The organism is Streptomyces sp. NPDC048255 (genome assembly GCF_040652415.1).
Classification (GTDB): domain Bacteria; phylum Actinomycetota; class Actinomycetes; order Streptomycetales; family Streptomycetaceae; genus Streptomyces.
Genome location: NZ_JBEZMA010000045.1, coordinates 1 through 55863, shown reverse-complemented (window position 1 = coordinate 55863; position 55863 = coordinate 1). Strand labels below are relative to the sequence as shown.

51 protein-coding genes and 1 pseudogene (1 of these 52 only partly in view) are annotated in these 55863 nt (G+C 70.4%); 25 read left to right on the top strand and 27 right to left on the bottom strand.

Annotated elements, in window-relative coordinates:
* A protein-coding gene (locus AB0D94_RS28090) for a hypothetical protein (RefSeq protein WP_362056942.1) crosses the window boundary here: on the bottom strand, nt 1-5 show its 5' end (the start). 439 nt of this gene lie to the left of the window's left edge; 5 of the gene's 444 nt are visible here — the first part of the coding sequence; the start codon lies at nt 3-5; its stop codon lies beyond the left edge, outside the window.
* Between the two features lie 730 nt (nt 6-735).
* Here AB0D94_RS28090 and AB0D94_RS28085 point away from each other — a divergent pair.
* Entirely contained in the window at nt 736-2379 is a 1644-nt protein-coding gene (locus AB0D94_RS28085) for a histidine decarboxylase (protein ID WP_362056939.1), read from the top strand.
* Between the two features lie 189 nt (nt 2380-2568).
* Nucleotides 2569-3798 carry a cytochrome P450 gene (locus tag AB0D94_RS28080; protein ID WP_362056936.1) on the top strand — a complete coding sequence of 410 codons (1230 nt, stop codon included), beginning with the start codon at nt 2569-2571 and terminating at the stop codon, nt 3796-3798.
* 125 nt (nt 3799-3923) lie between these two features.
* Here AB0D94_RS28080 and AB0D94_RS28075 read toward each other — a convergent pair whose 3' ends face one another.
* On the bottom strand, nt 3924-4562 hold the full coding sequence (locus AB0D94_RS28075; RefSeq protein ID WP_362056966.1) for a hypothetical protein: 639 nt from the start codon (nt 4560-4562) through the stop codon (nt 3924-3926).
* A 234-nt stretch (nt 4563-4796) separates the two neighbouring features.
* On the opposite strand from AB0D94_RS28075, the gene AB0D94_RS28070 reads away from it, so the two are divergent.
* The gene (locus AB0D94_RS28070) at nt 4797-5798 is read left to right on the top strand and encodes an endonuclease/exonuclease/phosphatase family protein (protein ID WP_362056933.1); all 1002 of its coding nucleotides are present in this window, start codon (nt 4797-4799) and stop codon (nt 5796-5798) included.
* Between the two features lie 119 nt (nt 5799-5917).
* Here AB0D94_RS28070 and AB0D94_RS28065 read toward each other — a convergent pair whose 3' ends face one another.
* Nucleotides 5918-6247, bottom strand: coding sequence for a hypothetical protein (locus AB0D94_RS28065; RefSeq protein ID WP_362056930.1), 330 nt, complete (start codon nt 6245-6247; stop codon nt 5918-5920).
* A gap of 658 nt (nt 6248-6905) precedes the next feature.
* On the opposite strand from AB0D94_RS28065, the gene AB0D94_RS28060 reads away from it, so the two are divergent.
* Both AB0D94_RS28060 and AB0D94_RS28055 read left to right on the top strand, forming a co-directional pair.
* The gene (locus tag AB0D94_RS28060; protein WP_362056927.1) at nt 6906-7055 is read left to right on the top strand and encodes a hypothetical protein; all 150 of its coding nucleotides are present in this window, start codon (nt 6906-6908) and stop codon (nt 7053-7055) included.
* A gap of 406 nt (nt 7056-7461) precedes the next feature.
* Nucleotides 7462-8295 carry an ABC transporter permease gene (locus AB0D94_RS28055; RefSeq protein ID WP_362056924.1) on the top strand — a complete coding sequence of 278 codons (834 nt, stop codon included), beginning with the start codon at nt 7462-7464 and terminating at the stop codon, nt 8293-8295.
* A gap of 79 nt (nt 8296-8374) precedes the next feature.
* On the opposite strand, the gene AB0D94_RS28050 is transcribed toward AB0D94_RS28055, so the two are convergent.
* Nucleotides 8375-10765, bottom strand: a complete 2391-nt coding sequence (locus AB0D94_RS28050; protein WP_362056922.1) for a molybdopterin cofactor-binding domain-containing protein — start codon at nt 10763-10765, stop codon at nt 8375-8377.
* A gap of 318 nt (nt 10766-11083) precedes the next feature.
* On the opposite strand from AB0D94_RS28050, the gene AB0D94_RS28045 reads away from it, so the two are divergent.
* The 4 genes from AB0D94_RS28045 (at nt 11084) to AB0D94_RS28030 (ending at nt 14858) form a co-directional block, all read left to right on the top strand.
* Nucleotides 11084-12781: a PucR family transcriptional regulator ligand-binding domain-containing protein gene (locus AB0D94_RS28045; RefSeq protein WP_362056919.1), complete on the top strand. Its 1698-nt coding sequence runs from the start codon at nt 11084-11086 to the stop codon at nt 12779-12781.
* Between the two features lie 168 nt (nt 12782-12949).
* Nucleotides 12950-13747, top strand: a complete 798-nt coding sequence (locus AB0D94_RS28040) for a hypothetical protein (protein ID WP_362056916.1) — start codon at nt 12950-12952, stop codon at nt 13745-13747.
* Between the two features lie 137 nt (nt 13748-13884).
* Entirely contained in the window at nt 13885-14619 is a 735-nt protein-coding gene (locus AB0D94_RS28035) for a dienelactone hydrolase family protein (RefSeq protein WP_362056913.1), read from the top strand.
* Nucleotides 14620-14732: 113 nt separating this feature from the next.
* Entirely contained in the window at nt 14733-14858 is a 126-nt protein-coding gene (locus AB0D94_RS28030) for a hypothetical protein (RefSeq protein ID WP_362056910.1), read from the top strand.
* A gap of 240 nt (nt 14859-15098) precedes the next feature.
* On the opposite strand, the gene AB0D94_RS28025 is transcribed toward AB0D94_RS28030, so the two are convergent.
* On the bottom strand, nt 15099-15674 hold the full coding sequence (locus tag AB0D94_RS28025; RefSeq protein ID WP_362056908.1) for a helix-turn-helix domain-containing protein: 576 nt from the start codon (nt 15672-15674) through the stop codon (nt 15099-15101).
* A gap of 119 nt (nt 15675-15793) precedes the next feature.
* On the opposite strand from AB0D94_RS28025, the gene AB0D94_RS28020 reads away from it, so the two are divergent.
* The 3 genes from AB0D94_RS28020 (at nt 15794) to AB0D94_RS28010 (ending at nt 18740) form a co-directional block, all read left to right on the top strand.
* A complete protein-coding gene (locus AB0D94_RS28020) occupies nt 15794-16720 on the top strand; it encodes an NmrA/HSCARG family protein (RefSeq protein WP_362056905.1) in 927 nt (308 codons plus the stop codon).
* On the top strand, nt 16717-17598 hold the full coding sequence (locus AB0D94_RS28015) for a TIGR03620 family F420-dependent LLM class oxidoreductase (protein WP_362056902.1): 882 nt from the start codon (nt 16717-16719) through the stop codon (nt 17596-17598). The genes AB0D94_RS28020 and AB0D94_RS28015 overlap by 4 nt, the downstream gene beginning before the upstream one ends.
* 104 nt (nt 17599-17702) lie before the next feature.
* Nucleotides 17703-18740, top strand: a complete 1038-nt coding sequence (locus AB0D94_RS28010; protein WP_362056899.1) for a hypothetical protein — start codon at nt 17703-17705, stop codon at nt 18738-18740.
* A 78-nt stretch (nt 18741-18818) separates the two neighbouring features.
* Here AB0D94_RS28010 and AB0D94_RS28005 read toward each other — a convergent pair whose 3' ends face one another.
* Nucleotides 18819-20279 (bottom strand): MFS transporter, encoded by a 1461-nt coding sequence (locus AB0D94_RS28005; protein WP_362056896.1) that lies wholly within the window; start codon nt 20277-20279, stop codon nt 18819-18821.
* Nucleotides 20280-20382: 103 nt separating this feature from the next.
* On the opposite strand from AB0D94_RS28005, the gene AB0D94_RS28000 reads away from it, so the two are divergent.
* Complete coding sequence (locus AB0D94_RS28000; protein ID WP_362056893.1) at nt 20383-21348, top strand: helix-turn-helix transcriptional regulator; 966 nt, start codon at nt 20383-20385, stop codon at nt 21346-21348.
* On the opposite strand, the gene AB0D94_RS27995 is transcribed toward AB0D94_RS28000, so the two are convergent.
* Together AB0D94_RS27995 and AB0D94_RS27990 are read right to left on the bottom strand one after the other, a co-directional pair.
* The gene (locus AB0D94_RS27995) at nt 21332-22975 is read right to left on the bottom strand and encodes an NAD(P)/FAD-dependent oxidoreductase (RefSeq protein ID WP_362056890.1); all 1644 of its coding nucleotides are present in this window, start codon (nt 22973-22975) and stop codon (nt 21332-21334) included. The genes AB0D94_RS28000 and AB0D94_RS27995 overlap by 17 nt on opposite strands.
* A 20-nt stretch (nt 22976-22995) precedes the next feature.
* The gene (locus tag AB0D94_RS27990; RefSeq protein WP_362056887.1) at nt 22996-24513 is read right to left on the bottom strand and encodes an APC family permease; all 1518 of its coding nucleotides are present in this window, start codon (nt 24511-24513) and stop codon (nt 22996-22998) included.
* Between the two features lie 398 nt (nt 24514-24911).
* Between AB0D94_RS27990 and AB0D94_RS27985 the strand changes: the two genes are divergently transcribed.
* Nucleotides 24912-25982, top strand: coding sequence for a hypothetical protein (locus tag AB0D94_RS27985; RefSeq protein ID WP_362056883.1), 1071 nt, complete (start codon nt 24912-24914; stop codon nt 25980-25982).
* A 23-nt stretch (nt 25983-26005) separates the two neighbouring features.
* On the opposite strand, the gene AB0D94_RS27980 is transcribed toward AB0D94_RS27985, so the two are convergent.
* Entirely contained in the window at nt 26006-27310 is a 1305-nt protein-coding gene (locus AB0D94_RS27980) for an MFS transporter (RefSeq protein WP_362056880.1), read from the bottom strand.
* A 135-nt stretch (nt 27311-27445) separates the two neighbouring features.
* On the opposite strand from AB0D94_RS27980, the gene AB0D94_RS27975 reads away from it, so the two are divergent.
* Entirely contained in the window at nt 27446-28381 is a 936-nt protein-coding gene (locus AB0D94_RS27975) for a LysR family transcriptional regulator (RefSeq protein WP_362056877.1), read from the top strand.
* 86 nt (nt 28382-28467) lie between these two features.
* Here the strand turns inward: AB0D94_RS27975 and AB0D94_RS27970 are convergent, their stop codons facing one another.
* Nucleotides 28468-29559 carry a PP2C family protein-serine/threonine phosphatase gene (locus AB0D94_RS27970; RefSeq protein WP_362056874.1) on the bottom strand — a complete coding sequence of 364 codons (1092 nt, stop codon included), beginning with the start codon at nt 29557-29559 and terminating at the stop codon, nt 28468-28470.
* Nucleotides 29560-29736: 177 nt separating this feature from the next.
* Nucleotides 29737-30186, bottom strand: coding sequence for a VOC family protein (locus tag AB0D94_RS27965; protein WP_362056871.1), 450 nt, complete (start codon nt 30184-30186; stop codon nt 29737-29739).
* 97 nt (nt 30187-30283) lie between these two features.
* Between AB0D94_RS27965 and AB0D94_RS27960 the strand changes: the two genes are divergently transcribed.
* A complete protein-coding gene (locus AB0D94_RS27960; RefSeq protein ID WP_362056963.1) occupies nt 30284-30865 on the top strand; it encodes a TetR family transcriptional regulator in 582 nt (193 codons plus the stop codon).
* 401 nt (nt 30866-31266) lie between these two features.
* Here AB0D94_RS27960 and AB0D94_RS27955 read toward each other — a convergent pair whose 3' ends face one another.
* Both AB0D94_RS27955 and AB0D94_RS27950 read right to left on the bottom strand, forming a co-directional pair.
* Nucleotides 31267-31434 carry a hypothetical protein gene (locus AB0D94_RS27955; RefSeq protein WP_362056868.1) on the bottom strand — a complete coding sequence of 56 codons (168 nt, stop codon included), beginning with the start codon at nt 31432-31434 and terminating at the stop codon, nt 31267-31269.
* A 267-nt stretch (nt 31435-31701) separates the two neighbouring features.
* The gene (locus AB0D94_RS27950) at nt 31702-32577 is read right to left on the bottom strand and encodes a hypothetical protein (RefSeq protein ID WP_362056865.1); all 876 of its coding nucleotides are present in this window, start codon (nt 32575-32577) and stop codon (nt 31702-31704) included.
* A gap of 342 nt (nt 32578-32919) precedes the next feature.
* Here AB0D94_RS27950 and AB0D94_RS27945 point away from each other — a divergent pair, with 342 nt between their 5' ends.
* Nucleotides 32920-34584, top strand: a complete 1665-nt coding sequence (locus AB0D94_RS27945; RefSeq protein WP_362056862.1) for a peptidoglycan DD-metalloendopeptidase family protein — start codon at nt 32920-32922, stop codon at nt 34582-34584.
* Nucleotides 34585-34700: 116 nt separating this feature from the next.
* Here AB0D94_RS27945 and AB0D94_RS27940 read toward each other — a convergent pair whose 3' ends face one another.
* On the bottom strand, nt 34701-35420 hold the full coding sequence (locus AB0D94_RS27940; protein ID WP_362056859.1) for a hemopexin repeat-containing protein: 720 nt from the start codon (nt 35418-35420) through the stop codon (nt 34701-34703).
* A gap of 412 nt (nt 35421-35832) precedes the next feature.
* A complete protein-coding gene (locus AB0D94_RS27935; protein WP_362056856.1) occupies nt 35833-36960 on the bottom strand; it encodes a hypothetical protein in 1128 nt (375 codons plus the stop codon).
* A gap of 81 nt (nt 36961-37041) precedes the next feature.
* Between AB0D94_RS27935 and AB0D94_RS27930 the strand changes: the two genes are divergently transcribed.
* A complete protein-coding gene (locus AB0D94_RS27930; protein WP_362056853.1) occupies nt 37042-37284 on the top strand; it encodes a hypothetical protein in 243 nt (80 codons plus the stop codon).
* Nucleotides 37285-37414: 130 nt separating this feature from the next.
* Here the strand turns inward: AB0D94_RS27930 and AB0D94_RS27925 are convergent, their stop codons facing one another.
* From AB0D94_RS27925 to AB0D94_RS27905, 5 genes are all read right to left on the bottom strand, one after another.
* The gene (locus AB0D94_RS27925; RefSeq protein WP_362056849.1) at nt 37415-38152 is read right to left on the bottom strand and encodes a class I SAM-dependent methyltransferase; all 738 of its coding nucleotides are present in this window, start codon (nt 38150-38152) and stop codon (nt 37415-37417) included.
* A gap of 296 nt (nt 38153-38448) precedes the next feature.
* On the bottom strand, nt 38449-39267 hold the full coding sequence (locus AB0D94_RS27920) for a sugar nucleotide-binding protein (RefSeq protein ID WP_362056846.1): 819 nt from the start codon (nt 39265-39267) through the stop codon (nt 38449-38451).
* A gap of 145 nt (nt 39268-39412) precedes the next feature.
* On the bottom strand, nt 39413-40351 hold the full coding sequence (locus AB0D94_RS27915; RefSeq protein WP_362056843.1) for a sigma-70 family RNA polymerase sigma factor: 939 nt from the start codon (nt 40349-40351) through the stop codon (nt 39413-39415).
* A 10-nt stretch (nt 40352-40361) separates the two neighbouring features.
* Nucleotides 40362-41552, bottom strand: coding sequence for an FAD-dependent oxidoreductase (locus AB0D94_RS27910; protein WP_362056840.1), 1191 nt, complete (start codon nt 41550-41552; stop codon nt 40362-40364).
* Nucleotides 41553-41721: 169 nt separating this feature from the next.
* Entirely contained in the window at nt 41722-42465 is a 744-nt protein-coding gene (locus tag AB0D94_RS27905; protein ID WP_362056837.1) for a VOC family protein, read from the bottom strand.
* 192 nt (nt 42466-42657) lie between these two features.
* On the opposite strand from AB0D94_RS27905, the gene AB0D94_RS27900 reads away from it, so the two are divergent.
* From AB0D94_RS27900 to AB0D94_RS27890, 3 genes are all read left to right on the top strand, one after another.
* On the top strand, nt 42658-43362 hold the full coding sequence (locus tag AB0D94_RS27900; protein WP_362056834.1) for a VanZ family protein: 705 nt from the start codon (nt 42658-42660) through the stop codon (nt 43360-43362).
* Nucleotides 43363-43454: 92 nt separating this feature from the next.
* Nucleotides 43455-44150: a response regulator transcription factor gene (locus tag AB0D94_RS27895; protein ID WP_362056831.1), complete on the top strand. Its 696-nt coding sequence runs from the start codon at nt 43455-43457 to the stop codon at nt 44148-44150.
* Nucleotides 44143-45243: a HAMP domain-containing sensor histidine kinase gene (locus AB0D94_RS27890; RefSeq protein ID WP_362056828.1), complete on the top strand. Its 1101-nt coding sequence runs from the start codon at nt 44143-44145 to the stop codon at nt 45241-45243. The genes AB0D94_RS27895 and AB0D94_RS27890 overlap by 8 nt, the downstream gene beginning before the upstream one ends.
* A 102-nt stretch (nt 45244-45345) precedes the next feature.
* Here AB0D94_RS27890 and AB0D94_RS27885 read toward each other — a convergent pair whose 3' ends face one another.
* The gene (locus AB0D94_RS27885; RefSeq protein ID WP_362056825.1) at nt 45346-46173 is read right to left on the bottom strand and encodes an alpha/beta hydrolase; all 828 of its coding nucleotides are present in this window, start codon (nt 46171-46173) and stop codon (nt 45346-45348) included.
* A 78-nt stretch (nt 46174-46251) separates the two neighbouring features.
* Between AB0D94_RS27885 and AB0D94_RS27880 the strand changes: the two genes are divergently transcribed.
* A complete protein-coding gene (locus AB0D94_RS27880) occupies nt 46252-46851 on the top strand; it encodes a sigma-70 family RNA polymerase sigma factor (protein ID WP_362056822.1) in 600 nt (199 codons plus the stop codon).
* Nucleotides 46852-46974: 123 nt separating this feature from the next.
* Here AB0D94_RS27880 and AB0D94_RS27875 read toward each other — a convergent pair whose 3' ends face one another.
* The 4 genes from AB0D94_RS27875 to cpt all read right to left on the bottom strand — a co-directional run bounded on the left by AB0D94_RS27875 (nt 46975) and on the right by cpt (nt 49419).
* Nucleotides 46975-47802, bottom strand: coding sequence for an NmrA family NAD(P)-binding protein (locus AB0D94_RS27875; protein ID WP_362056819.1), 828 nt, complete (start codon nt 47800-47802; stop codon nt 46975-46977).
* Nucleotides 47803-47927: 125 nt separating this feature from the next.
* Nucleotides 47928-48152, bottom strand: a complete 225-nt coding sequence (locus AB0D94_RS27870; RefSeq protein WP_362056816.1) for a DUF6480 family protein — start codon at nt 48150-48152, stop codon at nt 47928-47930.
* 211 nt (nt 48153-48363) lie between these two features.
* Entirely contained in the window at nt 48364-48693 is a 330-nt protein-coding gene (locus tag AB0D94_RS27865) for a plasmid stabilization protein (RefSeq protein WP_362056813.1), read from the bottom strand.
* A 204-nt stretch (nt 48694-48897) separates the two neighbouring features.
* Nucleotides 48898-49419 (bottom strand): chloramphenicol phosphotransferase CPT, encoded by a 522-nt coding sequence (gene cpt, locus AB0D94_RS27860; RefSeq protein ID WP_362056960.1) that lies wholly within the window; start codon nt 49417-49419, stop codon nt 48898-48900.
* Between the two features lie 272 nt (nt 49420-49691).
* Here cpt and AB0D94_RS27855 point away from each other — a divergent pair, with 272 nt between their 5' ends.
* Entirely contained in the window at nt 49692-51692 is a 2001-nt protein-coding gene (locus tag AB0D94_RS27855) for a hypothetical protein (RefSeq protein ID WP_362056810.1), read from the top strand.
* A gap of 4 nt (nt 51693-51696) precedes the next feature.
* A complete protein-coding gene (locus AB0D94_RS27850; protein ID WP_362056807.1) occupies nt 51697-53175 on the top strand; it encodes a branched-chain amino acid ABC transporter substrate-binding protein in 1479 nt (492 codons plus the stop codon).
* Nucleotides 53176-53398: 223 nt separating this feature from the next.
* Here the strand turns inward: AB0D94_RS27850 and AB0D94_RS27845 are convergent, their stop codons facing one another.
* Nucleotides 53399-54070 carry a MerR family transcriptional regulator gene (locus tag AB0D94_RS27845; RefSeq protein WP_362056804.1) on the bottom strand — a complete coding sequence of 224 codons (672 nt, stop codon included), beginning with the start codon at nt 54068-54070 and terminating at the stop codon, nt 53399-53401.
* Nucleotides 54071-54200: 130 nt separating this feature from the next.
* Here AB0D94_RS27845 and AB0D94_RS27840 point away from each other — a divergent pair, with 130 nt between their 5' ends.
* Nucleotides 54201-55559, top strand: a complete 1359-nt coding sequence (locus tag AB0D94_RS27840; RefSeq protein WP_362056801.1) for a YhgE/Pip family protein — start codon at nt 54201-54203, stop codon at nt 55557-55559.
* Between the two features lie 222 nt (nt 55560-55781).
* On the opposite strand, the pseudogene AB0D94_RS27835 reads toward AB0D94_RS27840, so the two are convergent.
* Nucleotides 55782-55863 (bottom strand): annotated as a pseudogene (locus AB0D94_RS27835) (lytic transglycosylase domain-containing protein); the annotation flags it as partial.

Here is a 55863-nt window from a genome sequence, read left to right as displayed (position 1 = left end):
GGCATTGCATGGGCTGTAGCGGCTGCCCACCGGGGAACCGGCCGTTCCGTCGCCGTCGTATTGATGTGCGCCGTGTGGGTTGTCATGCCCTCACTGTGTCTGGGCAGCCCATGGACCTGGATCGACTCTGCGGACGATCCATCTCCCCCTGAAGGACGAGGTGTGTGCGGTCCAGAAGTTTGACTCCGTCGCTGCGATCACCCACGTCATGGACAGGTTTCACGGAACTGCGACCAGGGCCGCCTCCGGTCGTCACCGACGACAAGCTCCGCACTGTGCTCCGCCGCCGCGCGGCCGGCGGCCCGATCCTCCCCCCAGGGCCAATTCGGCCATCAGCGCACTCCTGATGGCGCATAGCTGCTGTCCCGATAGCTGCCGAAACGTCACTCCCCAAGCGCTCCAGGGAAATTTAAAGTAAACCCTCTTCACCCGAAATGACTAGAGCGAGAGTAAACGTAGACAGTCGGGCAATCGGGGCACCCTGTCACGCATATCCTGTGTGCCGCGAGGCCCTGGGCAGGGCATCCGGACATGGCAATTGCCGCCGTATACGCGGGCCAGAATCCCGGTGACGGGTTGCTCCGGCTATCCGCCCGTTGAACGTCATACAGGCGGACAACTCTCGCAACCACCTTCATCTCTTTGGATACGAGCATCTGTCGAAGCCGTTGCCGTCCGGTAGCGATTCAGCGCCCTGAATGCCGCTTCGAAAATTTGCTCAGAATCGGACATGAAATGATTACCGAACACTCCGATGCGCCTCTGGCGGCGCTGCCGGCCAACGACGACTACCGGTTGGGTACCGACGCCTACAGCGATGAGCAGCGGATCGCGGTCCTCGCCAAGCTGGAGAGGTACCTCGGCGAGCGGAGCGGGCGACTGCTCGGGTACCAGGTCAACCTGTCGCTCGACGGCCACGCCGCCCTCGGACGTTTCCTCGGCTACCACATCAACAACATCGGGGACCCGTTCGTCGACAGCAACTACAGCCTGCACTCGCGGTGGCTGGAGCGGGCGGTCCTGGAGCACTACGCCCGCCTGTGGCACGCCCCCCTGCCCCAGGACCCGGCCCACCCCGGGGACGAGGACGGATGGGGCTACGTCCTGTCCATGGGCAGCACCGAGGGCAACCTGTACGCGATGTGGAACGCGCGTGACTACCTCGACGGCAATGCCCTGGTGCGTGACGAGGTCTCCGGCGACGCCAGCTGCCGGACCAGCTACCTGCGGGCCAAGCACCCCGACGACAACCCCAACGCCTACGCCCCGGTGGCGTTCTTCTCGCAGGAGACGCACTACTCGCACATCAAGGCGATGCGGGTGCTGGACATCCCGACCTTCTACGACCTGGGCGGCAGCCTCTACCCCGGTGAGTGCCCGATCGACCTGGTCGGCACCGGGATGCAGACCTACAACGGCTGGCCCCTCGGAGGAGTGCCGACCACCGGCGGCGATGAGGGACCCGGCACCGTCGACGTCGATGCCCTGGTCGCACTCGTGGACTTCTTCGCAGCCAAGGGCCACCCCGTCCTGGTGAACTTCAACGTCGGCAGCGTCTTCAAGGGCGCCTACGACGACGTCCAGACCGCGTGCGAGCGCCTGCGCCCGGTCTTCGAGAAGCACGGCCTCGTCGACCGCACCGTGCGCTTCGACCCCGACGACCCGAAGCGTGTCAGTGTCCGCAACGGCTACTGGATCCACGTCGACGGAGCGCTGGGCGGCGCCTACGCCCCCTACCTGGAGAAGGCCCGCGACAACGGGCTGATCGACAGCGCGCCGCCGGTGTTCGACTTCCGTATCCCCGAGGTGTCGTCGATCGTCACCAGCGGCCACAAGTACCCCGGGGCGCCCGTCCCCACCGGCATCTACATGTCCCGCGCCGGATCCAAGCTGCGCCCGCCGTCCGACCCGGCGGTCGTCTCCTCCCCGGACAGCACCTTCGCCGGCTCCCGCAGCGGATTCGCCTCCCTGGCCATGTGGAACCATCTCGCCCAGTTCAGCGAGGAGCAGCAGGTACGGCAGGCCGCCGAGGTCCTGCGGATCGCCGAGTACACGGCCGAGCGGCTGCGCAAGCTCAGCCTGCAGCTGCAGGAACGCGGCGAGCCCTGGGCGGAAGACGGCATCGAAGTCGGCCACGGCAACCACGCGCTCAGCGTCTGGTTCCAGCAGCCTCGCGCCGAGATCACGCAGAAGTACTCGCTGGCCTGCGTCCCGCTCAACCTCGGTGGCCGCCGCCACGACTACAGCCACGTCTACGTGATGCCGCACGTCACCCAGGAGCTCATCGACGAACTCCTTGAGGACCTCTCCCGCCCCGGAGCCTTCGACCGCTCCGCCGACCAGGACGCCGAACGACCCCCGCTCCCCCACCAGCGCTGACCCGCGCGGGCGGGCAGCCAGGACCGCAACCGCCCGCCCGCCTCCTGGCGATGTTGCCCCGCACCTCCCCGCGTGCGGGGCAACAGGCCGAGGGCGCAAGCCGTCGGCCCGTCACCGCCCCCGGCTCCCGGCAAACTCCACTGCGACCGGAAGCTCGAAGACCACGTGCGAAGCAATTCGGGAGGACGCATGACCTCGTTCCTGGACACGATCACGCCGGAGGTGCTCCACGCGGATCCCTATCCGATCTATCAGCGGCTTCGACGTGACCACCCTGTGGCCGAGATCCCCGCGCTCGGCTGCTGGCTCGTCACGCGCTGGCAGGACGTGCGTCAGGTGATGAGCCACAGCCAGACCTTCACCACCAGCTTTCCGTCCGCCATGTCGGAGATCTACGGATCAGAGAACATCCTTTCGAGTAGCGGCGGCATCCACCAAGGGCTGCGCGCCAGCGTCGAGGAGCTCTTCGAGCCCGAACGGGCCGGTCTGGCCCGAGAGCACGCACGGAAGCTGGTCATCGAGCGGGTCTCCGGCATGCACGGGCGAGCCGACCTCATGGGCGAGGTCCTGCAACCCGTCGCGGCAGAGGTGTTCCGGTGGATGCTGGGCCTCGAGGTCGACAGCACGACCCTGCTGCGCATGGCACAGGACCTATGGCTAGGCATCCTCGATCCGGGGGACCCCGCCAAGCTCGCGGTGTCGGCCGCCGCCATGAACGAGCTCGACGCCGCGCTGACCCCCTGGTTCGAGGGCCTCGGCCCGGACCCGTCCTCGGCGATCGCACGGTGGCGGCACATCACCCCTGGAAGCGACTGTCCGCGAGGCGTCGCGGCGGTTCTCCCGACGATCCGCGTGGTCCTCCCGTCCCTTCCCGAACCGGGGTGGGCGGCAGGCAGCCTCCTGGTCGCGCTGTTCGACGACCCGGACCAGCGGGGGCTTGTCCGGGACCACCCGGAGCTTCTCGGCGATGCCGTCCACGAAGTCCTGCGCTGGATGCCACCGTTCGGGCTCGTCGAGCGCATGACCACCCGACCGGTGGAGCTGGGCGGCACACGCCTCCCCGCCGGTGCACAGGTCCTGGCCGCGATCGGCTCCGCGAACCGCGACGAGACGGTGTTCGAGCAGCCCGACACCTTCGACCTCCGGCGCCGACGGCAGCCCCTGGTCAGCTTCGGATACGGAGAACACGCCTGCCTCGTGCGCGCGTTCATTCCCGCCATCGTAGAAGGCCTGGTCGCCGGCATCCTCGACGTCCACCCCGGCGTCCGCGCCGACCCTTCGGAGCAGTCCCGCGTAGCCGGCTGGGGCGCCCGCTACACCGCACGCCTTTGCGTGGACGGTCTCGGCGACTCTGCAACGGAGTACACGCCAGGCCGCCGCCAGGCAGTGGCAGCACAACTGGGCGTGGCGAGCAGCTGACGCCCTCCTGTCGGCGTACACGCGTGTCCAAGTGCCCAGGCAGTGCACACGAACATGCTCACTGCGTCGCACGCGATGACAATCCAGGGCCTGCCTTCCTGGCCGGCGAAGCCGAGCCCGCTGTCCTACGGCTCCGGCGCTGTGGCCGGCGCGGGAAGGTCGAGAACGCGGGCGAGGGCGGCCGTGACGGAAGTGCAGTGACGAGGCAGGTGCTTGGAGGCCCAGTCGGCTGCCAGCGCGAGGAAGTCGGCCAGGTCGCGCTCGGCACCGGCGAGCAGGTGACGGAGCTCGGTGACGGACAGCTCAATCACCGGACTGTCGCTCTGGTCGGCGTTGACGGTGAGCCGGACGGTGTCGCCGAAGCGCTCCGCAACCGGTGATACGGGGTCGTGGCCGAATCCGAGCAGGCTGCCGCCGTCGACGAACTGGTGCCAGTCACGCCAGTCCTCCAGTCCATCGCAGCAGCCGGGCAGGAAGGTGACGCCTGTGGAGTGGTCGGTGACCCGCAGGCCGCCGGCCGCGAAGAGGTTGTCGCAGGTCAGCAGTCCGTGAAGGAACCGGTCAAGTGCGTCGGCCGGACGAGTCGGGCGGTCTCCGTCGGGGTCGATGTCGTTGCAGCCGGCGATGGCGATGTGCATCACCGCCGTCCCGACCTCAGCGGGTGAGAGCCCACCGCCGAGAGGCAGGTAGCCGAACGACTCGACCTCGGCGACGGGCCAGAGGTCGAAGCCGTCAGGTGCGAACATCTCCAAGACGGGCTGCATCACGATCACCCGGCGAAGTCTTCCTCATCCCCCGCCCGTATCGCCTCCCGATTGCACCGAGCACCCTCACCTCCGCCAAGGGAGCCGAGCGGGCCGTCTGCCGACCGGACAGGCACAAGGGAGCGCAACCCGTGACGCCCGGCAGTCGGCGTAACGCCGAGCGTGCCTCACCTCCAGCATCAGGAAGCTCTGGCTACGCTGCGTTTCCCGGCCATCACGTCCCTGGGGGCACCTGTGACACAGATCCGGATTGCCACGTTCAACCTCGAGAACTTCGACGAAACCCTCCCGACAGCGCATCCGTCTCTGGAAGAGCGCATCGCACTGATGAGACCTCAGATCCAGCGGCTGCGCGCCGACATCGCCTGCTTCCAGGAAGTCCACGGGCAGAAACGCCCCGGCCAGCCACGCGACCTGCTCGCCCTGAAGGAACTGCTCACCGGCACCAACCTCGACGGCGCGCCCCTGGTCAGCACCAAGCCCCAAGACGATGTGGTCTTCGAACTGCGCAACCTGGTCATCGCCACCCACCTGCCGGTCATCAAGCACCAGCAGCTGAAGAACCACCTGGTCAACGAGCCCCGCTACCAACGGCTCACCGCCAATCCCCCCGACCCTCAGCCGGTGGCGATCGGCATCGAGCGGCCCATCCTGCACGCGCAGATCGACATCGACCACGCAGAACCCGGCCGCCTGCTGCATGTCATCACCGTCCACCTGAAATCCAAGCACCCCACCGACATCCCCGGCCAGGTGGTCAGCACCCCGAAGGGCGACTTCTGGCTCACCGCCGACAGCTGGGCCGAAGGCAGCTTCCTGTCGTCCATGAAGCGCATGAGCCAGGCCCTGGAAGTCAGGCGCCTCATCGACCAGATCCTCGACGCCGATCCGGACGCCCGGATCGTCGTCGCCGGCGACTTCAACGCGGAGCCCGAAGAAGTCCCCGTACTGGCGATCTGCGGGAACGTCGAGGACACCAACAACAGGGAGCTCGCCACCCGGGTCCTGGTCCCCATCGAGAACACCGTCCCGGACGAGGCCCGCTACACCCTCTTCCACCACGGCCGCGGCCAGATGATCGACCACATGCTCGTCACCCGCAACCTCCTCGCCCACTACCGCGGCTCAGAGATCCACAACGAGATCCTCCACGACGACTCCATCGCCTTCGCCACCGACGACAAGTACCCCGAGTCCGACCACGCCCCCGTCGTCGCCACCTTCGACTTCGGCTGACTCCGGACGCCCAGCCCGTCACACCCAGAGGTCTCCTCCGCAGGCTGCGCCTGCAGCACCCGGCCGGGGTGGCGTCGGTACCCGCCGTGGTTCACTGCAGCGGTGAGGAGAGATGCAGGTCAGTTGACGAAGACTGAGGCCTCGTACGTCTTGTGGAACCAGAAGGTACGGTCCGTCAGGGACCGGGACTCCGGGCCGTGCATGAGCTCGCGGGCGTGCCAGTGTCGGCTCTCGGTGCCGAAGAGGTCTCCACCCAACGCGACCGTGTCGCGAAGGAGGACGTCGTCCTCAGCCAGATGGCGCCCCAGGACAAATGCGGCGCCGTACTTCAAGGGGGTCACCGGCAGCAGAAAACCCGTGTTGCCCCGCGTCCCCTCGCCGTACTCGGAGCGGAACACCACCCATTCAAGCGCGTTGAACGCGACCACGCAGTCCTTCCAGCCGTCCAAGCTGTGACGTCTGGCACGCTTCCTGCGGCGACCGTGCAAGCTTGCCACCATGGCCTCGTGCCAGAACTCGTACCGGATCACGGGGTGCGGGTAACTGGTGCCCTCGTACACCTGCGAGGGGAAGGGGTGGGGTAGTCATCGGCGCGGACTCCGTTCGTGCCGTGGCCACGAGCACCCGGACGGCCGCCAGTACGCCACTCCACGATCAGCACCGAAAGGGCCGCAGGGGTGTTCCTCCACCCGAGCATCACCTACCCCACCACCCCCACACATCGGGGCCAGCACCCATCTTGCGCACCGATCCGGCAACGGTGCGGGGCGCCGACGACCAGCTGAGGCAAGCTCGAGCTGGGCGGTTTCGGCCCCTTCAGCGCTGCCGGGGTGCTACTTCACCATCGGGTGCGCGGAAGTCGGCGGGACCCCCGTGGGGTTCGTCGTCGGAGCCGGCGTGTACGTTGGCACCGGCGCGGACGTGGGCTTCGACGTCGGAGCCGGCGTGTAGGTCGGGACTGGGGTGCATGTGGGGTTCGGCGTCGGGACCGGCGTGTAGGTCGGGGCCGGCGTGGACGTGGGGTACGACGTCGGAACCGGCGTCGACGACGGCACCGGCGCGGACGTCGGGTACGACGACGGAACCGGCGTGTAGGTCGGGGCCGGCGTGGACGTCAGATACGGCGTCGGCACCGGCGCGGACGTGGGCTGCGACGTCGGCACCGGCGCGGACGTGGGCTGCGACGTCGGGACCGGCGCGCGGGTCGGCGCCGGCGTGCATGTCGGGCTCGACGTCGGAGCCGACGTCGTGGAGTAGGCCTGGGCCATGCCGGTCGCGAGAGCGAGGCCAGAAACTACGCCGGATACGGCAACAGCAGCCGCGAGTCCGCGAACTCGTTGAGTACGCATGAGGATCCCCCCTGGTCAATATGCCCAGCACTGCCGCCAGGCATGATCCAAAGAGAGCCAACACCGTCCGTCGCCGACCCGCAACAGGCTTACGAACCCAATGGTGCCGTCCTACTCCCCCTCCCCCATCCCTCCGGCGCGGTCATCGGAGATGCAAGGTCGGGTTGACCCAACTCGGACGCCGATCGGCAGTACGGAAGTGCGGCTGTGCGGCTGTGCGGCTGTGCGGCTGTGCGGCTGTGCGGCTGTGCGGCAGCGACTCCAGGTCAGCGCTGATTCAAGAGTCCAGACGTCCGGCTGGGTAGTCTCCATGGGTGCATGCCCTTGCCGCTGAGACCTTGCTGCCCGTCAACACAGCGCTCGCTGTCGCACTGATCGTCCTGCTCCTCGCCGCCACTGCCGTCGCCGTGTTCTTCCGGTTGTCCCCGGACGCGTCGTACGCGAGGGCTCGGGAGATCGTGGTGGCCGGTGTACGGGCTGCCGTACAACTGGCTGCGGTGGCCCTGGTGATCGGCTGGGCGATCCGCCACACCGCCGCCCTCATCGGGTTCCTCTGCGTGATGTTCGCCGTGGCGACGCGTACCGCGGGTCGCCGCATCACCCCGAACGGCACCTGGTGGTGGGCTGCCCTGCCGATCGCAGCTGCGGTGGCACCCGTCGTGGCCGGCCTCGTCGTGAGCGGGCTACTGACCATGCCCGGCCTTGCGATCGTTCCCGTCACCGGCATTCTCATGGGCGGCGCGCTCACAGCGACCGTGCTCGCCGGGCGCCGGTCATTGGATGAACTCGCCCTCCGGCACGGTGAGGTCGAGGCCGGCATGGCACTCGGCCTCCTGGAACGCGACGCACGCCTCGAGGTGGCCCGGGGAGCCGCCTCGGACGCCCTGTTGCCCGCCCTCGACCAGACACGCACGGTGGGACTGGTCACCCTCCCGGGCGCCTTCGTCGGCATGCTGCTCGCCGGAGCCTCCCCCGTGCTGGCCGGCGCCGTCCAGGTCTTCGTTCTCATCGCCCTGCTCGCCGTGGAGGCACTGGCCATCGCCCTGACACTGGAACTCATCGCCCGCGGCAAGCTCCATCGGCAAGGCGGTCAAGAAGCAGCCGAAGGGACGCGGCGTCCGGCTGCCGCGAGCCGCCCTCACGGGTGATCGTTCGACACGGGCGCCGGCTCGGGACCTGAGCCCCGAGCCGGGTTCGCAGAAGGGGTCTAGACCCCTCCAGGCCAGGTCAGGCCCCGATGAGGTGCTCGGGGCGGATCGGCGTCTTGTTGAGTTCCAGGCCGGTCGCCGCCCGGATCGCCGCGAGGACGGCCGGAGTGGACGACAGGGTCGGGGCCTCACCGATGCCGCGCACTCCGTACGGCGCGTTCGGGTCCGCCATCTCGAGGTAGTCGACCGGGATGGTCGGGGTGTCGAGGATGGTCGGGATCAGGTAGTCCGTGAAGGAAGGGTTGCGGACCTTCGCGCTGTTCGGGTCGACGATGATCTCCTCCATCACCGCGACGCCCATGCCCTGGAGGGTGCCGCCCTGGATCTGCCCGACGACGGACAGCGGGTTGATCGCCTTGCCCACGTCCTGGGCCACGGCCAGCTCGACGACCTTGACCAGGCCCAGTTCCGTATCGACCTCCACGACCGCGCGGTGCGCGGCGAAGGAGTACTGGACGTGGCCGTCGCCCTGGCCGGTGACGAGGTCGAAGGCCTGGGTGGGGCGGTGGCGCCACTCCTCCTCGATCTCCACGACCTCGTTCTCCAGGACGTCCACGAGGGAGGCGAGGACCTCACCGCCGTCCGTGACGACCTTGCCGCCCTCCAGGAGCAGTTCGGCACTCGCCCACGCCGGGTGGTGCGTGCCGAACTTGCGCCGGCCGATCTCCAGGACCTTCTCCCGGACGATGCGGCAGGAGTTCTTCACGGATCCGCCGGTCATGTACGTCTGGCGGCCCGCCGAGGTGGACCCGGCCGAGCCCACCTGCGTGTCGGCGGGGTGGATGGTCACCTGCTGGACGCCGAGTTCGGTACGGGCGATCTGCGCGTGGATGGTGACGCCGCCCTGGCCGACCTCCGCCATGGCCGTGTGGACCATGGCGACCGCTTCGCCGTTGATGACCTCCATGCGGACCTTCGCGGTGGAGTAGTCGTCGAAGCCCTCGGAGAAGCCGACGTTCTTGATGCCGACCGCGTAGCCGACGCCGCGCACGACGCCCTCGCCGTGGGTGGTGTTGGACAGGCCGCCCGGCAGCGCGCGCACGTCCGCCTCGCCGTCGGCGACCTCCCACTGGTGCTCCGGCGGCAGCGGACGGGCCTTGACCAGGCGCAGCAGTTCGGCGACCGGGGCCGGCGAGTCCACGACCTGGCCGGTGGGCATGACCGTGCCCTGTTCCATGGCATTGAGCTGCCGCAGCTCGACCGGGTCCATGCCCAGCTTCGCCGCGAGCTTGTCCATCTGGGCTTCGTACGCGAAGCAGGCCTGGACGGCGCCGAAGCCGCGCATCGCGCCGCAGGGCGGGTTGTTCGTGTAGAGGCCTATCGCCTCGATGTCGACGTCCTCGATGACGTACGGGCCGACCGAGAGGGAGGCGGCGTTGCCGACGACCGAGGCCGTGGACGAGGCGTAGGCGCCGCCGTCGAGCACGATCTTGCACTTCATGTGCGTCAACTTGCCGTCCCTGGTGGCACCGTGCTCGTAGGAGAGCTTCGCCGGGTGCCGGTGCACGTGACCGAAGAAGGACTCGAACCGGTTGTAGACGATCTTCACCGGCTTGCCCGTGCGCAGGGCGAGGAGGCAGGCGTGGATCTGCATGGAGATGTCTTCCCGGCCGCCGAACGCGCCGCCGACTCCGGCCATCGTCATCCGCACCTTCTCCTCGGGCAGGCCGAGCACCGGGGCGATCTGCTTGAGGTCCGAGTGCAGCCACTGGGTGGCGCAGTACAGGTCGACGCCCCCGTCCTCGGAGGGCACCGCGAGGCCGGACTCCGGGCCGAGGAAGGCCTGGTCCTGCATGCCGAAGGTGTACTCGCCGGTGACGATGACGTCGGCGCGCTTGCGGGCCTCTGCCACGTCGCCGCGGATGATCGGCTGGCGGTGCACGATGTTCGGGTGCGGGACGTGACCGATGTGGTGGTCGTCGCGGTCCTCATGCACGAGCACGGCGTCGGGGGCGGTCGCCGATGCCTCGTCGGTGACGAGGGGCAGCTCCCGGTACTCGATCCTGATCTTCGCGGCGGCGCGGCGTGCCGTCTCCGGATGGTCGGCGGCCACCAGGGCGACCGGCTCGCCGTGGTGACGTACCTTGCCGTGCGCCAGGACCGGGGTGTCCTGGAACTCCATGCCGTAGTTCTTCATCGCGGCCGGCAGGTCGTCGTACGTCATGACGGCGTGGACGCCCGGCACGGCCACGGCCTCGGAGGTGTCGATGGAGACGATCTCCGCGTGGGCGACCGTGGACCGCAGGAGCTGACCCCACAGCATGTCCTCGTGCCACATGTCCGAGGAGTACGCGAACTCGCCGGTGACCTTCAAGGTGCCGTCCGGGCGCAGCGTGGACTCGCCGATGCCGCCCTTGGTCCGCGACCCCTGGGTGACGTTGGTGGGGATACCGCTCGTGGTACCAGCCATGATCAGACCGCCTCTTCCTGACATTCCGGATGTTCTTGACGGGACGGGGAGAGCCGGGTGCCACGACCCCCGTACGCGACACGCCGCACGGCGCTCCCCGCCCGTGTCGGTTCGGCCGATCCGGGGCCTGAACTCGCTGGTCGTTCCCGGCCGAACGCTCAGAAGTAGACAGCGCGAACAGCGGGACGAGGCAGTCACCGATCACTCAGAAACGGCTTCGCCACCACCTGTGGACGACGGTGCTTTCCCACCGGGCCACCCCGCTGAGCTGTAGTGATCCATGTTCCACACACGACGTGGTGTGAGAGGGTGGCGATCATGCGGCTACGCGAACTCCTGGACATCGACGAGCTGGGGCTGCGTCCGCTCGTGGGCGCGGACACCGGCGACGGCATGCTCGATCGAGCCATAGCCGCTGTCCCGACCATCGACCGGGCCGACCCCGGCCGCTTCCTCACCGGCGGCGAACTCGTCCTCACCGGGCTCGCCTGGTGGCACGAGGACGGAGACGCCGAGGCCTTCGTACGCGTCCTCGTCCGGGCGGGTGTCACGGCCCTCGCCGCCGGCGAGGTCGAACACGGACTCGTCCCGGACGACCTCGTGCGCGCCTGCCGCCGCCACGGCCTCCCCCTCCTCGCCGTGCGACCGGAAACCTCGTTCTCCGCGATCACCGAACACGTCCTGCGCCGCCTGCACGGCCTGCACCGCCAGAACGGCGTCGGCAGCCTTGCCGCCGTGGTCGAACGCCATCGGATGCTCCTCGCCGACCGGAGCTCCGCGGACCTGGTGCTGGATCTCCTTCGGGAGAACCTCGGCGTCGACGTACGCGTCCTGTCCGCGACCGGCCGTCAGATATCCGGGGCCCAGCCCCCGCTGCGCGCCAGGACGGCGGCGGCATTGGCCGCGAGGTACCTGGCCGCGCGCCGTGCGCGGCAGGCGGCCCCCCACGTGGTGAGGATCGGAGACCGGCCCTACTCCCTCGCACCGGTAAGCGACGTACGCGCCGTGCACGACCTACACGACGTACGCGACGCCATCGGGCGGGGGCCGCATGCCGAAGAGCTGGGCGACTGGCTGGTCGTCATCGAGGCCGACACGTCGTACTGGCCCGGACCGGATGCGGAACTCCTCGACCGGCTCGTCGAACTGGTCACCGACGCGCGATCCGCGCACGAGCAGTCGAAGGCCGCGCTCCGCGACCTGGCCGGCCGCGCCCTCGAATTGCTGCACAGCACCGTCCCGGCCGAGGAGATACCCGTCCGGCTGCGCAGCACCGCGCAGTCCATCGTCAGCGGACAGCTGACCTGGCCGCGCGAACAGTTCGTGATCGCCTCGGGAGAGTGGCACGAGGGCCGCCCCGTCCCCGCCGCGGCCCTGCGCGTACTCCTGGAGGAGGCCCTGCTCCAACCGGACGGCCCGGTGCGGGTGTCGCCGCAGGACATCGCCGGCACCGTCGACGGCGAACAGGCCGTCCTCCTCGTCCTGGTGCCCGAGCCCACGCCCGGCCTTCCCGACCCCTCCCTCGACTGCGCCGCCCTCCAGCGCCGGCTCTCGGCGGCGCTCGCGCGGTGGCTCGGCCCGACGGACCGCGTCTGCGTCGGCATCAGCGTTCCGGTGGACGAACCCGGGAACGCCCGCCGCGCACTCGAAGAAGCCCGCAATGCCCTACGGATCGCCCGGGCCGGCCCCGAACGGGTGACCGTACGAGGCCCGGACGACCTCACCACGCACATCCTGTCCCTGCTCCCCCTCATCCCGGCCGACACCCGGCGGGCCTTCGCCGACCGCCTCCTCGGCCCCCTGCGCGATCACGACAGACGCCACCGGACGGACCTCCTGACCACGCTCCGCACCTTCCTCGACTGCGACGCGTCCTGGACCGCCTGCGCCGCGCGACTCCACCTGCACACCAACTCCCTGCGCCACCGCGTCACCCGCATCGAACAGCTCACCGGCCGCGACCTGTCCCGCCTCGAAACCAGACTGGACTTCCTGGCGGCGCTGAGATCCGGCTGAACGGAAATCCGTGGCGACACCGGCTCCCCCCACCCCGCCCGGACACCGGGCTCGGGCTCTACGCCACAGACGCGGAAGCGGGCCAAATCAGCCGTACCGGGTCTGCTGCTCGCAGGGTGCTGCGTAGGCTGCCGGGGCTGTAGTGCGGCTGTCCACCGGGGGGATCTAGTGGTCGAGTTATGGCATTGGATCGAGCGCAATTCGACGGGGCTGAGCTTGCTGGTGCCGTTTCTGGCGATCGGTGGCGGGCTGCTGGGCAATTGGCTCGGCGCGAAGGTGCAGGCTGGTGGAGGCCTGGCGCAGGCGAGTGCGGCGCGGGAGGCTGCGCGGATCACGGCTGAGGCGTCCCGGCTGGCGGCGTTGAGGGATGAGCGGCGGTTGGCGATCGCGGAGTTCGTCCGGGCGGTCCGGGTGCTCTTCATGCTCACGGGAGAGATGTACCGCCGCGGCGCGGAGGACGAGGCAGCGGCGGCGCACACGGCTCTGGCCCAGGCCTATGCCGCGCTTGAGCTGTCCGCGCCGTGGAGTCTCGTCGAATTGGCGGTGGAGGTGCAGGATGCCGCGGCGGAGGCCTACTTCACGGCGCTCGGGAGGGCGCCTGCCGTCAGGGCGATGGCTCTGGTCACCCAGGGCGCCTTCGACAGGGGTGCGCCCAGGAGCGCCGCGTACGCCGCGGTGGTGGCGGTCCACGAGGCCCGAAGGCGGCAGAGCGTGGACGTGGTGCCGCTGACCTTGGAGGCCGAGCGGATGCTGCGCGAGGGTGGGGTCCTGGACGAGGCGCAGATCCGTGCTGTGCTGTTCGAGCCGCCATCTGTGGGGATGGCGGCCCGGCAGCAGGAGGCGGACGCCCTCGGGGCGGCATTGATCGCCTTCGTACACGTGGCGAGAGAGTCGCTGGGGGCGAACCGGGAGGGCGGCGTGGAGTGGATCCCGGAGACCGGAGAGACCCGCCCTGCCCGAACATGAGTTGCTTATGACAGACGAGTACGCCACTCCCCTGCCCGAGGTGTACCAAGGTCCGGTGCCAGAGGCACACCCGCGCTGTTCTGCCAGTGGAGAACAGCGGCCCGACCCGGGCTCGACGAGCACTACCGTCCAGTCTCATGACGACGGTTACGACGGTTACGACGCGCACGGTCGAGTACCCGGCCGACGGCTTGACGATGATCGGGCACCTCGCGCTCCCGGCCGGTGTCGACCGCCGGCCCGCGGTCCTGATCGGGCCCGAGGGGCCGGGGCTGAACGACTTCCAGCGCCGCCGGGCCGACGCCCTGGCCGAGCTGGGGTACGTGGCGCTGGCCTTCGACATCAACGGCGGGCGCTGGTTCACCGACCCCGAGGAGATGCTGGCGCACGTGACGCCGCTGCTCGCCGACCCCGACCGGATGCGGGGCATCGGCCACGCGGCGCTCGACGTGCTGCGCGCCGAACCGCGGACCGACCCCGACCGGATCGCCGCCGTCGGCTACGGCACCGGGGGCGCAATCGTGCTGGAACTCGGGCGCGCCGGCGTCAACCTGCGCGCGGTCGGGACGGTCAACGCGCTGACCACGGGCCGACCGGGCGAGGCGGCGCGCATTCGCTGCCCCGTATGGGCCGGAGTCGGGTCGGAGGACCCGATCATGCCGCCCGCACAACGAGACGCGTTCACCGCCGAGATGCAGGCCGCGGGCGTCGACTGGCGCCTCGCGGTCTACGGCGGCGCCTTGCACGCCTTCCACCACCCGCCAGTCGAGCAGACCGTGCTCCCCGGCATCGGCTACCACCCACGGCACGCGCAGCGAGCCTGGCGCGACGTCGTCGACCTGCTCGCCGAGTGCCTGCCCGTGACGGAGTGATCTGACGATCTCGTGCATGGCTGGCGTGACGGTGGCCGGCGGGGTCGTTGAAGAGCGCTTTGTCCCGGCAGGGTTGTTCGGTAACCCGGGCGTGACGTCGGACGGCGCGGCTGGTGGTCAGCAACGACGGCGAGGAGCTGCTGGAGCTGACCGTGGAGCCCTGGGCGGACATCCAGGGTCAAGCGATCTACGCGAACGACTACGGGGGCGGGTGCCCCGCGCAGAACCCGGCCACCTGAAAGAGCCTTTGACCTGGTGGATCAGGGTTCACGGTGCTTCGAGACTCGCCGGCGAGCTCGCGGTGCTGCGTTGCCACGTCCTCAGGCGTCGCGCCAGTTCGGTGTGGTTTCGCCGGTGAGCCTGCGGCTCATCTGGTCCGCCGGAGCAAGCCTGCGGAACACAACCGCCAAGCGCACCGCGTCAGACTCCGACGAGTCGAGATGCAGGCAGCCACCTCACCGTCCGCCTGGGAGCCCGGGTCAGCGCGCGCGTACGCCGTCGATGGCGATCGCAAGCAGGAGGTCCGCCTCGGCCGGGCCGTCGATGTCCTGCTCGGTGGCCAGCGCGATGGCGCCGACGAGTTTCAGCAGCTGGGTGATGGTGATCTCGGGGCGCACGGCGTCCGCCGCTCGGGCGCGCGCAAGGAGGGCGTCTCCGGCATTGGTGATCAGGTCGTGGCAGGTCTCGCCCAGTGTCGGGTCCGCGTCCCGCATCAGGGACGCCCCCAGTCCCCGGTTGGCCACGGCGTGTGCGCCGACGGCGCGCAGCCAGGTGGACAGTGCCTGGCCCGGGTCGGGTTCGGCGAGCAGCTCGCCGGCCTTCGTGCACAGGGCTTCCACCCGGTCCCTGAAGACCGCCTCCAGGAGTGCCTGACGGGAGGGGAAGTGGCGGTGCAGGGTGGCCGAGCCGACTCCGGCGCGACGGGCGACCTCCTCCAAGGAGGCGTCGGCGCCGTGCTCGGCGATCAGGGCCCCGGCGGCGGCCACGATCTTTTCGGCGTTGCGGCGGGCGTCGGCGCGCATCGTCCGGCGCGGCGGGGCGGCGTCCTTGGGCACGGGCACTCCTGACGGCTTGAAAACTGGGGTGGCCCTCCATATCGTAGCGAACGAGAAACGGAGGGCCACCCCACTTACTGGGGTGGCCCCCCTTCCGCATGGACGCGATGGAGAAGAACATGAAGCTGACGCACAAGTCCGTCGTGGTGGCGGGAGCGACCGGCCTTCAGGGCCGGGCCGTGACGCATCACCTGCTCCGGGACGGCTGGCAGGTGCGCGCACTGACGCGCGACCCGCACGGAGCGCAGGCCACCGCACTGGCGCAGGCCGGGGCGCAGGTCGTACGGGCGCAGATGGAGGACGTCGGCTCCCTGACCGCCGCGGCGGAGGGCGCCTGGGGCCTGTTCAGCGTCCAGCCCACCGTCGGCTCGCCCGGCACCGCGCCGGACTTCAGCGCCGAGGACGAGGTGCGCTGGGGTGTGAACGTCGCCGAGGCTGCGCAAGCCGCCGGCATCGGGCACTTCGTCTTCACCTCGGTCGCCGAAGCGGACCGGCACCTCGAGGAGAAGCTGCCGGTGAACCTGGTAAGCAAGTGGCGGATCGAGCAGCACATCGCCGCGCTCGGTCTGCCCGCGACGATCCTCAGGCCGGTGTCCTTCATGGAGAACTTCACCGGCGGATACGCGCTGCGGAACGGGAACCTGTGCACCGGGCTCGCGCCGGAGGTCCCGCAGCAGATCATGGCCGTCGACGATGTCGGCGCCGTGGCCGCGCTGGCGTTCTCCCGGCCGGAGGAGTGGATCGGCCGGGAGGTGTCCCTTGCGGGGGACGAACTCACGCCGGTGCAGATCGCCGCGGCCATCGGGAAGGCGCTCGGCATACCGCTGCCCTATCTTCAGGTCCCGATCGACGCGATCCGGGCCCTGAGCGAAGACTTCGCCTACGCCAACGAATGGCTGAACGCAGACGGCTATCGCGCCGACATTCCCGCCACCCGGAAGATCCACCCCGCCGCGATGGACTTCGGCACCTGGCTGGAGCGAACCGGTGCGTCGCAGATCGCCGCGTTCCTCGACTCCACTCGCACCGCAGAGCAGGACGCGTGAGCGCCCGTACCCACGGCCTCGGACGCATCGGGATCTGGGCGGGGGACTTCGACCGTCTCTCCGCACCTGTGGTCCGCAAGGCCGCCGCCGTGATCGAGGACCTCGGCTACGGCACCTTGTGGTTCCCCGAGATCACGGGACGGGAGGCCATGGCGCAGGCCGCGATCCTCCTGTCGGTCACCCGGCACATGACCGTGGCCGCGGGCATGACCGACATCTACGCCCGCGACCCGGTCACGGCCGCCTCCGCGCAGCGCACCCTGGAGGAGGCGTTCCCCGGACGGTTCCTGCTCGGCCTCTGGGACAGCCACCCCAGCCTGGCCGAGGACATCCGCGGCCACCGTTTCGGCCCGCCCCTGGCCACCATGCGGTCCTACCTCGACGCGCTGGACACCGCCCCGTTCGGGCCTCCCGCCACGGCTGCCTCACCGCACCGCGTACTCGCCGCCCTGGATCCCGACATGCTCGCCCTTGCCGCCGGACGCGCCCGGGGCGCAACGGTGCTGGGCATGCCCGCCGAGTACACCCGCACCGCCAGGGCCGTCCTCGGAGACGACGGCCTGTTGGCCGTCACCCAGATGTGCGTGCTCACCCACGACCGCGCCGACACCGTCGACCTGGCCCGCACCACGGCCGCGGCCGCCCTGCCGAACCGCCGCGAACTGCTGCGGGGACTTGGACACGAGAGGCCGGAGGCGCTCAACGACCGGCTGGTCGACGCGCTGGTGGCCCACGGCAGCGCCGAGGACATCGCCCACCGCGTCCAAGAGCACTTCGATGCGGGAGCCGACCACGTCAGCCTCCACCTCATGACCGCCACACCCGACTCCCCGTCCGTACGGCAGTGGGAGCAACTCGCCATGCACCTCCCCGTCTGACCGGGCATACCCCCTGGGTCTCAGGGGTCACTCCCCCGGCCGGGGGAGGGAGATCGTGCCAGCGGCCGACGCCACCCCGCCGCGGTCGATGCGACGTTCAGAACATGACCAGTACTGAACGGACGATGAAGGCGCTCTGGAGCGCCTGGTGGCAGCGGTGGCCGCGCTGGGTGGCCTGGGCAACCATGCTGTGGGCGGTGCTGTATGCCGGCTTCGGCCTGGCGTGCGCGCTGAGCGAGACCTCCTTGCTCTACCACGGCAGTGGCTCAGGGGCCTCCGGGCTGGGTTGGGCGGTCGTGGTGCTCGGTGCGCTGGGGGCGTCGGTCAGCGGAGCGGTGGTGCTGTGCGGGCTGCGGCCACCACTACGGGTGCTGCTCTGGGTGGTCTGTGGGCTTGCAGGGATCACCGCGTTCAGCCTGCTGATGGATGTGATCACCCTGATGGTCGGTCAGGGAGTGGACAGTCTGGTGTCTGCTGCGAACAAGGCCCTCGCGGCGGTCGGGGCGGTCCTGCTCGCGGCCACGGCCCGGTCCGACCGCCGGCCCGCCGGTGCCGCCGGTGCCGTACGCGCGCCGTCCGCTGCACCACAGATCATCCAACTCGCCGCCTGGGCAGGGACGCTGGCCTTTGTCCCGTACGCGGCGATGAAGCTGGTCTGGGCGTCCGGCGGCACGTTCGCGGGGATCACCGGTGAGGAGGTGCTCGCGGTCTCGGAGCGCAACGGCGCCTCGGGGATCTTCCTCACGCTGGTGTCCTGGGGCCTGGACCCCACCGCGCTGCTGGCCGCGCTCGGCGTCTTCCTGCTCTGGGGCCTGGTCCGCCCGTGGGGGCAGGTCTTCCCGCGCTGGACGCTGTTCCTGCGCGGCCGACGGGTGCCGCGCTGGCTCCCGCTCGCCCCGGCCCTGCTCGGCGCCGCCACGCTCGCCCCGTACGGCGTTGTGGGGGTCGGATACTTGGTCCTGGTGACGGCCGGTGCAGTGACGATGCGGCGCGGCGACTTCCCCTCTTCGGGCGACGCGGTGCTGGTCGGCTGGATCGGGATGGTCGCCTTCGCCGTTTACGGCATCGCCCTGACCGTCGCGGCTCGCTCGTACTGGCTTCGGACGCGTCCAGCCTGCCGGACGATCGTCAGCACAGAGTGACCGTCTGCGGCCAGTTGGACATCCGCCGACTGGCCGCCCGTGGGGGATTCAACTGGCCACCGACAGACCAGCCAAGCCTCATGACCTGTTTGGCAGGTGCCGCAGGGCGAAGACGCCGAGTGCGGCGTGGAGCATGCCCGCGATGACGGCGGCGATGTGCAGACCGGTGACGAAGGCTGACTTCGCATCGCCGATGGCCTCGGCCGTGAGGCCGGGGACCTGCAGTGTTTCGTTGAGGGTACCGGCGACGTCGGGTCCCTGGAGCCGGTAGACCAGGGCGGCCAGCGAGCCGAGGAGCGCGATGCCGAGCGCGTTGCCGATCTCGTTGCTGGTCTCGGCGATTGCTGCCGCAGACCCGGCGCGTTCTGCGGGAACTGCGGCCACGACGGTATCGGCGACAACGCTGAAGGAGATGCCGTAGCCGAGGCCGGCGACGACGGTGGAAGCCACGTACCAGCCGATGCCGCTGGAGACGCTGGTGACCAGCAGCAGGAGCAGACCCGCGGCGATGAAGAAGTGGCAGCTGATGAACGCTGCCCGTGTGCCGGTACGCGCGACCAGTGCCGGTGTGGCGATGCAGGTGACGGTGAGTACGGCCGCGCCCGGGAGCGCGACGAGAGCCGCGTCCAGGACCGTCAGTCCAAGGACGGACTGGAGGTAGATGCCGCCGAGGTACGCCGTGGCCGACCATGCGGCCAGAGGCAGAAGCCCGGTGACGGCCGCGATCGTGAACACCCGGTCGCGGAAGAGGCTGAAGTCGATCAGCGGGTGCTCCAGGCGGAGTTGCCGCCGGGCGAACCACCCCAGGGTGACGATGCCGACGATCCCCGTGGCCACAGGGATCGCGGTCAGCCCCTCCGCAGCAGCCTGCTTGATCGCGTAGACGGTCAGCAGGATGCCTGCGGCCGAGAGCACCACGCTCAGGAGGTCGATACGGCCGGTCCTTGTGGCGCGTACCTCGCGGAGCAGGAACGGGGCCAGGACCAAGAAGAGCACGACGACGGGGAGATTGATCAGGAAGACCGACCCCCACCAGAAGGTGCTCAGAAGTTGTCCGCCGACGACCGGGCCGATCGCGAAGCCGGCGGCAAAGGTGGCTGCGAAGATTCCGATCGCTTTCGCCCGCCGTCGCGGGTCGGTGAAGAGTCCGCTGAGTACCGCCAATGCCGACGGCAGCAGCGTGGCACCGGCCACACCCATCAGCGCCCGGAAGGCGATCAGCAGTTCCGGCCCAGGGGCGAACGCCGCTCCCGTCGAGGCCGCGCCGAATACCGCCGTGCCGGTCATCAGAAGCTTCAGCCGCCCGTACCGGTCGCCGATGTTCCCGAAGGCGACGAGCAGGGACCCGACGGCGAATCCGTAGGCGTCCAGGATCCACAGCGCCTGATCGGCAGTCGGCGACAGCGCCTCGGAGATCTCGGACGTCGCCAGAAACAGGACCGAGCCATCCATCGCGACCAGCAGTACCGGGCCGAGTACCACCAGCAGGCCGAGCCACGCCCGCAGGCCGGGTGAGTGAGAAACACACTGTGCATTCATGCCTCCGACGGTGCGATGCCGTCCGCCCGGCAACCACCCCCGCGTCATGGGTACACCTCGCAGGGACACCCGGACACGGACCGCGGCGCCTACGCTCGGGGTCATGGAACTGGAGAGCCTCGGGGCCTATCTCAAGACACGCCGTCACCGGGTCACGCCTGCCGACGTCGGACTGCGCACCTACGGCACCGCCCGACGGGTACCGGGCCTGCGCCGCGAGGAACTCGCCCAGCTCGCCGGCGTGAGCGCCGGCTACTACACGCGACTGGAGCAAGGCCAAGCCGGTACTGCTTCCCGACAGGTCCTCGATGCGCTGGCCAAGGTGCTCCAGCTCGATCCCGCCGAGACGGCACACCTGCACAACCTCGCCGGTCAGCCGACCACATCACACCTGGTCCGCCCCCGCCCGGAAAGGCCGCATCAACGGGTGCTCTCGCTCCTGGCATCCCTGGGAGACAGCACGCCGGCCGTCGTGCTCGGCCGCCGCGGCGACGTGCTGGCCTGGAACCGCACCGGACATGCCCTCGTCGCGGAGCACGTCGACTTCCAGGCGCCCCACGATCCCGCGCGACGGCCGTCCGTCCCCCGGATGTTCTTCCTCGACCCCCTCACCCAAGACCTTCACCGGAACTGGGATGAACTCGCCCGAATCCACGTGGCCTACCTGCGGCTCACCGCAGGCCGGTATCCCACCGACGCCCGGTTGGCGGAACTGATCGGCGAACTCGCCATGCGCAGCCGGGACTTCGCCCATCTGTGGGCCAAGGGCGACGTCGCAGACTGCACCGTGGGCACCATGCACCTGCGGCACCCGACCGTCGGTGACCTCGACATCGACTATCAAGTGTGGCTCCAGCCCGAGAGTCCCGACCACCGGCTGGAGGTCTACACACCCAACGACCCCGCCTCGGCCGACGCGCTGCGCCTGTTGTCCGGCCAAGTCGCCGATCAGCAGAAACCCGAAGCCGCAACCGCGGCCACCGGGGCACCGGGGCACCGGTGCCCCGGGCCGTGCAACGACATCGACAGCCTGAACCCGAGCAACACGTGGTCTAGGTCAGGGCGGTGATGACCTCGCGTGCCGCGCGTTCGCCTTCGGTGGCGCCGCCTTCCATGAAGCCCTGGAAGTCGTAGCTGCAGTGCTCGCCGCCGATGTGGACGTTGCCCTGGGCGGTGCCTTCGTAGCGGGCGTAGCGGTGGAGGTAGCCGGTTGGCCAGTACGAGTAGGCGCCGAGGGAGTAGGGGTTGCGGTGCCAGGCCGAGATTTGGGCACGTCCGTTCCAGGCGTTCTTGGTGCCGGGGAAGAACGCGTCGATGCCGGTGAGCATCCGGGTGGCGAGGGTGCGTACGTAGGGGTCGGTCTCGGTGGCGAAGGGGGTCGCGGGAGTGAGCGCGCCGGCCAGGGTGCCTCCCCCGTACTGGAGCAGGATGCCGCCGTTGCCGGGCTGGACCTTGGTGGTGTCCCAGGTCTGCTGGACGTCGGAGTCGGTGAAGCAGTCGCCGGCGGAGACGCCGGGCCAGGGGCCGGTGCCGCGCCAGGGCCGGCTGGTGAACTGCATGTTGAGCTTGGTGCAGTAGCCCATGCGGGCATCGCGCAGGAGGTTCTTCATCAGCGGGTCGAATCCGGCTGCGGTGAGGTCGATGCGCCGGAGAACGGGCAACGGCAGGCACAGGATGGTGTGGTCGGCGGTGGTGGTGCGGGTGGTGCCGGACTCGTTGAAGGTGAGGGTTTGGGTTCCGTCGGAGTTGGCGCGGACGGCGGTGAGTTCGCGTCCCATCAGCAGGGAGCCGGTGGGCAGGGTCCGTGCGATGGCGTGGGGAAGTTGGTCGTTGCCGCCGATGATGTGGTAGCGCTCGTTGGACAGGCCCCAGACGTTGAAGTGGCCGGGGTTGGGCTGGTAGCCCATGAGCAGGACCAGGGCGAGGGCGGACTGGTCGACGGTCTCGGCACCGTATTCGACGTTGTAGGCGACGTCGATGAACTGGCCAAGACGTGAGGTGTGGCCGCCGGGGACGCGGGTCTCGATCCACTCGTACAGGGACATGTTGTCCAGGGCGGTGCCGGTGGGGGTGGTGGTGTTCCAGGTGACCTCCCCCGCGTCCTGGAGGTCGCGGCGCAGGGCCTGGTAGACGGCCTTGAAGTCTTCGTCGGCCTGGGCGCGGGGGTAGTAGGCGCCGTCGAACCAGAGGACTTCCTCGGCCCCGTTCGGTCCGCCGCCGAGGAAGTCCTCGGTGGGCAGGTTGAAGCGGCGGCACAGTTCGAGGATCTTCTTGTGGCTGGTGTCGATCAGCTCGCCGCCGATCTCGGAGGTCTGGCCGTAGGCCCAGTGGTCGCGCTGGGTCCACATGCGGCCGCCGACGCGTGTGGGGTCGGCCTCGTAGACGGTGCAGGCGATGCCCGCGTCCCTGAGGGTGAGGGCTGCGGTCAGGCCGGCGATGCCCGCGCCGACGACGGCGACGCGGGGGTTGCCCGCCGGCGGCTTGTTGCCGTCCGGTCCCGGTGCGGTTTCGGCCCGGGCGGGCGCGGTGGCGGCGGCGCCCGCCAGGGCGGTGCCGAGGCCGAGGGCCGCGGCGCGCTCCAGCAGGGCGCGGCGGCTCAGGCCCCGTACGTCGGCGGCGGGCATGGACAGTCGGCGGGCGGCGGCGTGCTCGGCGGCGAGGTGCCTCAGTGCGTGCATGACGGAGGTTCGGGCCATGGTGGGTGGCTCCCGGGGTATCAGACGTTCGCGGCGGACGGGGAGGCGGTCTCGGTGCTGGGGGCGGTGCGTTCGGTGGCGTCTTCCAGGACGATCCGGCCGATGACCTCGTAGCGCTCGGGTGCTCTGAGCTTGAGGTAGAGGCCGAGGGCCAGGCCACCGAGGAATACGGCGGCGACGATCCAGGGGATGAGGGTGAAGACGAGGGAGTCGGCGGCCAGTCCGGCCGCGGTCTTCATGTTGACGACCAGCAGGACCACGACGGCGCCCATCGCGATCCCGCCGAGCAGGGGGGCGGTGAACGTCTTGAACCAGTGCCGGTCCTCGGGGTGGTTCTTCCGGAAGTAGCCGATCACGGCGAAGGAGCAGAGGGTCTGGACGATGAGGATGGCCATGGTGCCGAGGATCGCGAGCAGGGTGTAGAGGTGGACGTAGGGGTCCTGGCCGGTGAGCCAGAACGCGGCGACGAGGGCGATGGCGATGGCGCTTTGCACGAGGGAGGCGATGTACGGGGACCCGTGCCGGGTGTGGGTGCGTCCGAGGGCGGGGTGGAGGAAGCCTTCGCGGCCGATCGCGTAGAGGTAGCGGGCGGCGCACTGGTGGAAGGCCATGCCGCAGGCGAAGGACCCGGTCAGCAGGAGCCACTGGAAGGAGTCGACCGCCCAGGAGCCGATGAACTGCTGCGTGGGTGCGAAGAAGAGGTCCAGGGGGCTGGCGGAGGCGGACAGTTCGACGGACTTGGACAGGCCGTTGCCGGCGATGGTCATCCAGGAGACGTAGATGTAGAAGAGGCCGACGCCGACGACCGAGATCAGGGTGGCCTTCGGGATCACCCGCTTGGGGTCGCGGGATTCCTCGCCGTACATGGCGGTCGATTCGAATCCGACCCAGGACCAGAAGGCGAAGAAGAGACCGAGGCCGGCGGAGGTGCCGGTGAAGGCGTTCATCGGGTTGACCGGTTCCATCGGGATGCCTTCCGGCCCGCCGCCGGCGAACAGCACCGCGGTCGCGACGGCGAACAGGACGGCCACCTCCCCGACCAGCATCACGCCGAGTGCCTTGGCCGTGAGGTTGATGTCGAAGTGCGCCAGGACGGCGGTGACGCAGAGCATCGCGGCCGCGTACAGGATCCAGGGGAGGTCGACGCCGAGCTGGTCGTGCACGGTCGTCTTGGCGAAGTACGAGAAGACGCCGACGATCGAGGCCTCGAAGACGATGTAGGCGAGGACGGCGAGCATCCCGGAGGCCATCCCCGCGATCCGGCCCAGGCCATGGGAGATGTATCCGTAGAACGCTCCGGCCGCCGTGATCCGCTTGGCCATGGCGACGTAGCCGACGGCGAAGACCGTCAGGACGAGGGTGGCGAAGAGATACCCGGCCGGGGCCCCGATGCCGTTGCCGAAACCGACGGCGATCGGCAGGTTGCCGGTCATCGCGGTGATCGGCGCGGCGGTGGCAACGGCCATGAACACCACCCCGACCAGACCGACCGAGTTCGCCTTGAGCCGGTGGACTTCACCGCTGGGACTGTGGGACATGGACGTCCTCTCAACGCTGGCGGCAGGTAGCCGATGGGAAGGCGGCCACTCTCGCCCTGCGTGACCCAGGCCACAATCGACAGAAGGGCCTCCAATCAGCCTGCGCGGACGACGAGTTGTCGAGCCGCCAGACGGGAAGACCGAATGCGTAACCGCCCGGTGATGTTCACGGAACCGAGGAGAGGCTAGGCCTGCACCCCGGGGCCCCCACACGTCTTCTCTCGGGCGGGCGCGCCGGACTCCGTCCCCGTGCAGCCGAGCACCCCGTCCGGAGCGCCGACCGCCTTGCCCCGGTGCCGCCGTCACCAGCAGAAACGTATTTGCGGCGGGTCGCGCTCCCCGGTCATACTCCCGTGTCCCTACCTGCTTCGATCACTCCTTCATCGGGGGCTCCCACCGTGGAAGTCGCACGCATCGTCGTCATCGGGCTCGCCATCACCGTGGCGGTCATCTTCTACCGCCGCACCAACGGCGATGCTCCGGGCCGGGGTTCGTCCCGGGCCGCCCAGAAGTTGGGACTTCTTCCGCAGTCCCGGCAGAACACCGGACGGGCGGCGCCCGCCCCCGAGCTGGAGTCGGCGGTGGCCGCGGCCGCCCGGGGCAACTGGGAGCCGGCCGCGCGGTTGATGGCTGAGACCAGGGAACGAGGCGACTGGGCACGCCGCTCCTCCTACGCCGCCGCCTTCGGCTCCCATCGAGCAGCCGTCCCCGACAGCTGGCTGCACACGTGGGAGGCCGCGGTCGGTCCGGACGACGCCGACGTCGCGCTGGTGCGGGCGAAGGCGATGGTCAACCTGGCCTGGCACAAGCGCGGCGGCGGCTGGGCGAAGCACACCAGCTCCGAGCAGTTCGCCGGATTCCACGCCACCCTGGCCCGGGTACCGCAGGAGAACGCACGCGCGGCCGAGCTGAACCCGGACGACCCCACACCCCACATCAACGAGATATGGGCGGCACTGGGCCTCGGCTATCCCGAAGAGGACATGCACGGGATCTGGAAGGAGATCACCACCCGCGACCCGTACCACTACGGCGCGCACTACGCGGCGCTCCAGTTCTGGTGCGCAAAATGGCGCGGCTCGGAAGAGCGCGCCATGTCCTTCGCCCAGGGGGCGGCAGCCGGCGCACCGCTCGGCAGCCTGCTCACCGCGCTGCCCCTGATCGCCTGGTACGAGCACCGTGACACGGACGCGACTACCGCCGACTTTCAGTCACCCCATCTGATCTCCCTGGTGGACGCCGCCCTGGCGGACGTTGCCGCGGCCCCCGCGAACCATCCGAACACCGCCGAGGTGCGCCACCTGCTGGCCTACTTCCTGACCCGCCAGAAGCGGTACGACGCGGCACTGGCACAGTTCCGCCTGGTCGACGGATACGTGGACGCCCTCCCATGGAGGTACCGGACTGACGCGGCGGCGGTGTACTGCCACTGGCGCGACCTCGCGGCACACCGGGCCCACCGACGCTGAGCCGGCCGGCCCGTGGCAGCCCGTCAGGTGCGGCGCGGTGCCGGCCGCTGCTCGGAGGGTTGCGCTGCCGTACGGCGGGGCAGCAGCAGCGGGGTCGCCAGCAGGAGCACGCCGGCCAGGCCGATAGCCGTACGCGGGCCGAGCAGGAGGCCCAGCACACCCCAGAGTGCCGTCAGGAACGCGGTCGAGGCCTTGGTTGTCACCGCCCAGGCAGACAGCGTTCTGGCGACCCGGTCGGTCGGGGTGCGCTCGAGGCGGTAGGTGGCGTAGACGGGGTTGAAGACCCCGCAGCAGAAGATGAGTCCGAGCTCGACGCCCATCACCAGCAACAGCCCTGCGGTGCCCGGCCCGAGGAAGGCCAGGCCGGCGGGCCAGAGCGCGCGCAGCACTCCGGCCACGACCAGGACCTGGCGCTGCCCGAACCGGGTGACGAGGGGTCGGGCCAGCCGCGAACCGAGCAGTCCGCCGATCGAGGGCACGGCGAAGGCGAGGCCGTATTGCCACGGTGCGAACCCGAGTGGGCCGAGCATCAGGACGGCCAGGAGCGGCTGGGTGGCCATGACCAGGCCGTTGAACAGGACGGTGTTGAAGAACAGCGGACGCAGCGTCACGTCGGCGAGGATGTACCGCCAGCCGTCGAACAGGTCCCCGGCCCGCATACGCGCGGCCTCCCGGCGCTCGGGCGGCGGCTCGTGCCCGCCCATCGCGCGGATGCCCAAGGCCGAAAGCAGATAGCTGACCGCGTCGGCCACCACCGTCGCCACCGGGCCGAGGAGTCCGATCGCCACCCCGCCGAGCGGCGGTCCGATGACCGTGGTCGTCCAGGTCGTGGACTCGAACCGGGCGTTGGCGACGAGCAGGTCCTCGGCCGGCAGCAGCGTCTTCAGGTACGCGCCGGAGGCAGCGCGGAAGGTGATGTCGGCCGCCGCGACGACGACCGAGACGAGCAGGAGCTGAAGAAGGGTGAGCACGCCGAGTGCGAACGCGGCGGGGATCGTCAGCAGCGCCGCGAACCGCACCAGGTCCATCGTGAGCAGCACCGCCCGCTTGCGGCGGAACTCCACCCACGGACCGAGCGGCACCGCGACGGCCGCGCCCACCAAGGCCCCCACGGAGGCGAGCGCCGCGACCTCGGCCGGTCCGGCGTGGAGCACCTGGATGGCGATCAGCGGGAACGCGCCGAAGGCGAGCCACGTGCCGAGCGCGCTGGCTCCGTACGCTCCCCAGAGCCACCCGAACCGCCGCCCCAGCCGGCGCCCGTACGGATGTCCGTACGAATGCCCGGACAGATGTCCGTGCAGATGTCCCCGCCGGCGCCCGCTCCTCATGCCCGACGCCCCCCGCCACTCACCCCGCACAACCGATCCGCGATCGGAAGCATCAAAGCGAGCGCCTTACCCAGGGGTCAAACAACCGCAGGACCATCTGGCCACAACCCGTGGTTGTACCCCTAGGGTGTCGGTATGGACCTCGACACCGTCCGGACCTTCGTCGCCGCCGCCGGCGCGGGGCAGTTCCAGCAGGCCGCCGCCGAGCTGGCGGTCACCCAGCAGGCCGTCTCCAAGCGCATCGCCGCGCTGGAGCGCGATCTCGGCGTGCGGCTGTTCACCCGCACCGCGCGCGGCGCCGAGCTCACCATCGACGGGCAGGCGTTCCTGCCCCACGCGCGCGAGCTGCTGCGCGTCGCCGAGCGCGCGGTGGCGTCCGTGCGCCCCGGCCGCCGTCCGCTGCGCGTCGACGTGATCGCCTCGCGCGTCGCGCCGTCCGGCCTGATGCGCGGCTTCCACCGCGCACACCCCGAGATCGACCTCGACGTGGTGATGCTGTTCGACATCGAGACGGCCGTCGCCGCTATCCGGTCCGGTGCCATCGACGCATCCTTCCGCGCCGTCGCCGTGCCGGGCCGGCCCCTTCCCGAGGACATCGAGTCCGTCCGGGTGCTCGACGAGCCGCTCCAACTCCTCGTCGGCCCCGCCCACGCGCTGGCGGGCGCCCGGTCGGTGCACCTCGCTCAGCTCGCCGGGCACCGGATCTGGATGCCCGGCATCGTCCCCGGCACCGAGTGGGCGGCCTACTACGACGACCTCGTCGCCGAGTTCGGCCTCACCATCGAGGCGACCGGCCCCAACTTCGGCTCCGACGCGCTCCTCGACACCATCGCCGACACCCCGGCCCTGGCCACCTTCATGGGCGAGCAGACCCGCCTCGTCTGGCCCGCCGACCACGGCCTGCGCCGCATCCCGGTGACCGGCCCGACGCCCGTCTACCCGCACTCGCTCCTCTGGCACCGCGACAACCCCCACCCGGCACTGGCCACCCTCCGCGCCCACCTCGCCGCCACAGCGGCCGGCCACGACGCCCCCGGGACCTGGACGCCGGGCTGGGTGATTCCGCGCTGAACGCCGCCAGGTGTTCGAGCATCGCGGCCGGGGCGAGAATCCTCCCACCCGCGCGTGGTGCGGGCCGCTCACTGGAGCTCCGTGTCTCAGGGCTCACGCAGGCGTACGGCGAGGGCGGCGATGTCGTCGTCAAGGCGTCCTCTGGTGTAGCGGAGGAGGTCGCCGTGAAGAGCCGCGAGCAGTTCGCGGGGCGGTGTCGGGGGCTGTCGACGCATCCAAGCCGCCAGCGGGAAGAACTCGCCGTCGCGGGCTCGGGCCTCGGCGATCCCGTCGGTATAGAGGAGCAGCAGGTCGCCGGGGGCGAAGTCGAAGGTGTCGGTGGTGTAGTGATCGCCGATGAGCTCCGCGAGGCTGAGCAGTGGTGAGGGGGTGGCGGGCTCGAGGACACGGAGTTCCCTGCGGTTCATGAGCAGCGGCGGGGGGTGTCCGCAGTTGAGGATGCCGATACGTCTACCCTCGTGCGGGATCTCCACGAGAAGGGCGGTGGCGAAGCGCTCCATCGGCCCGTCTGGGGGAAAAGCGGCGTTGTAACGGGTGCTGCTGGCGTCCAGCCTGCGTGCGACGTCGACCAGGTCGGTCTCGCCGTAGGCCGCCTCCCGGAAGGCGTTGACGATCGCCGCGGCCGCCCCCACTGCCGGCAGGCCCTTGCCCCGCACGTCACCGATGAGCAGCCTGACCCCGTACGGCGTGTCGACCACCTCGTAGAAGTCCCCGCCGATGCGGGCCTCCGCCGCGGCCGCGAGGTACAGCGACTCGATCTCGATGTTCCCGAAGCGGCGTGGCATGGGGCTCAGCACCACCTGTTGCGCCGCGTCGGCCACGAGCCGCACCTGGAAGAGGGTGCGCTCCCGCTGGAGCCGGACATGGCTTCCGTACGCGGCGGCCACGGTGACCGCGATGATCCCCGCGGCGGTCCACCAGGTTCCCAGGTCGGGGAAGACCAGGCTGAGGCCGATCATCAGAAGGAGGCAGACCGTCCCGAGCAGGACGGTGGGGAGGACCGGCCACATGGCGGCGGCCAGGGCCGGCGCCGCGGGCAGGAGGCGGCTGAAGGCCATTTCCGGCGGAGTGGCGTAGGCGAGGCTGGCGATCACGATGGTCAGAATGACCGGCGACAGCCGTACAAGCCTCCCCCGGCCGTTGCGCCGACGGAGCCTCGGCCGTCCAGACTCGATCACATTTTCCACAATATCTGGGCAATGAGGGCATAGCGCTCTGACGAACAGGGTCGACCGCCCTGCTCCCGCCCCCTGCGGCAGACCTCAGCCCGCCACCTGGGCTCCGAGCCAGACCCGGGCCCTGCGCCCGGTGGCCTGCCGACTGCACCATCTGGTGGGTCGGGACGACACCGGGCATCAGCTGTCGGCGTACTGGGCGGCGTACTCCTCGCTGGGCGGGACGACGGTGATGACGTCGATCAGCACACCGTCGGGCGCAGCGACGATGAAGTGGCGCTGGCCGAAATCCTCCGTACGCAGTGGCAGCACTTCGGGCAGCCCGGCCGCCGTCACGAGGCGCTGGTGCTCGGCGTCCACGTCGTCCACCTCGAAGTTCAGCAGCAAGCCGCCCCGGAGTGCGACCCGGTGGCCCTCGGGGACGGTCGGGTGGGCGTGGTCCAGGAGGGCCAGCTCGTACTGCGGGGCGTCGGGGCGGCGCAGGCTGACGTACCAGTCCGCCTCGAAGGTCACCTCGAACCCGAGGTGGCGGGTGTAGAAGTCGCGGGAGGCCGCCACGTCCCGGGTGGCGAGCACCGGGTAGAAGCCGCCGAGCTTGGTCGTGGGCACGGTCGTGAGTTCGTTCGTCATGACAGAGGTCCTTCAGCTCCATTTCACATACCCCGGGTATGCGAACCGTGGAGTTAGCATACCCCCGGTATGCGAAACGGAAAGGGCGGTGCGCGCGATGGCGGTCAACCGGGCGGAGCAGCGGGCGGCCACGCGGCAGGCGCTGCTGGCCGAAGGGCGGCGCAGGTTCGCCGTCGACGGGTACCACCACGTGGTACTGACCGAGGTGGCGCGGGCTGCCGGGGTCACCAAGGGTGCCGCCTACCACCACTTCGACAGCAAAGCGGGGCTCTTCCGGGCCGTCGTCTCCGAGGTCCAGCAGGAACTGGGCGAGCGGGTCGCGACCGCAGCCGAGCGGTACGAGGACCTCTGGGAGCAGTTCCGGGCCGGCTGCCGCGCCTTCCTGGCCGCGGGGACCGACCCGGCGGTGCGACAGATCCTGCTGGTCGACGCACCGACCGTGCTGGGCTGGGACGAGTGGCGGGCCCTGGACGAGGAGTCCTCCGCCCGGCACCTCGCGGAGGCCCTGACGGCGCTCGCCGCAGCCGGGATCATCGCCGATCAGCCGGTGGAGCCCCTGGCCCGGCTGCTCTCGGGGGCGATGAACGAGACCGCGCTCTGGATCGCGCGAGGCGGAGACCCGCAGGACGCGGAGCAGGCGCTCGACCGGCTCCTGGCGGGGCTGCGCACCCCGGCCTGACCTCTCACGCAGACACTCAGCGCCTTTCGAGCAGGCGCAGAGAAGTCACGCCCCCACGTGCCGGTACGGCGTCGGCGCCAGCCCCTTTTGCCAGGAGTGCCGCGCTCGGCTCCTGGAGTCGCAGCAAAAGCCTGTCCGCTCCGGAGCCTGACCTCACGGAGGCTTTCTGGTCGTGCGTGCGCAACGTCAGTGCCGTTTCGGTGGCCGTTCGCAAGCCGTAGCAACTCGCATGTGACGACTGCCGCCTGACCCGCGGACATGCGAAAGCCCCCACCGTTCGGTGAGGGCGTCGCGCTCGGCTGGACGGAAACGGACGGGAACGTTCAAGCGCTCTGTCGTCCGTGCCATCGAGTCAGGACACGAGGACTTCGGGGCCGCTGGTCCGCCGTTCCAGTTGTTCCTCACCTTGAATTGGTGCCGGAGAACATGGGCCCCGCGGGGTCCATGGCAGTGATGCGCGCCTCGGGGGAAGCGTCTTCGGCTTCCTTGCCGGGCGCCTTCGTAGACTGTTTGGGCTGGTCGGCCTTGTCAGCCTTTTGCGGGGCCTTCTTTTGCTTCTTCGCAGTCATGGCAGCGTCCAATCTCTGGCGGTTCCATCCAGCGTGGCACCACTGAGACCCGCAGGCATCCGTAGAGACACCGCACCGTACAGGTCCTGACCAGACCCGTGGGGGTGCGGAAGGGGTGCGGTGTAGGCGCGCACGCTTCCCGGCCATGACTCCGCCCGGGTTCGAAGCCGCAGCCGGGCCCTCATGGCTCTCGCCGACGGCGCCCCGCCGCGGCCCACCGCGTCCGAGCGGGCCTCACCTCCGCGACGCCGAAGTAGCGTTCCGGGGTCAGGAGCCGTCCGCGGCCTTCCGCAGCTCGTACCGCTTTCCGGAATCCGGGTGACCGACGTGCTGGTAGATCCCGGGCTTCCGGTCGGTGCCGCCGACGCTCCACACCGGCCAGGAACACCCCGGTACGCGGATGCGGACTTCCTGGGTCCAGACGTCCCGCCCGGGCTCGTACGACCAGGTGCCGGAGCCCGAACACCGCCGTGACGGGCCGCTGGGGTGGTCGTCGGGGTCGTGCTCGCCGACGCCCGAGGCCGTGACCCGGCCGTCCGGCGTGAAGACCAGCGTTCCGCTCGTCCGGTCGAGCCATGTGCCGGCCATGGTCGCCGGACCGATCGCCGGCGGCTCGTACGCGGGCAGCAGGCCGACGGTGAGCCCGAGTGCGCCGAGCAGGCCCGTTCCCGCCACCACCGCCGTGCCCCACAGGGCCACTTGCCGCACCAGTCCCGGGTGCCGGGGCCGGGCAACCAGGCCGCCCACCGCGAGCGCGGCCGTGGCCACCGCCCAGAAGACGAGCATCGGCCGCGCCTCCACGCGGTTGTACGACGCGATGGCCGCGATCGGCGGTGCCACCAGGACCGCCACCGTCAGCGGCACCCACCACCACGCCTCGCGGCCGCCGATCCGACGGCCGAGCAGGTCGGCCAGCGCCACCGCCGGCAGCACGAAGGCCAGGGACAGCAGGAACGCGATCACGCCGACGATCAGGCCGAAGGAGAACAGGCCCGCCACCAGGGCGGCGTGGTCGACCGGGGTGTCCGGCGGCGGCTGCGTCCCGACGTACAGGAGGACCACCACGACGGCGAGCGCGACCTCCAGGCAGCCCACCAGCACCGAGACCAGCAGCATCCGGCCGTACGACCGCTTCTGATGCACGGCCAACCCCCCTCGTGGCACGGCGAAATGAACGCCTCCGCGCGGTCGGCGGCGTGGATCCATTCTGCCAGCCGGGCTGAACGCGTTCAATTCATTCTTCGTACGCAGCCGGTCAGCCCATTGGCCGGTGCCCTCCGCCTTCGTGCGGCCGATGGCCACTTGCTGCCAGGCAGTTTCGAGCCACCCGGAACCTCTGGAACGGCCGCTGACCAGCGGACATGATCCTCTCAACGGCCTGCAGGGGCCGGGGAAACCGGGCGGTGCGACTGACTTCACACCCCTTGTTCACGCACCACTGCACGTCCGCAGCACATCCACGTTCTTCACCCTGGGGGGTTTGCCATGCCCGTACGCCGTCGCATGACCGCGATCGCCTCGGTCACCGCCGTAGCCGCTGCCGCTGCCGGCGCCACCGTGGCCATCGGAGGGGACAACCGCCGCTCCATCGGCCTCACGGGCGTCACCGGCACCCGCACCCGCATCGCCCCCCACCACGACTTTCAACTGACCAGCACCGGCCCGCGCCGCGCTCCCCACACGAACTTCCGAGGAATCCCCATGTCTCTCACCTTCTCCCGCCGTGTCCTGACCTCCGCGACCGGCCTGGCCCTGGCCGCCTCCGGTCTGGTCGCCTTCGCCGCCTCGCCCTCCCACGCGGCAAGCCCCGCCTACCAGATGCCGTTCAGCTGCGACCAGCAGTGGACGGGCAGGACCTACGACGGACACACCCCCGGCCCCGTGGCGATCGACTGGACGAGGTCGGCCGGCACGGTCAACCAGCCGGTCCTCGCCAGTGCCGAGGGCACGGTCAGCGTCGCGAAGACGCTGTCCGGGAGCTACGGCAAGTACGTGGTCATCGACCACGGCGGCGGCGCGAGCACGCTCTACGCCCACCTCAACGACTACGAAGTCTCCGTCGGCCAGCGCGTCACCCGAGGCCAGAAGATCGGCATCGTCGGCAGCACCGGAAACTCGACCGGCGCCCACCTGCACTACGAGCAGAAGCTCAACGGCTACGTCAAGCAGTCCGTCTTCAACGGGGTCCCGTTCAGCATGGGTTCGACACTGGCCAGCAAGAACTGCGGCCAGGCCCCGGAGGTGCCGCCGCTGGAGACCGGCTGGCGGGCCCAGGTCGCGGTCCAGACCGGCAGCTCGGTCTTCCACGGCATCCGGTCTTCCGACCGCAGGTGGACCGGCTTCGCGAACGTCGCGGGTGCGACCGGCGAGGTTCCCTCGGGCGCACGGGAGGTGGCGGAGGCCGGGGTCAACGGTGACAACCACCTGCTGGCCGTGGGCAACGACGGCAAGCTGTACCACACGATCCGCTTCACCGACCGCTCCTGGGCGGGCTACGGGGACGTCACGCAGGCGGCCGGCGCCCCGGGCACCATCACCCAGGCCACGGCGGTCTCGGTGGGCGCGGACCTGTACGTCGCCGTCGTCGCCGACGGGGTGGTCCACTACACCGTCCGCTTCCCCGACGGCACCTGGAAGCCCTTCGTCTCCCTCGGGAGCCCGGGCGGCGCGCCCACCACGAAGGTGGTCCTGGCCCGGACCGGCACGGACGTCCAGTTCGTCGCCGTGGCCGGAGGCGTCCTCCAGCACACCGTCCGCAAGGCTGACGGATCGTTCTCGGCCTGGGGCGACGCCTCGGCCGAGGCCGGTCTGACGGGCGTCGAGGACGTGGCCGTCGCCGGCACCGGCAGCGACCTCCAGCTGGTCGCCACCGCCGCCGGGGGCACCAAGCAGTACCACGGCATCCGGTTCGGCACCGGGCACTGGCAGTCGTTCCGCGACCTCTCCGAGGTCATCTCCGGGGTGACCGTCACGGACGTCGCCGCGGCCGCCGTCGACGGCGAGCTCCAGGTCGGGTTCGTGGCCACCGACGGCCGGGTCCTGCACACCATCCGGCACGCCGGCGCCAGCTGGGACGCCGCGGCTGCCCTGGACCTGGCCGGCGTCCCCGCGAACCGCACCGGCATCGCCATCACGGGCACCTACAACTGAGCAGGAGCCGCATGGGGCCGCGGGCCCGGGACGGTCACCGTCCCGGGCCCGCGAGCCGTGTCCCTACGCCGCTGCTCGGGCGGTGGCCCGCCCCACGATGTCCTTCACGTCGGGCCCTAGAAGATGGCGAGCACGCGCTGTGAGCCGACCTCCGCCAGGGCCTTCCAGTAGTCGGTGGTCTTCTTGGGAGCCTGGTCGACCTTGTTGGTGGGGATGTGGAAGCGGATGTACTTGTCGCCCTTGAAAGCGTAGGCCCACTCGTCGTCCCAGCGGACGATCGCATCGATGCCGCTGCCGAAACCCGCCTCCTTGAACCCCGGCCAGTACGAGGCGATCGACTTCGGGAAGCCCTCGTCGACCTTGTCGGTTTCGAGGTTGTACCGCACGTACTCCAGGCCCTTGAAGAGGTAGGCGGTCTTCTCGTCCCACCACAGGGCGGCGTCGATCCCCCTGTCGAAGCCCGCGGCCTTCAGGCCCGGCCAGTACGAGGAGATCGCCTTCGGGAAGCCCTCGTCGACCGACTGCGTTGCCAGCGTGCACCGCAGGTAGGAGTCGCCGTGCAGGAAGTAGACCTTGTCCGTCTTCTCCAGATAGAGCGAGGGAATGCTCAAGCCCGACGACACCGCCTTCTCGAGCCACCTCTTCTGCTCAGGGGTGCTCTTCCACGCCTCCGAGAAGACCTTGGTGAAGTCCTTGACGAGCTTGTCCGTCTTCGCTTCCCACTTCGCGAACAGCGCCGTGGGGTTGCCATCCTTGCCGATCCCGATGGGAATGACGTCGCTGACGTCGATGGAGTAGCGGTAGACGACGGCGTGGTTGCTCGATCCGAGTGGCATGCCAGATCTCCTGTGGGTTGTCGCCGTGCTCTCACGACGGAGCGAGAGCGGTCTCCAGGAGGCCAGACCGAAACTCCGGCCTGGCACCGGAGACCCGAGCAGAGCACAGGCCGTCGCTGCGGCACGGACAGTGATCGTTTCTGCACCGGCACGCCTCACCCGTACGGGCCCGGACCCAGACCTGGTGGGGGTACGTGATCCGGCGGAACAGGCACACCGCCGATACTCGCTTGCGCACCGTCGTCACGCAGGTCGACGTCGTCCGACACCGTACGAAGGCAGAGAAGATGACCACGCAGACCCACGACGTCGACTCGACACCGAGCAAACCGAACCACACAGCACGAGCTGACACCGCCAGACATGAACAGCGCGAACAGCCCCCTCCCACTCGGGCAGGCCCGCGGCGCTGTCACGCCGTCAGCGCCGCCTCCGCCTCCGCCAGCTCCTTCTCCGGGTCGGCCGTCCGGGACAGTACGTCCAGGTCGTCCCGGCTGTAGCGGGCTCGCACATCGTCTTCCCAGCGTGCGGCGGCGGTCCGCAAGGGTTCCACGGCTTCCGCGTGGCGGCCGAGCCGGTGGAGGACGAGTCCGTAGTACCCCGCGGCCTCCGTCCTGTACGCGGAGTCGCCTCCTTGTTCCCAGGCCATGTGGAGAAACGGTTCTGCCTCGGCGTACGCCCCGCGCTGGGCCTTCAGTTTGCCCGCGAGCATGGCGTTCAGCGGGGACCCGCCACCGGCCGCGCGCACATACCAGCGCTCGGCCTCCTGGTAGTCCCGGTGGTGCTCGGACAGCCACCCCATGTGGTTGCACGCGTCGTGGTGGCCCGCCTCGGCGGCCGTCCGGTACCACTGGTCGCGCAACGTGGGCCTGCGCAGCGCGCCGTACAGCTCCGCGAGGTCGTACGCCGCCTGCGGGTCCCCGGCCAGCGCGGCGGGTTCGATCCAGCGGACCAGATGGCGGTCGTCCGCGCCGCCCCAGTCGCCGAGGATCTTCCCGTACGCGTACGAGGCGTGCACGTCGCCCGCCTCGGCCCGCTCGCGCAGCCCGGGGAGCCGGCGCAGGTCCTTGCCGGGGCCGACGCCGCCGCCCGCGCGGATCGCGGCGATCCGGGCGAGCTGCTCGACGACGTCCTCGTCGTCCTCGCCGACCTCCCGGAACCAGCGTTCGGCTTCCTCGTACCGCCGCTGCCGCTTGCAGAGGAGTCCGAGGTTCCACTGGGCCGGCTGAAGCCCGTGGGCGGCCGCGAGGCCGTACCAGTGCTCGGCGTCGCCGAGGTCGCCGCGCTGCTCGTGCAGTACGCCGAGTACGTACGCGGCGCCTTCGTAGCCATCCTCGTGGGCCTGGAGCAGCAGTCCGCGGGCCTCGGGCCAGGACGCCTCGCCGCCGGTCTCCGTCAGGAATTCCTCGGCTTCTCGTTCGTCGTTCAGGGCTGGGATCTCGGTATCCCGGCGTGGATCACCCTGCCGCTGCCCGCCGCGGCCGCCGTGCTCGCGGTGTGGGGAGGCGCCCGGGAGGGCCGGGAGGACGGCATCCTCCAAGAGATCCTTGCCGACAACCTCGCACCGGGCGAGGTCGTGCTGAGCTTCTGTTCAGTGCGGCCTTCGCCCAGTGACCCCTCGATGCCCGATGTCTGGGACGAGTGCGAGCTGAGGGTGACCAACCACCGGCTCCTCCTGTGGCAGGGCACGACACTGCTGTGGAGCAGGCCCTGGAGCGAGCTGCACCTGACCGCCGACGGGGACGACCAGGTGACCGTGCACGGCCAGGAAGGGCCCATCGTCGGACTGACGCTGCAGAAGCCGACGATGCCAGAGGAACTCGTACTCGCCGCCGTCCGCTTGAAGGCTCGCGCAGCCCACTGAAACCGGACCTCACCGCACCGGAACGGCGGCCGTCAGCCGCCCGGGTCCTGCCCGAGCAGTTGCGCCCCGGGCCCGGGAGTGCCTGGACGATCCGTCGGAGGCGGGCCGGGCGCCGGGGCGTGTCCAGGGGTCAGTCGGACGTCTGACGCAGGACCAGACTGACGAAGCCCCAGGTGTCCCGGTAGACGCGCAGCCATTCGGTACGGCGGGCCGTGGCCGTCTCAAGCACCTGCGAGCTGTCCGGGTCGGCGGGGTGGTCCAGGGCCCATGAGGCCAACGAGCCCCAGCAGGCCCACTCGTAGTCGTCCAGTTCACGGCGCGTGCTGACATGCCCGTGGACGGGAGTCCACCCGTCGGCGACGACGCGGTCCAGGGTGGTCGCCAGGTCGGTGAAGTCCCCGAGCATCTCGATGGCCTCCTGTGACGGCTCACGTTCCCAGAAGCCCTCACCGATCAGGACGCGTCCGCCCGGAGCCAGGTGCTTGCGCGCCGCCGCGAGGGTGGGCAGCAGGCCGCCGAATGCATGCGCGGCCCCGACGCTGAGTACCAGGTCGAATGGATGCGCGGAACGGAAGTCCTCGGCCCCCTCGTGGTGCAGCGCAAGGCGCGATTCGACGCCCAGACGGCTCGCGGCCTCGCGCGCCTGCCCAAGGGCGTCCTCGGAAATGTCGACGCCCTCGGCGTGCAGGTGCGGGTGCGCGGTCAGGGCGCGCAGAAGCCATTCCCCGCTGCCGCAACCCAGGTCGAGTACCCTCTCGTCGCCACGCGGAACGCCATGTTCCAGCAGGTGTCGCACCGAGTCGTCGTCGAGCGGAGCCTTGATCGGGTGATTGACATGGGCGAGCCTGGAGATCTGTTCACGGTTCACCGGCGCATTTTGACAGCACAGGAAGTCGTACGCACGTCGTTTTTTCTGCGGACTGATCGTCTGTCAGACCATCGTCGAACCACAGGTATTGACGATTACTCACCGCAGCAGGGCGGCACGTCCTACACGTTCGGGCACAGGGCGGGAATGTCGGTGATGAGGTCACGCCGGGATGCGAAGGCTGTCCATGTCCTTGCCGGAGGCCTTGATGTAGCACGGCGACGCCGTATCGAAGTATTCGTGCCTGGCCGGAGGGCGCAGTCACCGGCGCTCAGGGGTAGTTGGCCACCGCGGCCTTAGCCGAGGAACTCGCGAGCTCCACGAAGCCTGGTCCGCAACCGCCCCTGCGTTGCGGAGCTGTCGAGGCGTACGTCGAGGGCCCTGGGCAGGGAGGTGTCAGCTCGCCGCCCGGCGGGCAGACGACCGCCGTCAAGCCCTTGGCGCCGGGCGATGAGCACACCGAGGTCGTAACGACTCAGGGCGTCCGGCCCCGCGAGGTGGAACACACCAGCCGCTTCGGACAGCGCGATCTCCCACAAGCCGGCGGCCAGGTCTTCGACATGCACCGGGCAGCGGATGTCGTCGGTGAACAAGGCCCCGTCGCGGGTGCCCTGCGCCAGGGCATGGACCAAGCGCTCATGCTCTGATCGGCCGTGTCCGATGATCAGCGAGGTGCGGGCCACGGCGCCGCCCGGCACCAGGTGCCGAACCGCTGTCTCGCCTGCAGCCTTCGCCGCGCCGTACGGGGTGACCGGATCGGGCAGGCACGTCTCGTCGTACCGGAGGCGCGCACCGGAGAAGACAGCGTCGCTGGAGACGTGCAGCAGGCGGCAGCCCTGCTCGACGGCGGCCAGCGCCACGCGGACCGCCCCGTCGGCGGTGACCGCCCAGTCGGACTGGCCGCTCGAGGCGTTGACCACGACCGACGGGGCCACGTCGGCAATCACCCTGGCGACACGCGCAGGGTCCCGCACGTCGAGTGGATGCCAGGCGACACCCGGGGCCGTGCCCGGCCGGGACGCGAACGTCGCTGCCGTCCTGTGCCCCGCCGCGGTGGCCTGCCGGATCAGTTCCGTGCCCAGGAAACCGCTGCCCCCGATGATCAGAACCGTCATGGACCGACACGGTAGCGACTTCGCGGACGAGCACGGAAGCGACTTCGCGGTCGAGGATGTCGCCCTAATTGTGGACGTCCGCCCAGCCGCCGGGCAGGGTGCTGTGCTTCAGCAGGACGGCGCCACTGGGTTCCGGTGGCTCGGGTCACCATGCGGCGATGACCGGCGCGTCGGGTTCGTGCTGCCGCCAGGCCTCGTTGAGGCGCGCGAGCCGGTCCGCGGCGGCGATGCCGTGCAGGGACGTGACCTTGCCGTCGCTGATTTCGAACGCCACGGCGCCCACGACCCGGCCGTCGACCACGGCGAGGACGGCCGGGGAGCCGTTGACCAGCGCGATATGCATCGCGGGCGAGCCGCCGGCCAGCCGCCGCTTCGCCGGCGTGGGCTTGAAGCCGGCCCGCACGTAGGAGGCGACCCGCTCGCGCGTCCGGTACCGCAACAGCCTCTTGCCCAGTCCGGCGCCGTCCGAGACCGCCGTCACGTCGGCGGTGAGCAGCGCCACCAGCCGTTCGGTGCGCCCCGACGTGGCGGCGGCCAGGAACTCCTCGACGACCCGGCGCGCGGACGTGGGGTCGGCCTCGGCGCCGCGGCGGCGCTCCGCGGCGATCCGGATCCGGGCCCGGTGGACATGCTGCTGGCTCGCGGACTCGGTGATGTCGAGGATCCCGGCGATCTCGGCGTGGCTGTACGAGAAGGCCTCACGCAGGACGTAGACCGCCCGCTCGGCCGGCGAGAGGCGCTCCAAGAGAGTCAGTACGGCCAAGGACACCGATTCGCGCTGCTCGAAGGTGTCGGCCGGGCCGAGCATCGGATCGCCCTCGAGGAGCGGCTCGGGCAGCCAGGCGCCGGCCGCTCGCTCGTGGCGCGCCTGCGCCGAGCGGAGCCGGTCGAGGCAGAGATTGGTGACGACCTTGGTCAGCCACGCTTCCGGCACCTCGACCCGTTCGCGGTCCGCGGCCTGCCAGCGCAGGAACGTGTCCTGCACGGCGTCCTCGGCGTCGGCGGCCGAGCCGAGCAGACGGTACGCGAGCGAGGCCAGCCGCCCCCGGCTGGCCTCGAACCGATCGATGGCTGCGCTGTCCATGCGGATCACCCTATGCGGCGACCTTCGCACCGGCCCGGTCAGGGGCGGTGGCCAGGCGGCGCTTGCGCTTCGGCATGCCGAAGGTCGGGTGGGCGATGCCGAACCCGGCACCGTTGAGCACGCCCGCCTTGAGCCGCGCGGCGGCCTTGCCGCCCAGGTACCAGGACTTCGACCGGGCGCCCCCGTCCACCATCTGGAAGATCGCGTCCCGCCGCCCGAGGCTGATGTGGTTGCCGTAGTACTTCAGCCCGACGGTCGGGACCTCGCCGCCTGTCAGGCGCGCGATGATCGCGGCGGTCGCCTGCATGCTGGTGAAGCCGGCCGAGGCGCAGGACATCGGCAGCGGCCTGCCGTTCTCGCCGATCGCGTAGGCGCAGTCACCGGCGGCGTAGACGTCCGGGTGCGAGACCGAGCGCATGGTGCGGTCGACGACGATCTGGCCGGTCTCGGCGACCTCCAGGCCGCCGGCAGCCGCGATGGGGTGCACGGCGAACCCGGCCGACCACACGGTCACGTCGGCCGGGATGGGCGTACCGTCGGCGGCGATCGCCCGTGTCGCCTCGACGGTTTCGATGCCGGTGTGCTCGTGGACGGTGATGCCGAGCCGGTCGAAGGCCTGGCGCAGGTGACGGCGGGCCTTCGGGGAGAGCCAGGCGCCCAGCTCGCCGCGGGCGGCGAGCGCGACCGAGAGGTCGGGCCGGGACTCGGCGAACTCAGCGGCGGTCTCGATGCCGGTCAGCCCCTCACCGACGACCAGTACGGTGCCGCCCTCCCCCAGGCCGGCCAGGCGCTCGCGCAGACGCAGCGCCGAGGACCGGCCGGCCACGTCGAAGGCGTACTCGGCCACGCCGGGGACGCCATGGTGGGCCACGGAGCTGCCGAGCGCGTAGAGGAGCGTGTCGTACGCGAGTTCGCCGTCGCCGTCCTCGCCGGTCACGGCGACGGTCCTGCGCTCGGGGTCGACGCCGGTGACGCGCGCCAGGCGCAGCCGCACCCCGGTGCCCGCGAATACGTCGGCGAGCCTACGGGACGCGAGGTCCTGGCCGATCGCGAGCTGGTGGAGCCGCATCCGCTCGACGAAGTCGGGTGCGGCGTTGACGACGGTGATCTCGGTGTCGGCGGGGGAAAGCCGGCGGGCCAGGTTCCCGGCGGCGAAGGCCCCGGCGTATCCGGCGCCGAGTACGACGATGCGGTGCTTCATGGCGTTGCTCCTGTCTCGTTCGCGTGCCCCTTGAACGAGACGGCGCCCCGATTGCTGACAGGTGCCGGTTGTGACGCGGGTCACCGACCTGAGACGGGCGGCTGAGTCTCCGACAGACGCTCGGGCCCGTCTTGGGCCGCTGGAGACGGCCCGAACTCAAAGCTCCGCGTCAGGACGGCGCGAGGACGCAGAACTCGTGGCCCTCCGGGTCGGCCAGGCACGTCCACCGGACGTCGCCCTGGCCGAGGTCGAGGTCGGTGGCGCCGAGGGCCCGCAGCCGGGCCACCTCGGCCGCCTTGTCGTCACCGGGGTACGGCAGCAGGTCAAGATGGACGCGGTCCGGCACGGTCTTCGCGTCGGGTGTGCGGATGAACTCGAGATACGGGCCGACACCCTTGGCGGAGCGCAGCACCGCCTGATCGTCGGTCACCTCGTGCAGGGTCCAGTCCACCGCCTCGCCCCAGAACCGGGCCATGGCCCGCGGATCCGCGCAGTCGACCACCACCGCGGCGATCGGCCCGGTGTCCCGGTAGATCTCCCGGGGCTCCAGCACGCAGAACTCGTTGCCCTCCGGGTCGGCGAGGACCGTCCAGGGCACGTCGCCCTGGCCCACCTGGGCCGGCGTCGCACCGAGAGCCCGGAGGCGTGCGACCAACTCCGCCTGATGGGCCGCAGAAGTGGTGGCGAGATCGAGGTGCACACGGTTCTTTGCTGCTGTCTTGGCCTCCGGGACGGTCACCACGTCGACGCAGACGGCGACCGGGTCAGGCCAGACGAAACCGCCGAGGGGTTCGACGTTGGTCACGCCGGGTCCCTCACTGGAAACGCCCCAGCCGAGCGCCTCCGCCCAGAACCGTCCGACCGCCGAGTCGTCAAGAGCCTTTATGTTCACCTGAACAGGTCGCAGTGCCATGCCGGCGATCCTACGCAACCGCTCAGCAGAGACAGCCGTACCGTCGCCAAAAAGAGATCGACTCGCTCACCAGCGGCGGGACCATCTCACTGCCGGCTTGCGCCAGTTCCTCGATGCCGGGGACGCCGTGTATCGCGGGCGTATCGAAAATCGCATACGGCACTGCAACGGCCCTCCGTCTCCCATGGGGGCATGAACCACAACGCATCCCTGCCAGCACCGCACCGCCGCACGCGCAGGATCGTGCTCCTCAGCCTGGCGGTCCTCGGCACGGCGAGCGCCTTGTTCGTCGTGCGGGGGCCGCTCATGATGTCCGCTCCGAGGTGCATGGCCGGGCGGTGGCACGGCTGCTTCGATACGTTCAACGGTGTGGTGCTCATGACATTGGTCGCGCTGCCACTGGCGGCGCTGGTGGTGTGGGCCCTGGCGCGCCGTCGGCGTGCCGCCGGCGTCACATCGGCGTGGCGGATGTCGCTGGCCGAGGTGGGCATGGTCCACGGGACGGTGCCGTTCGTATGGATGACCATGATGCCGGGCGCCGGGGCCGGCATCATCCCCGGCCGGGTGAGCCTGGTACCGCTGCGGGACCTGATCACGATGGGGCCGCTCGGCATCGTCGGCAACCTGCTGGTCTTCGCGGCGCTGGGGTTCTTCGCCCCGATGCGGTTCGCGGCGCTGGCGTCCGTGCCGCGGATCCTGGCGCTCGGGGCGGGCTGCTCGGTCCTGGTCGAGGCCGCGCAGTACGTCCTGCGGCTGGACCGGGTGTCCTCCGTGGACGACGTACTGGTCAACGCCGCCGGCGCCGTGCTGGCCGCGCTGGCGTCGCGCCGCTGGTGGCGCACTACGGCGGCAGCGCCGCCGGAGCGGCCTCGCCCCGCGCTGGCACCGGCAGGCTGAGTCGCGCGTCCGGTGTGCACACGCCTCGGCACACGCCTTGGCACCCGCCTCGGCATACGTCGGCGATATGTTGTGCCGCTTAGGCTTCAGCCATGCGCGTACTGATCGTGGAGGACGAGCCCTACCTGGCGGAAGCCGTCCGTGACGGTCTGCGGCTGGAGGCGATCGCCGCCGACATCGCCGGCGACGGCGACACCGCCCTGGAACTGCTCAGCGTCAACTCCTACGACCTCGCGGTCCTCGACCGTGACATCCCCGGCCCCTCCGGCGACGAGGTCGCCCGGCGCATCGTCGCCTCCGGCAGCGGCATCCCGATCCTCATGCTCACCGCTGCCGACCGGATCGACGACAAGGCTTCCGGGTTCGAGCTCGGCGCCGACGACTACCTCACCAAACCGTTCGAGCTGCGGGAGCTCGTCCTGCGGCTGAGGGCGCTCGACCGCAGACGCGCGTACGCCCGGCCCCCGGTCCGCGAGATCGCGGGCCTGCGGCTCGACCCCTTCCGCCGGGAGGTCTTCCGCGACGGACGCTACGTCGCGCTCACCCGCAAACAGTTCGCCGTGCTGGAAGTCCTCGTCGCCGCCGAGGGCGGGGTCCTCAGCGCCGAAGAGCTGCTGGAACGGGCCTGGGACGAGAACGTCGACCCCCTCACCAACGCCGTGCGCATCACCGTCTCCGCACTGCGCAAACGGCTCGGCGAACCATGGATCATCGCCACGGTGCCCGGTGTCGGCTACCGGATCGACACGCAACCAGAGGCCGGAGACGAGAGCGGGAACCGTGGCTAGAGCGCCTGGGTTGAGCGTTCGCTCCAAGCTCACCCTCAGCTACGCCGGATTCCTCATGGTTGCCGGCGTCCTGCTGCTCGCCGCGGTGTGGGTGTTCCTCCTGCGCTACGTCCCCGAGCGGGCGACGCTCATCGTCCCCTCCGGCGCCCCCACCCATGGCGTCTTCCCCATCCGGTCCAACCTCCTGCGCGTCTTCGCGCCGAGGGCAGCCGCAGTCCTGGCGTTCCTGCTGGTGCTCGGCCTCGTAGGAGGATGGATCCTCGCCGGCCGGATGCTCGCACCTCTCACACGGATCACGGATGCGGCACGGACGGCCGGGAAGCGGTCCCTGTCCCACCGGATCCGCATGAAGGGCCGCCAGGACGAATTCCGTGAACTCTCCGACGCCTTCGACTCGATGCTCGAACAGCTCGAGTCCCACGTCGCCGAGCAGCAGCGGTTCGCCGCGAACGCCTCCCACGAACTGCGCACCCCGCTGGCAATCTCCAAGGCACTCCTCGACGTCGCGCGCGAGGACCCCACGCGGGACCGGGGCGAACTCATCGAACGCCTGCACGCTGTCAATACGCGGGCGATCGACCTCACCGAGGCCCTCCTGCTGCTCAGCCGCGGCGACCGCGGGAGCTTCACCCGCGAGAGCGTAGACCTCTCCCTCATCGCCGAAGAAGCCGCCGAAACGCTGCTTCCCCTCGCCGAACAGCGCAGGATCACGCTCGACGTCACCGGCGGGGCGGCCCGGACCAGCGGCTCCGCGGAGCTTCTGCTGCGGATGGTGACGAACCTCGTCCAGAACGCCATCGTCCACAACCTCCCCGCCGGCGGCACCGTGACGGTCCACACGGAGCCGCACGGCGACACGAGCGTGCTGCGGGTCGAGAACACGGGCCATCCGGTCCCACCGGAACTGGTACCGACCCTCACCGAACCCTTCCAGCGCGGAACGGAACGCGTACGCACCGACGAGCACGCCGGCGTAGGCCTGGGGCTGGCCATCGTGCACAGCATCGTCCGCGCCCACGACGGGACCCTCGACCTCGTCCCCCGCCCCGCCGGCGGCCTCGTCGTCACGGTCCGGCTTCCCTGCACGCCGTAGGCACCGTCCCAGGGGGCAGGGATCTCGGGGGCGATGGCCACGCCCCGGGGCTCTGGGGAGAACTGCCGGGCGGGACTTCGGCAGACGGGCGTGGACAGGGCGTCAGCTGAGGAATGCCGCAGTGGCCGCGACGAACCGGTCGGCGTCGTCGAGCCAGGGGTAGTGACCTGCTCCTGGCTGCAAGGCGAGCGTGGCACCGGGGAAGAGCGCCGCGAGTTCGGCCATCGCCGGAGGGGGGCTGTTCAGGTCGAACTCCCCCGCGAGCACCAGGACGGGGATCTCGCAAGCACCGAGGGCCGCTCGCGTCGCCTCCGGGTCGAAGGCGCCGTCAGCCCCGAAGAGAGCGACGGCCTCCTGGTTGCTCGGCCGGGAGCTCACGTGGTGCTTGCGCGCCGCGGTGTCCCACCGGCCGTAGAAGAAGGGATTGAGGGCTTCCCAGTCGGTGCCTGTGCCCTGGGTGATCGCCTCCAGGGCGGCGAACGCGGCCGGGAACCAGGGCTCGTCCGCCCGGCGCTGCGCGAGCTCTCGTCGCGTCTCCCCGGTGATGGGGATGCCAACCGCCCGGGTACCGGCAGTGATCAGGGCGAGCTTGCTGACGCTGTTCGGGTACCGGACCGCGTACTGGATCGCCAGGTTCGCGCCGGCGGAGTGGCCGAGCAGATCCATCCGTGGGAGGCCGAGGTGTTCACGCAGGGCCTCGACGTCGTCGACCAGGTGGTCGCAGCGGTAGGAGGAGGCGTCCTCGGGAATCGCGGACCGGCCGGTGCCGCGAAGGTCCAGGAAGATCAGACGGCGGTGCGCGGACAGGCCACCGAGGTCACCGAGGTAGAGCGAGTCCGCGGGACCTCCCGGCAGGCAGACGACGGGGTCCCCGTCGCCGTGTGTGCGGTAGGCGAGCTGGGTTCCGTCGGGCGCGGTGAAGGTAGGCATGAAGCCGGATCCTGTCAGCCATAACCAGGTTGTACAACCTGGTTATGGCTGGAGGGTGCGCTGGTGTATAACCGAGTTATGGACGGCGGAGCGAACACGCATCAGCAGCCCGAGACGCTGACCGAGCAACAGGCCGAGCGGATGCTCGCCGGAATGAACGAGGTCATCCGCGCCGGCGAGGAGATGCGGAGGCTTCGCGCCGAGATGGTCAAGCTGTTCATCGGCTTCGGCTGGACCCAGGACAAAATCGCCCAGCTCACGGAGATGAGTCAGCCTGCCGTGTCCAAGCAGGTGAAGAAGTGCAGGGCCGAGGGACCACAGGCTGCGATGGGACTCGCCCTCCACCAGTACGACGTGCCGTGGCTGGAAGGGCGTCTGTGGGGCCTTGCCGAGGAGATCTCAGAGGCCTGCGACACCGCTCGTTGCACGCGCTACGTCAACGCCGTCGCCCGCGGCAAGAAGCGCTTCACACCCCAGAACGTGGACGAGTTGCGGCGCCTCGTGGAGGAGGACCTGGCACTCCACCAGGAGGAACTCCCCCGCGCCTACCAGGCTGCGTACGACGAGATCAGCCGCGGCCTCGACGTCCCCTCCAACGCCACACCCCCTGCACCAGCCTCAGTACGCCGCGCCCTCGCCTACCAGGTCCAGCGCGACCGGCTCAGGAACGACGCCTGACCCCCCAGCCCTCGCCCACGAACGAGCCCGTCACGCAGAACGGTCGGCTGAAACCCGTCGCCTGCCCGTCGTCCGCTTGAAGGTCTGGAGGAGGGACGGGCGTACTGCGCGGCGGGCGACCCGTCAGCCGGTGGCGCCCGGCGCGCGGAAGCGTCCGGCGTGTTCGGCCGCCCACTGGGCGAACGTGCGCGCTGGGCGGCCGGTGACCCGCTCGACGGTGTCGACCACGGTCGTGGCGTCATCGCTGGGGTCGGCGTACCAGCCGACGACGTACTCGGCGTCCGCCCGGGACACACCGGTGGCCGTCAGCCGGTCGAGGGCCTGCTCGTGCGTGATCGGGACGAAGCCGATGTCGCGGCCGATCTCCCGGGACAGGATCGCGATCCGTTCCCGCGGGGTCAGTGATTCAGGGCCGGTGAGGTTGTAGGAACGCCCCGCATGGCCGTCGTCGAGCAGTGCGACCGCCGCCACAGCCCCGATGTCGGCCTCGTGGACGAGCGCGCTGGGATGGTCGTACGGCTCTCGTACGACTCCCTCCGACCCGACGGAATCGATCCAGGTCAACGTGTTGGACATGAACTCCTGCGGTTCCAGGCGCGTCCACTCCACACCCGAGTCCGCCACGGCCTTTTCGACCGGCCCCACCCAGCCGCCCCACACCACGGTGATGCGCCGCACCCCCGCGTCCACCGCCCGCCGCACCAACTCGGGCCCGGTCTCGGCGAGTCCCGCCGTCACCGTGATGTGTAACCGGCTGACGCCCGCGAGGGCGGCATCCAGCCCCTCAGGTGCCGTGTGCGTACCCGCCGCCAGCTCCACCCCGGCCGGAAACCTGCCCGCGGCCGCAGCCGGATCCCGCGTCAGTGCCCGTACGTGCTCTCCTCGGCGGACCAGCTCCGCCACGACGTGCCGGCCGGTGTTCCCGGTGGCACCCGTAACCAGTGTCGTCACGGTCGAACCCCTCTCGTCCCTGACGACGCTAGAACCTCAACCCTGCTTGAGGTCAAGAATCCCCCGGGGTCCTGCCCTCCGTCGGTCTCGCCCTGTCCCTGCGCGCGGACGTGACCTCGCGATGCTCAGAGGTCCAGGATGATGGCGTAGGCGAGGAAGAACAGTGCGCAGACCAGGGCCAGCAGGACGATCAGCACGAGGGGCCCCTTGGCCCAACCGCGGGAGAGGGGCCGGTACGGACCCGCTCCGGAACCGGTACTCGACTCACCGGGCGGCGTCTCCCCCGGTGGCACGCCACCCTGAGCTCCCGGAGACGGCTGCCGGTCTGGGTCTGGGACGGGTGCGGACATGATGTTCAGCTCCTTACGAGCACCCCGGCGCAGCTGGAAGCCGAGCCCGGCATGAAGCAGGTCCGGAAGCCGGGATGCCCAGCCCCTACCCGCCGCCGGGCATCCCACTCCCGCCACCAAGGGGCCCGCCGCATCTTTCGGGTGCGCCGGCCTCCCTCCTCGTTCGGCCGGACCACCCGGTCCTCGCGCTGCGGCGGTCCCAGGAACGGGATCAGTGGCCGAGGGCGTTCTTGAGCTGCTGCTTCGTCATGGTCGAGCGGCCTTCGATGCCACGCTTCTTCGCTTCCTGGTAGAGGTCGTCCTTGGTGCGCTCGGAGGAACTGCCGGCTCCTCGGGACTTCTCACCGCCTCGCTGCGAGGCGGACTTGCCCTGGGTGGAGCTGCGACTGGCGGTCTTGCTCTCGCCCGAACGCGCGCGTTCCTTGTTCACGGTGCGGGAAGCCATCTCCTTCGCGCGCCCCTCGGACATGCCGCGCTTCTCACCGGATTCCTTGATGTGCTCGTACTGACGCTCGCGCTTGCCACTGGAACCTCTGGGCATGATCCAACCCTTCTCGATGCTGTCGTGCCACCGTCATGGTGTACGCGCCGGAAGGACCACGCATCTTTACGCCGCCAGGCGAGGCCCACCCTGTAGGGACCCGGCGCCGGGCGGCGTGCGCGTCATCTCGCACTCAGCCCTGCGGGGGCTGGATCGCTTCGTGTACTGCGGCGTGTGCGGAGGGCTGCGCCGGGCGTCCGTCGTTCAGCCGACCTGCGCTGCGATGGTTCGCGCACACACCAGGGACTCGGCATGCGTGGTGTCCACCTCCAGGTCGTAGATCACGCCCTCGTGAACCACCTGCGCCTGCGCGGCGGCCATTCCCTGGACCCGGTCTCCCCGTGCGACCTCACGGCCTGCGGCGACCGCACTCTCGCACCTGACGCCGACCCACAGCACGGCCAATCCGCCAAGAGCCTTCTGCCACCGCTGCTGGGACTCCGCTCCGCCGAGAAAGACGTCATCGATGATGACCCTGGCGCCTGCACGGGCCATCGCCACGACGCCCTCCATCCAGGCTGCCTCCAGCGCCCGGAAGTCAGCCCCGACGCTCACCGCGCCGTCCGCGTCGAACTCGATCCCGTCATCCGACGTCTGCATCTTCGCGGGCATCGCGTCGATGAGCGAATCGACCCCGAACGCCAGCCACAGATCCGGCAGTACGGCCTGTAGGCACCGCACGATCCCGGACTTCCCTGAGCTGGAACCGCCGTTGAGAATGATCATCTGAGTCGTCACGGCGCCACAGTAGGCCGCCCACCGCACGGCACGAACCGAATATCGTCGTCTCGGCGAACGGGCCCTCGGACGCTCCCCCGGTGGACTGACCGACCAGCAAGATCCACCTCGCCTGCGACGGACGCGGCCGCCGTACGGCGGAGCCAACACCCGTGCGGAGTGGACCGATACGAACCAAGGAGCCGAAACCCCTGTCTGACTGCGGCTCCGGATGGCAGTCTCTACTCCTCGGAAACGTTGTCCTGGGGGGGTCATACGTGATGGAGCCGGGTACGGGGATGGGCCTGCGGGGCCGCAGCGGCATCCTGTCGCTGGTCGACGCATGCCTGAAGGAGAACCCGGCGGCCGAGCGGCCCCTGACCATGCTCCTCGGCCCGGCGGGCAGCGGAGCCAGCGAGGCGCACAGCGCGCTCATGGAGCACTTCGGGCCCGACTACCCCTTCGCCTTCGTCAACTTCGGCGGGGCCCAGTCCCTCCTGCCGCGCTACGCCCTCGGACTCCTGGCCCGCCAGCTCGAACGCAAACTGCCCCGCTACGGCCGCTCCCACTTCCCCCTGCTCAGCCTCGGCCTCCTCGCCTCCGACCAAGAGCTGCGCATGCGCAGCCTCGCCGAGGGCCGCCGCGCGGTGCAGCGCCAGCTCGACCGGTTCCAGGAGGAGAACGAGGCCCGGCACGGCGACTACCTGGCCGCCTTCTTCGAAGTGGGCATGGGCGCGGTCGGCATGCCCGAAGGCGCCTCCACCGCCGCCCTCACCCTCTTCCAGGACGCACTGCGGCGCGGCCGCCGCACCATGCCCGGCCTGCTCGGCGGCAGGCTGGGCAGCCGGCTCACCGCCGGGGCCCAGTGGTACGGACGCCATCCCATGACCCGCAGCGCGGACCCCTGGGAAGCTCTCGTGGAGCTCAACCTCTGGCGCCACGAGGGCGACGAGAACGAACAGGAGCGGCTCGACCGCGTCCTCTTCTCGGCCTTCCTGGAGGACCTCAGGCGCAATACCGCCCGCAACTTCATGCCCCGCTCCTACCTGCTGCTCCTCGACAACTCCCACACCGAGTACGGCCGCCGCTTCCTCGACCTGCTGCTCCGCTCCCGGCACGACGAGACGGTCGTGGCCGGCCACGCCAGCGACCCGCTGACCGTCGTCGCCAGCTCCAACCGCTGGCTGCCCCGCTGGGGCCCGGCCACCGGGGACTCCTGGCCCTGGCAGCTGCGCGGCCCCGACCGGGCCTCCCTGCCCGACTGGCACGCCCACCGGCCGACCCGCGACAGCGAGGACACCTGGTGGTACCCGTTACGCCTGCGCGACCTCAACCTGGACGAGGTGCGGATCCGGATCGAGCTCCAGCTCGGCGGGAGCAGCGACCTGGCGCCGCTGACCCGCCTCACCCCGTTCGTGCACCGGCTCACCGGAGGACTGCCGCGCGCCGTCCACCAGGTGCTCGACGTACTGCGCCAGGCCGGGTCGCCCCCGGACTCGGGCCCCCAGCAGGACCGCTGGCTTCGCACCCTGCCCGACCGGCCGCTGCGCACCGGGGAGGACTCCGCCACCCTCGCCGACGTGGCCCTGGGCCACCTCCTGCGCGACTTCACCGGGACCCAGCGCGCCGCCCTCGCCGAATGCGCCGCCGCCCGGGACTTCTCCGTCGCCACACGGCTGCTCAGCTCCGACGACTCGCTGTTCGGCGCCATCCGCTCCCGCTGGCTGCTGACCGGACCCGTAGCCGTCGTTCCCGTACTCCACCCCTGGCTGCGCCGGCTGCTCCTGTGGCGGCTGGCCGCACGCCCTGAGGGTTGGGACGCCGCGCACGAACTCCTCGCGGAGTACTACCGCGGTGAGGGCAAGCCGGTGCAGGAGATGTACCACCAGCTCGCCTGCGGGCGGACCGAGGAGGTCACCGCCCATCTGACACGGCGCTTCACCGCCGTTCCGGCCGCGCAGTGGATCTCCGAGTTCGACGCGATCACCGCCGCGCCGAACCGCCTTCCCTCCGACAGCGGACCGCTGGAACTCCTCGCCGGGCTCGTCCCGGGCCGGGCCGTGCGCGTGATGGACACCGAGTCCGTGATCCACACCCTGGTGACCACCCGCTGGGTGTGGAGCGATCCGCTCGCCGACCCCGCCATGCGGCTCAACGACATGATCGCCGACGGCTACACCCAGCTGTCCCAACTGCGGAGGAACGACATCGTGGCCCTGTTCAACGAGGCGGAGCGGTACCGTCACTGGCGCGATCCCCAGACCGCGGGCTGGGAGGGCTGAGCGCGTGCCCAGACTCGAATGGCCCCTGCACGTCGTACGCCGTGTCGCCCTTGCCACCGCGGCCGCCGTCGCTCTGGTCGCAGCGCTCTGGCTGGGTGTCGGCTGGCTGCAGGAACGCCAGGCCAGATGCGCCGACGGGGTCGTCGAACGGGGGCCGGCGGACGAGTGCGTCGGAGTGACCGACGGCTCGCACGTCTTCGCACCGCACCTCGACGCCGTCAGCAGGAAGATCGAGGAGGAGAACCGCCGGGTCCTGGCCAACGCGGACAAGGAACCGTACGTCAGCGTCGCCTACTTCACCTCCTTCACCACCACCGCCGAGGACAGCAACTCCGCCGAGGGCGTCCGCCACGAGCTCCAGGGCGCTTACCTCGCCCAGTACCGGCACAACCAGGGCGACCTCACCGCCACCCCAAAGATCCGCCTGCTGATAGCCAACCCGGGCACCAGGTCCACTCAGTGGAAGCACACCGTCGACGAGCTGATCGCTCGCAAGGACTCCCCGGACCGGCTCGTCGCGGTGGCCGGCCTCGGCCCCAGCACCAACGAGAACCTCGCGGCCATAAAGCGCCTCTCCGAACACGGTATCGCCATGGTCGGCGCGACCATGACCGCCACGAACATCCAGGCCATCAACGGCTTCGTCCGGGTCGCTCCCACCAACGAGGACGAGGCGTACGCGGCCGCCGGATACCTCAAACGGCGCGGCGTCGCCACCGCCGTCGTCATCCAGGACGTGGCGGAGGGAAACCTCTACGCCTCCACCCTCGGCACCGCCTTCACCAAGGCCTTCCAGGACGGCGCCAAGCACCGGCTCGTCGCCGAGCGCATGACCTACGACTCATCCGTCAGCAGCGCATGGCAGAACGAACTGCGCTACATGCCGGGGCAGTTGTGTCAGCAGCGCCCCCAGCTCGTGTACTTCGCGGGCCGCGGCCAACACCTCACCCGCTTCCTCGACGCGCTCTCCAACCGCAGCTGCACCGACCAGCAGTTCACCGTGTTCGCCGGGGACGACACGACCAACCTGAACGCGCAGCAGCTCGCCCACGCCGCCGAGACGGGCATCGAGGTGCTCTACACCGGGCTCTCCCACCCCGACATGTACCGCTCGGCGCCGCAGGCGGTGTCCGCGCCGTCCGCGAAGAACTTCCAGCCGGGCGGGCTGCTTGACCAGTGGTTCCCGCACGACCCCCGTGAGGACGGCGGGGCCCTGATGGGCCACGACGCGGTTCTCACCGCGGCCCACGGCATCCAGATGGCCGCCCGCTGGCAGGGTCAGGTCGTCGGCGACGCGGTGGCCCGGATGTTCCACCAGATGGACGGCACCCAGCAGGTGGCCGGGGCCAGCGGGTTCATCTCCTTCCAGAACAACGGCAATCCGCGCAACAAGGCCGTACCGATCCTGCGCCTCAACGGCAAGGGCCAGGTCGAGTTCGTAGAGGTGTCCGCGGCGGAGGGCAAGCCACCGCAGGAACAGTGACGCGGCGGGCCCGGGACACAGCCGCATGAGGACGGCGACCGGAACACAGCCGGGTACCCGACTCATGCGGCTACCGGGCCGGATCGTCGCGCGGGCTCAGTACGGCGCCTGGTCCGACCGAGGCCGTGCTCGGGGCCTCGGCTCAGGCCGCCTTCCGGCACCTGAGCCCGCTGAGGCGGGCCGTGCGCCCAGTCCGGCTGCCCGCCCGCCCGCCGTACGAGCGCTACAGGGGCGCCACGGACTCGGCGCCGTCGCCCGCGACCCGGCGCCGGACCTGGTCCTCCTGGGCGAGACGCCGCAGCAGCTCGAACACCGGGGCGCAGATCGCGAAGACGATGACCGCCCGCTCGGCCAGAGCGACCGGGTCGTCGAGGCCGACCGCCCGCTCCAGGTCCAGCCGGGCCACCGACTCGGCCAGCCTCGCGTAGGCGGCGAGCTCGCCCGGGGCGTACTGCGCGTCCAGCCGCCGGAGCTCCTTCAGCGCCGCCGTCAGCCCCTTCACGTGCGGTGACGTGCCGGGCGCCTGCCAGTCCAGGGCCGCGAGCAGCTCCGCCACCTCGGCCCCGGCGGTCGCATCGGCCCCGGCTTCCTCCTCGTGGCCCGCGGCACGCTGGGCCGCCAGCGGCACCGGAAGGGCGTAGCTGACCGCTCCGAGGGCGCCCTCGGAGCTGTGGGCCTGGTCGATGGCCCCGAGCACGTCACGGGTGGCCGCGATGGACAGGCCGCCGAGCGTGGTCAGTGCCTTGACCAGCCGCAGCCGCTGCGCGTGCTCCTCCCCGTACTCGGCCAGGGTCGCGGCGGTCGCCCGCCCTGCGGGCAGCAGCCCCTGCCGCAGGAAGTACTTGATGCTGGCGACCGGCACGCCGGTCCGCTTGCTGAGCTCCGAGATCTTCATGCGGCTTCCCTTCCGGCCACGCCTCCGGTATCCGTCCGCGGCGATTCGACACCACAACTGGATACTGCCACTATCCAGTAGTTGGATACCTTAAGTATCCAGCTCAGAACGCAGCCGCACCGGAGTATCGATGTCTCACCCCACGCCACCCTCCGTGCTCCGCCGACCCCAGCTGTGGATCGGAACGGGACTCATCGCCGCAGTGGTCTCGATGATGTTCGCCCTGCTCTACGTCGGTGGCAACGTCGACCCCAGGGGCAACCTGCGCGACCTGCCCGTGGCCCTGGTCAACAGCGACAGCGGCGCCGACGTCAACGGCAGCCGCGTCAACCTGGGCGAGCAGGTCGTCTCGGGGATCCAGAAGGCCGCCAAGGGTGACAAGAGCATCGACTGGCAGGTCGTCAGCCGCAAGGAGGCCGACAAGCGGCTGGGCCGGGGCAAGGTGTTCGGCGCCCTCGTCATCCCCGAGGACTTCACCGCCACCGTGACCGGGCTCACCGCCCCACAGCCCGCGCCCCAGGGCAAGGCCGCGCCGCCGACCCTGACCGTGCTGACCAACCAGGCCGCCGGCAGCATCGGCTCCTCCATGTCCTCCCAGGCTGCCCAGAAGGCCGCCCACACCGCCTCCGCCCAGCTCGGCCAGGAACTCCTCAAGCAGGCCGGGTCCCAGAAGACCCCGCTCCCGACGGCCGCCCAGCTCAAGCTGGCCGACCCGGTGACCGTGAACGTCGCCGAAGGCCACCCCGTCGGCTCCCGCAGCGCCATGGGCCTGAGCGCCTTCTACTACGCACTGGTCCTCGTCGTCTGCGGCATGCTCGGCGCCAACGTGGTCAACTCGCAGGTCGACACCGCGCTCGGCTACCTGCACACCGATTTCGGCCCCTTCCGCAAGCGCGAACCCGTCCAGCACACCAGCCGCGTCCGCACCCTGGCCATCGGCATGGCGCTCATGCTCGGCCTGTCCCTGGTCATGGGCACCCTGGTCGAGGTCGCCACGGTCGGCATCCTCGACATGGACGCCTCCCACCTCGGCCTGCTGTGGCTCTACTCGGTCGCCACCATCGCGGTCGTCGGCATCGGCAGCCTGGCCCTGTTCGCCGCCTTCGGCACCCCCGGCATGCTGCTGGCCACCATCGTCTTCATCGCGATGGCCGTCCCCTCCTCCGGCGCCACCGTGCCTGTCCAAGCGCTGCCCGGGTTCTTCCGCGCCCTCGCCGAGTTCGAGCCGCTGCGCCAGATCACCGAGGGGCTGCGCTCCCTGCTCTACTACGGGGCCCAGGCCGACGCGGGCCTGACCCGGGCATGGGCTTCGATGGGTGTCGCTCTGGTCGCCGCGCTGGTCTTCGGCTTCGCCGTCGCCCACCTCTACGACCGCAGGGGCCTGCACCGCATCCCCCGCCCCGACGCCGAGACCGGGCCGTCCGCGATCCCCGCCGAGACCCCTGAGCACCCGGAGTCTCCCGAATCGGCAGCGCCCGCCACGGCCTGAGCCGACGCGCAGGAGCGGAGGGTCGAGGGCCAGGCAGCCCGGCCGTGTGGCGCGTACGGGCCGGGACACCTCCCCGGCCCCTGCTGCCAGGAGCTCGCCGACCCTTCCGCGCCGGCTCCGCTACGCGGGGGAGGTCGCAGTAGCTCGGCGGCCGTGTACGCAAAGACGCCCGGCCGGGGATTCCCGGCCGGGCGTTTTCGTGTGTGTGTTGCCGCTGGTGGTTTAGTACCAGTGGTTGTTCTGCCAGAAGTTCCAGGCGCCGACGGGGCTGCCGTAGCGCTCGTTCATGTAGTCCAGGCCCCAC

What these genes read in the sequence shown, in the direction of transcription:
- AB0D94_RS28085 (WP_362056939.1), top strand. Translation starts at nt 736, where the DNA reads ATGATTACCGAACACTCCGATGCGCCTCTGGCGGCGCTGCCGGCCAAC.
- AB0D94_RS28080 (WP_362056936.1), top strand. Translation starts at nt 2,569, where the DNA reads ATGACCTCGTTCCTGGACACGATCACGCCGGAGGTGCTCCACGCGGAT.
- AB0D94_RS28075 (WP_362056966.1), bottom strand. Translation starts at nt 4,562, where the DNA reads ATGCAGCCCGTCTTGGAGATGTTCGCACCTGACGGCTTCGACCTCTGG.
- AB0D94_RS28050 (WP_362056922.1), bottom strand. Translation starts at nt 10,765, where the DNA reads ATGGCTGGTACCACGAGCGGTATCCCCACCAACGTCACCCAGGGGTCG.
- AB0D94_RS28045 (WP_362056919.1), top strand. Translation starts at nt 11,084, where the DNA reads ATGCGGCTACGCGAACTCCTGGACATCGACGAGCTGGGGCTGCGTCCG.
- AB0D94_RS28035 (WP_362056913.1), top strand. Translation starts at nt 13,885, where the DNA reads ATGACGACGGTTACGACGGTTACGACGCGCACGGTCGAGTACCCGGCC.
- AB0D94_RS28020 (WP_362056905.1), top strand. Translation starts at nt 15,794, where the DNA reads ATGAAGCTGACGCACAAGTCCGTCGTGGTGGCGGGAGCGACCGGCCTT.
- AB0D94_RS28010 (WP_362056899.1), top strand. Translation starts at nt 17,703, where the DNA reads ATGACCAGTACTGAACGGACGATGAAGGCGCTCTGGAGCGCCTGGTGG.
- AB0D94_RS28005 (WP_362056896.1), bottom strand. Translation starts at nt 20,279, where the DNA reads ATGAATGCACAGTGTGTTTCTCACTCACCCGGCCTGCGGGCGTGGCTC.
- AB0D94_RS28000 (WP_362056893.1), top strand. Translation starts at nt 20,383, where the DNA reads ATGGAACTGGAGAGCCTCGGGGCCTATCTCAAGACACGCCGTCACCGG.
- AB0D94_RS27995 (WP_362056890.1), bottom strand. Translation starts at nt 22,975, where the DNA reads ATGGCCCGAACCTCCGTCATGCACGCACTGAGGCACCTCGCCGCCGAG.
- AB0D94_RS27990 (WP_362056887.1), bottom strand. Translation starts at nt 24,513, where the DNA reads ATGTCCCACAGTCCCAGCGGTGAAGTCCACCGGCTCAAGGCGAACTCG.
- AB0D94_RS27980 (WP_362056880.1), bottom strand. Translation starts at nt 27,310, where the DNA reads ATGAGGAGCGGGCGCCGGCGGGGACATCTGCACGGACATCTGTCCGGG.
- AB0D94_RS27975 (WP_362056877.1), top strand. Translation starts at nt 27,446, where the DNA reads ATGGACCTCGACACCGTCCGGACCTTCGTCGCCGCCGCCGGCGCGGGG.
- AB0D94_RS27965 (WP_362056871.1), bottom strand. Translation starts at nt 30,186, where the DNA reads ATGACGAACGAACTCACGACCGTGCCCACGACCAAGCTCGGCGGCTTC.
- AB0D94_RS27960 (WP_362056963.1), top strand. Translation starts at nt 30,284, where the DNA reads ATGGCGGTCAACCGGGCGGAGCAGCGGGCGGCCACGCGGCAGGCGCTG.
- AB0D94_RS27955 (WP_362056868.1), bottom strand. Translation starts at nt 31,434, where the DNA reads ATGACTGCGAAGAAGCAAAAGAAGGCCCCGCAAAAGGCTGACAAGGCC.
- AB0D94_RS27945 (WP_362056862.1), top strand. Translation starts at nt 32,920, where the DNA reads ATGCCCGTACGCCGTCGCATGACCGCGATCGCCTCGGTCACCGCCGTA.
- AB0D94_RS27940 (WP_362056859.1), bottom strand. Translation starts at nt 35,420, where the DNA reads ATGCCACTCGGATCGAGCAACCACGCCGTCGTCTACCGCTACTCCATC.
- AB0D94_RS27930 (WP_362056853.1), top strand. Translation starts at nt 37,042, where the DNA reads ATGCCCGATGTCTGGGACGAGTGCGAGCTGAGGGTGACCAACCACCGG.
- AB0D94_RS27920 (WP_362056846.1), bottom strand. Translation starts at nt 39,267, where the DNA reads ATGACGGTTCTGATCATCGGGGGCAGCGGTTTCCTGGGCACGGAACTG.
- AB0D94_RS27915 (WP_362056843.1), bottom strand. Translation starts at nt 40,351, where the DNA reads ATGGACAGCGCAGCCATCGATCGGTTCGAGGCCAGCCGGGGGCGGCTG.
- AB0D94_RS27910 (WP_362056840.1), bottom strand. Translation starts at nt 41,552, where the DNA reads ATGAAGCACCGCATCGTCGTACTCGGCGCCGGATACGCCGGGGCCTTC.
- AB0D94_RS27905 (WP_362056837.1), bottom strand. Translation starts at nt 42,465, where the DNA reads ATGGCACTGCGACCTGTTCAGGTGAACATAAAGGCTCTTGACGACTCG.
- AB0D94_RS27900 (WP_362056834.1), top strand. Translation starts at nt 42,658, where the DNA reads ATGAACCACAACGCATCCCTGCCAGCACCGCACCGCCGCACGCGCAGG.
- AB0D94_RS27895 (WP_362056831.1), top strand. Translation starts at nt 43,455, where the DNA reads ATGCGCGTACTGATCGTGGAGGACGAGCCCTACCTGGCGGAAGCCGTC.
- AB0D94_RS27885 (WP_362056825.1), bottom strand. Translation starts at nt 46,173, where the DNA reads ATGCCTACCTTCACCGCGCCCGACGGAACCCAGCTCGCCTACCGCACA.
- AB0D94_RS27880 (WP_362056822.1), top strand. Translation starts at nt 46,252, where the DNA reads ATGGACGGCGGAGCGAACACGCATCAGCAGCCCGAGACGCTGACCGAG.
- AB0D94_RS27870 (WP_362056816.1), bottom strand. Translation starts at nt 48,152, where the DNA reads ATGTCCGCACCCGTCCCAGACCCAGACCGGCAGCCGTCTCCGGGAGCT.
- AB0D94_RS27865 (WP_362056813.1), bottom strand. Translation starts at nt 48,693, where the DNA reads ATGCCCAGAGGTTCCAGTGGCAAGCGCGAGCGTCAGTACGAGCACATC.
- cpt (WP_362056960.1), bottom strand. Translation starts at nt 49,419, where the DNA reads ATGATCATTCTCAACGGCGGTTCCAGCTCAGGGAAGTCCGGGATCGTG.
- AB0D94_RS27855 (WP_362056810.1), top strand. Translation starts at nt 49,692, where the DNA reads ATGGAGCCGGGTACGGGGATGGGCCTGCGGGGCCGCAGCGGCATCCTG.
- AB0D94_RS27845 (WP_362056804.1), bottom strand. Translation starts at nt 54,070, where the DNA reads ATGAAGATCTCGGAGCTCAGCAAGCGGACCGGCGTGCCGGTCGCCAGC.
- AB0D94_RS27840 (WP_362056801.1), top strand. Translation starts at nt 54,201, where the DNA reads ATGTCTCACCCCACGCCACCCTCCGTGCTCCGCCGACCCCAGCTGTGG.